This is a genomic window from Streptomyces sp. IBSNAI002, assembly GCF_052244475.1.
In the GTDB taxonomy this organism is placed as follows: Bacteria; Actinomycetota; Actinomycetes; order Streptomycetales; family Streptomycetaceae; genus Streptomyces.
This window is the reverse complement of record NZ_JBQPXG010000002.1, coordinates 2366396-2421681: the sequence shown is the minus strand read 5'-3', so window position 1 is coordinate 2421681 and position 55286 is coordinate 2366396. Positions and strand designations below refer to the sequence as shown.

Annotated in this window: 53 protein-coding genes and 1 pseudogene (2 of these 54 running past the window's edge); 30 read left to right on the top strand and 24 right to left on the bottom strand. The window is 73.4% G+C overall.

Translation table 11 applies throughout. The features are described 5' to 3' along the window. The 3 genes from hisF to ACTVZO_RS11765 form a co-directional block, all read left to right on the top strand. Positions 1 to 421: the 3' portion of an imidazole glycerol phosphate synthase subunit HisF gene (hisF, locus tag ACTVZO_RS11775; protein WP_443298330.1), read on the top strand. The gene continues 335 nt to the left of window position 1, outside the view; 421 of the gene's 756 nt are visible here — the last part of the coding sequence; its start codon lies beyond the left edge, outside the window; it ends in the stop codon at positions 419 to 421. Between the two features lie 132 nt (positions 422 to 553). After that, positions 554 to 1756 (top strand): DNA sulfur modification protein DndB, encoded by a 1203-nt coding sequence (locus ACTVZO_RS11770; protein WP_443298329.1) that lies wholly within the window; start codon positions 554 to 556, stop codon positions 1754 to 1756. A 129-nt stretch (positions 1757 to 1885) separates the two neighbouring features. Continuing rightward, a complete protein-coding gene (locus tag ACTVZO_RS11765) occupies positions 1886 to 2533 on the top strand; it encodes an NYN domain-containing protein (protein WP_384224132.1) in 648 nt (215 codons plus the stop codon). A 67-nt stretch (positions 2534 to 2600) separates the two neighbouring features. On the opposite strand, the gene ACTVZO_RS11760 is transcribed toward ACTVZO_RS11765, so the two are convergent. After that, positions 2601 to 3233, bottom strand: a complete 633-nt coding sequence (locus ACTVZO_RS11760; RefSeq protein WP_443298328.1) for a TIGR03085 family metal-binding protein — start codon at positions 3231 to 3233, stop codon at positions 2601 to 2603. Between the two features lie 92 nt (positions 3234 to 3325). Between ACTVZO_RS11760 and hisI the strand changes: the two genes are divergently transcribed. From hisI to lgt, 11 genes are all read left to right on the top strand, one after another. Continuing rightward, positions 3326 to 3694: a phosphoribosyl-AMP cyclohydrolase gene (hisI, locus tag ACTVZO_RS11755; RefSeq protein WP_215146488.1), complete on the top strand. Its 369-nt coding sequence runs from the start codon at positions 3326 to 3328 to the stop codon at positions 3692 to 3694. A gap of 15 nt (positions 3695 to 3709) precedes the next feature. Next, a complete protein-coding gene (locus ACTVZO_RS11750) occupies positions 3710 to 5200 on the top strand; it encodes an anthranilate synthase component I (RefSeq protein ID WP_443298327.1) in 1491 nt (496 codons plus the stop codon). Positions 5201 to 5214: 14 nt separating this feature from the next. Continuing rightward, the gene (locus tag ACTVZO_RS11745; RefSeq protein WP_443298326.1) at positions 5215 to 5865 is read left to right on the top strand and encodes a TIGR02234 family membrane protein; all 651 of its coding nucleotides are present in this window, start codon (positions 5215 to 5217) and stop codon (positions 5863 to 5865) included. Between the two features lie 121 nt (positions 5866 to 5986). After that, entirely contained in the window at positions 5987 to 6238 is a 252-nt protein-coding gene (locus ACTVZO_RS11740; RefSeq protein ID WP_362300106.1) for an HGxxPAAW family protein, read from the top strand. Positions 6239 to 6291: 53 nt separating this feature from the next. Next, positions 6292 to 6771, top strand: coding sequence for a DUF2752 domain-containing protein (locus tag ACTVZO_RS11735; protein ID WP_443298325.1), 480 nt, complete (start codon positions 6292 to 6294; stop codon positions 6769 to 6771). A 172-nt stretch (positions 6772 to 6943) separates the two neighbouring features. Further along, the gene (gene trpC / locus ACTVZO_RS11730) at positions 6944 to 7753 is read left to right on the top strand and encodes an indole-3-glycerol phosphate synthase TrpC (protein WP_443298324.1); all 810 of its coding nucleotides are present in this window, start codon (positions 6944 to 6946) and stop codon (positions 7751 to 7753) included. Between the two features lie 7 nt (positions 7754 to 7760). Further along, positions 7761 to 7985: a tryptophan biosynthesis modulator TrpM gene (gene trpM, locus ACTVZO_RS11725; RefSeq protein ID WP_443298323.1), complete on the top strand. Its 225-nt coding sequence runs from the start codon at positions 7761 to 7763 to the stop codon at positions 7983 to 7985. Between the two features lie 218 nt (positions 7986 to 8203). Beyond that, entirely contained in the window at positions 8204 to 9448 is a 1245-nt protein-coding gene (gene trpB / locus ACTVZO_RS11720) for a tryptophan synthase subunit beta (protein WP_443298322.1), read from the top strand. Next, positions 9445 to 10257, top strand: coding sequence for a tryptophan synthase subunit alpha (trpA, locus tag ACTVZO_RS11715; protein WP_443298321.1), 813 nt, complete (start codon positions 9445 to 9447; stop codon positions 10255 to 10257). Before trpB ends, trpA begins: the two co-directional genes overlap by 4 nt. A 95-nt stretch (positions 10258 to 10352) precedes the next feature. After that, positions 10353 to 11327: a DsbA family protein gene (locus ACTVZO_RS11710; RefSeq protein ID WP_443298320.1), complete on the top strand. Its 975-nt coding sequence runs from the start codon at positions 10353 to 10355 to the stop codon at positions 11325 to 11327. An 88-nt stretch (positions 11328 to 11415) separates the two neighbouring features. After that, positions 11416 to 12423 (top strand): prolipoprotein diacylglyceryl transferase, encoded by a 1008-nt coding sequence (gene lgt, locus ACTVZO_RS11705; protein WP_443298319.1) that lies wholly within the window; start codon positions 11416 to 11418, stop codon positions 12421 to 12423. A 68-nt stretch (positions 12424 to 12491) separates the two neighbouring features. Here the strand turns inward: lgt and ACTVZO_RS11700 are convergent, their stop codons facing one another. Genes ACTVZO_RS11700 through ACTVZO_RS11670 form a run of 7 tightly spaced genes read right to left on the bottom strand, consistent with a single transcriptional unit; the run spans position 12492 to position 20725 of the window. Continuing rightward, complete coding sequence (locus tag ACTVZO_RS11700; RefSeq protein WP_443298318.1) at positions 12492 to 13307, bottom strand: HpcH/HpaI aldolase/citrate lyase family protein; 816 nt, start codon at positions 13305 to 13307, stop codon at positions 12492 to 12494. After that, positions 13304 to 14497, bottom strand: coding sequence for a CaiB/BaiF CoA transferase family protein (locus tag ACTVZO_RS11695; RefSeq protein ID WP_443298317.1), 1194 nt, complete (start codon positions 14495 to 14497; stop codon positions 13304 to 13306). Before ACTVZO_RS11695 ends, ACTVZO_RS11700 begins: the two co-directional genes overlap by 4 nt. Next, on the bottom strand, positions 14494 to 15405 hold the full coding sequence (gene rbsK / locus ACTVZO_RS11690) for a ribokinase (RefSeq protein WP_443298316.1): 912 nt from the start codon (positions 15403 to 15405) through the stop codon (positions 14494 to 14496). Before rbsK ends, ACTVZO_RS11695 begins: the two co-directional genes overlap by 4 nt. Next, positions 15402 to 17132: an ADP-ribosylglycohydrolase family protein gene (locus ACTVZO_RS11685; RefSeq protein WP_443298315.1), complete on the bottom strand. Its 1731-nt coding sequence runs from the start codon at positions 17130 to 17132 to the stop codon at positions 15402 to 15404. Before ACTVZO_RS11685 ends, rbsK begins: the two co-directional genes overlap by 4 nt. Beyond that, positions 17129 to 18274, bottom strand: a complete 1146-nt coding sequence (locus tag ACTVZO_RS11680) for an ADP-ribosylglycohydrolase family protein (RefSeq protein ID WP_443298314.1) — start codon at positions 18272 to 18274, stop codon at positions 17129 to 17131. Before ACTVZO_RS11680 ends, ACTVZO_RS11685 begins: the two co-directional genes overlap by 4 nt. A 7-nt stretch (positions 18275 to 18281) precedes the next feature. After that, positions 18282 to 19742 (bottom strand): ADP-ribosylglycohydrolase family protein, encoded by a 1461-nt coding sequence (locus ACTVZO_RS11675; protein WP_443298313.1) that lies wholly within the window; start codon positions 19740 to 19742, stop codon positions 18282 to 18284. Next, positions 19739 to 20725 carry an ADP-ribosylglycohydrolase family protein gene (locus ACTVZO_RS11670; protein ID WP_443298312.1) on the bottom strand — a complete coding sequence of 329 codons (987 nt, stop codon included), beginning with the start codon at positions 20723 to 20725 and terminating at the stop codon, positions 19739 to 19741. The genes ACTVZO_RS11675 and ACTVZO_RS11670 overlap by 4 nt, the downstream gene beginning before the upstream one ends. 247 nt (positions 20726 to 20972) lie before the next feature. Between ACTVZO_RS11670 and ACTVZO_RS11665 the strand changes: the two genes are divergently transcribed. The 3 genes from ACTVZO_RS11665 to ACTVZO_RS11655 all read left to right on the top strand — a co-directional run bounded on the left by ACTVZO_RS11665 (position 20973) and on the right by ACTVZO_RS11655 (position 28146). Further along, the gene (locus ACTVZO_RS11665; protein ID WP_443298311.1) at positions 20973 to 21704 is read left to right on the top strand and encodes a VIT1/CCC1 transporter family protein; all 732 of its coding nucleotides are present in this window, start codon (positions 20973 to 20975) and stop codon (positions 21702 to 21704) included. Between the two features lie 393 nt (positions 21705 to 22097). Next, positions 22098 to 26693, top strand: a complete 4596-nt coding sequence (gltB, locus tag ACTVZO_RS11660; RefSeq protein ID WP_443303123.1) for a glutamate synthase large subunit — start codon at positions 22098 to 22100, stop codon at positions 26691 to 26693. Continuing rightward, complete coding sequence (locus tag ACTVZO_RS11655; protein WP_443298310.1) at positions 26686 to 28146, top strand: glutamate synthase subunit beta; 1461 nt, start codon at positions 26686 to 26688, stop codon at positions 28144 to 28146. Before gltB ends, ACTVZO_RS11655 begins: the two co-directional genes overlap by 8 nt. A 125-nt stretch (positions 28147 to 28271) precedes the next feature. On the opposite strand, the pseudogene ACTVZO_RS11650 reads toward ACTVZO_RS11655, so the two are convergent. From ACTVZO_RS11650 to ACTVZO_RS11630, 5 genes and pseudogenes are all read right to left on the bottom strand, one after another. Next, a pseudogene (locus ACTVZO_RS11650) lies at positions 28272 to 29050 on the bottom strand (GntR family transcriptional regulator). After that, positions 29047 to 29589, bottom strand: a complete 543-nt coding sequence (locus ACTVZO_RS11645) for a GntR family transcriptional regulator (protein ID WP_443298309.1) — start codon at positions 29587 to 29589, stop codon at positions 29047 to 29049. Before ACTVZO_RS11645 ends, ACTVZO_RS11650 begins: the two are co-directional and overlap by 4 nt. Before the next feature lie 20 nt (positions 29590 to 29609). Next, complete coding sequence (locus ACTVZO_RS11640; protein WP_443298308.1) at positions 29610 to 32966, bottom strand: nSTAND1 domain-containing NTPase; 3357 nt, start codon at positions 32964 to 32966, stop codon at positions 29610 to 29612. Positions 32967 to 32971: 5 nt separating this feature from the next. Continuing rightward, positions 32972 to 33307 (bottom strand): CU044_2847 family protein, encoded by a 336-nt coding sequence (locus ACTVZO_RS11635; protein WP_385065171.1) that lies wholly within the window; start codon positions 33305 to 33307, stop codon positions 32972 to 32974. Between the two features lie 137 nt (positions 33308 to 33444). Further along, positions 33445 to 33861, bottom strand: coding sequence for a hypothetical protein (locus tag ACTVZO_RS11630; protein ID WP_443298307.1), 417 nt, complete (start codon positions 33859 to 33861; stop codon positions 33445 to 33447). A 179-nt stretch (positions 33862 to 34040) separates the two neighbouring features. Between ACTVZO_RS11630 and ACTVZO_RS11625 the strand changes: the two genes are divergently transcribed. From ACTVZO_RS11625 to ACTVZO_RS11615, 3 genes are all read left to right on the top strand, one after another. Further along, a complete protein-coding gene (locus ACTVZO_RS11625; RefSeq protein WP_443298306.1) occupies positions 34041 to 34265 on the top strand; it encodes a hypothetical protein in 225 nt (74 codons plus the stop codon). Further along, a complete protein-coding gene (locus ACTVZO_RS11620) occupies positions 34262 to 35362 on the top strand; it encodes a hypothetical protein (RefSeq protein WP_443298305.1) in 1101 nt (366 codons plus the stop codon). Before ACTVZO_RS11625 ends, ACTVZO_RS11620 begins: the two co-directional genes overlap by 4 nt. Before the next feature lie 94 nt (positions 35363 to 35456). Further along, a complete protein-coding gene (locus ACTVZO_RS11615; protein ID WP_443298304.1) occupies positions 35457 to 36758 on the top strand; it encodes a DUF1906 domain-containing protein in 1302 nt (433 codons plus the stop codon). Here the strand turns inward: ACTVZO_RS11615 and ACTVZO_RS11610 are convergent. Both ACTVZO_RS11610 and ACTVZO_RS11605 read right to left on the bottom strand, forming a co-directional pair. After that, positions 36751 to 37305, bottom strand: a complete 555-nt coding sequence (locus tag ACTVZO_RS11610; protein WP_443298303.1) for a pyridoxamine 5'-phosphate oxidase family protein — start codon at positions 37303 to 37305, stop codon at positions 36751 to 36753. The two genes, ACTVZO_RS11615 and ACTVZO_RS11610, sit on opposite strands and share 8 nt — an antisense overlap. A 37-nt stretch (positions 37306 to 37342) precedes the next feature. Continuing rightward, positions 37343 to 38071: a vWA domain-containing protein gene (locus ACTVZO_RS11605; RefSeq protein WP_443298302.1), complete on the bottom strand. Its 729-nt coding sequence runs from the start codon at positions 38069 to 38071 to the stop codon at positions 37343 to 37345. A gap of 109 nt (positions 38072 to 38180) precedes the next feature. Between ACTVZO_RS11605 and ACTVZO_RS11600 the strand changes: the two genes are divergently transcribed. The 3 genes from ACTVZO_RS11600 (at position 38181) to ACTVZO_RS11590 (ending at position 40569) form a co-directional block, all read left to right on the top strand. Beyond that, a complete protein-coding gene (locus tag ACTVZO_RS11600; RefSeq protein WP_443298301.1) occupies positions 38181 to 38954 on the top strand; it encodes a glucose 1-dehydrogenase in 774 nt (257 codons plus the stop codon). Positions 38955 to 39005: 51 nt separating this feature from the next. Beyond that, on the top strand, positions 39006 to 39557 hold the full coding sequence (locus ACTVZO_RS11595) for a hypothetical protein (protein WP_443298300.1): 552 nt from the start codon (positions 39006 to 39008) through the stop codon (positions 39555 to 39557). Positions 39558 to 39840: 283 nt separating this feature from the next. Continuing rightward, positions 39841 to 40569: a class I SAM-dependent methyltransferase gene (locus tag ACTVZO_RS11590; RefSeq protein WP_443298299.1), complete on the top strand. Its 729-nt coding sequence runs from the start codon at positions 39841 to 39843 to the stop codon at positions 40567 to 40569. A 36-nt stretch (positions 40570 to 40605) separates the two neighbouring features. Here the strand turns inward: ACTVZO_RS11590 and ACTVZO_RS11585 are convergent, their stop codons facing one another. Next, positions 40606 to 41592, bottom strand: a complete 987-nt coding sequence (locus ACTVZO_RS11585) for an acyl-CoA dehydrogenase family protein (protein WP_443298298.1) — start codon at positions 41590 to 41592, stop codon at positions 40606 to 40608. After that, positions 41592 to 42737, bottom strand: a complete 1146-nt coding sequence (locus ACTVZO_RS11580; protein WP_443298297.1) for an acyl-CoA dehydrogenase family protein — start codon at positions 42735 to 42737, stop codon at positions 41592 to 41594. The genes ACTVZO_RS11585 and ACTVZO_RS11580 overlap by 1 nt, the downstream gene beginning before the upstream one ends. A gap of 106 nt (positions 42738 to 42843) precedes the next feature. Between ACTVZO_RS11580 and ACTVZO_RS11575 the strand changes: the two genes are divergently transcribed. From ACTVZO_RS11575 to ACTVZO_RS11555, 5 genes are all read left to right on the top strand, one after another. Further along, entirely contained in the window at positions 42844 to 43626 is a 783-nt protein-coding gene (locus tag ACTVZO_RS11575) for an SDR family oxidoreductase (RefSeq protein WP_443298296.1), read from the top strand. Positions 43627 to 43641: 15 nt separating this feature from the next. Beyond that, the gene (locus ACTVZO_RS11570) at positions 43642 to 44292 is read left to right on the top strand and encodes a TetR/AcrR family transcriptional regulator (protein WP_443298295.1); all 651 of its coding nucleotides are present in this window, start codon (positions 43642 to 43644) and stop codon (positions 44290 to 44292) included. 17 nt (positions 44293 to 44309) lie between these two features. After that, positions 44310 to 45467, top strand: a complete 1158-nt coding sequence (locus ACTVZO_RS11565; RefSeq protein ID WP_443298294.1) for an acetyl-CoA C-acetyltransferase — start codon at positions 44310 to 44312, stop codon at positions 45465 to 45467. A gap of 238 nt (positions 45468 to 45705) precedes the next feature. After that, entirely contained in the window at positions 45706 to 45909 is a 204-nt protein-coding gene (locus ACTVZO_RS11560) for a cold-shock protein (RefSeq protein ID WP_030028954.1), read from the top strand. A 101-nt stretch (positions 45910 to 46010) separates the two neighbouring features. Continuing rightward, a complete protein-coding gene (locus tag ACTVZO_RS11555) occupies positions 46011 to 47687 on the top strand; it encodes a DEAD/DEAH box helicase (RefSeq protein ID WP_443298293.1) in 1677 nt (558 codons plus the stop codon). A gap of 83 nt (positions 47688 to 47770) precedes the next feature. On the opposite strand, the gene ACTVZO_RS11550 is transcribed toward ACTVZO_RS11555, so the two are convergent. From ACTVZO_RS11550 to ACTVZO_RS11530, 5 genes are read right to left on the bottom strand one after another with little or no spacing between them, the layout of a single operon-like run. Next, on the bottom strand, positions 47771 to 48703 hold the full coding sequence (locus tag ACTVZO_RS11550) for a tyrosine-protein phosphatase (protein ID WP_443298292.1): 933 nt from the start codon (positions 48701 to 48703) through the stop codon (positions 47771 to 47773). Positions 48704 to 48733: 30 nt separating this feature from the next. Continuing rightward, positions 48734 to 49807 (bottom strand): NAD(P)H-dependent flavin oxidoreductase, encoded by a 1074-nt coding sequence (locus tag ACTVZO_RS11545; protein ID WP_443298291.1) that lies wholly within the window; start codon positions 49805 to 49807, stop codon positions 48734 to 48736. Positions 49808 to 49856: 49 nt separating this feature from the next. Beyond that, positions 49857 to 50603, bottom strand: coding sequence for a CoA-transferase subunit beta (locus tag ACTVZO_RS11540; protein ID WP_443298290.1), 747 nt, complete (start codon positions 50601 to 50603; stop codon positions 49857 to 49859). Further along, entirely contained in the window at positions 50600 to 51454 is an 855-nt protein-coding gene (locus ACTVZO_RS11535) for a CoA transferase subunit A (protein ID WP_443298289.1), read from the bottom strand. Before ACTVZO_RS11535 ends, ACTVZO_RS11540 begins: the two co-directional genes overlap by 4 nt. Continuing rightward, positions 51451 to 52200 carry an enoyl-CoA hydratase family protein gene (locus ACTVZO_RS11530; RefSeq protein WP_443298288.1) on the bottom strand — a complete coding sequence of 250 codons (750 nt, stop codon included), beginning with the start codon at positions 52198 to 52200 and terminating at the stop codon, positions 51451 to 51453. Before ACTVZO_RS11530 ends, ACTVZO_RS11535 begins: the two co-directional genes overlap by 4 nt. Before the next feature lie 56 nt (positions 52201 to 52256). On the opposite strand from ACTVZO_RS11530, the gene ACTVZO_RS11525 reads away from it, so the two are divergent. Together ACTVZO_RS11525 and ACTVZO_RS11520 are read left to right on the top strand one after the other, a co-directional pair. After that, entirely contained in the window at positions 52257 to 53021 is a 765-nt protein-coding gene (locus ACTVZO_RS11525) for an SDR family oxidoreductase (RefSeq protein WP_443298287.1), read from the top strand. Between the two features lies 1 nt (position 53022). Then, positions 53023 to 53937: an SDR family oxidoreductase gene (locus ACTVZO_RS11520; RefSeq protein WP_443298286.1), complete on the top strand. Its 915-nt coding sequence runs from the start codon at positions 53023 to 53025 to the stop codon at positions 53935 to 53937. 67 nt (positions 53938 to 54004) lie between these two features. Here ACTVZO_RS11520 and ACTVZO_RS11515 read toward each other — a convergent pair whose 3' ends face one another. Together ACTVZO_RS11515 and ACTVZO_RS11510 are read right to left on the bottom strand one after the other, a co-directional pair. After that, positions 54005 to 54697 carry an HAD family acid phosphatase gene (locus ACTVZO_RS11515; RefSeq protein ID WP_443298285.1) on the bottom strand — a complete coding sequence of 231 codons (693 nt, stop codon included), beginning with the start codon at positions 54695 to 54697 and terminating at the stop codon, positions 54005 to 54007. Positions 54698 to 54862: 165 nt separating this feature from the next. Then, positions 54863 to 55286, bottom strand: partial view of a hypothetical protein gene (locus ACTVZO_RS11510; protein ID WP_443298284.1) — the final stretch only. 467 nt of this gene lie beyond the right edge of the window; 424 of the gene's 891 nt are visible here — the last part of the coding sequence; its start codon lies beyond the right edge, outside the window — the gene reads right to left on this strand; its stop codon occupies positions 54863 to 54865.

The window sequence follows — 55286 nt, the reverse complement described above, 5'->3', positions numbered from 1 at the left end:
GCTCATCCAGGAGATCGCGGAACGCTTCGGCCGGCAGGTGCTGGTCCTGTCGGTGGACGCCCGCCGCACCCCCTCGGGCTCCTTCGAGGTCACCACCCACGGCGGCCGTCAGGGCACCGGGATGGACGCCGTCGAATGGGCCCACCGGGCGGCCGAACTGGGCGCCGGGGAGATCCTGTTGAACTCCATGGACGCCGACGGCACCAAGGATGGCTACGACACCGAGATGATCACGGCCGTACGCCGGCACGTGACGGTCCCGGTGATCGCCTCGGGCGGCGCGGGCAAGCTGGAGCACTTCCCGCCGGCCATCGCGGCGGGCGCCGACGCGGTCCTCGCCGCCTCGGTCTTCCACTTCGGCGACCTGCGGATCTCCGAGGTCAAGGCCACCCTCCGCGAGGCGGGCCACCCGGTGCGCTGAGACCGGCCGGTTCCGCCGCGGGGCTTTCTCAAGATGACGGGAGTCTTTTCTCGAGAAAGCCCTGCGGCGAACTGGAGTTGACCCCTACCCTGGCTCACATCGGCAATGGTGCCGAGGAGACGGGTGGGGACCATGGCAAAGACGAACACCGATGAGATCGACCTCTCGGCAGGGATGTTCATCCGCTGCCTGCCGGTCGACGACTGGACCACGCACATCCAGGTCCCCTTCAAACACCTGAAGGTGATCACCCACGACCCGGTCGTGCTCCAGTCGGGAAACGCCAAACAGCGGCCCACCGACGTCACGGACGAGGACATCGAGCTGCACTCGCTGGTGCAGCGGGGTCTGGAGCTGGGGAAGAAGACCAACATCCCCAAGTACGCCGCCTACATCCAGCGTTACGTGACCCGCGAGCGCGCCGCCGTGCTGCCCCCCATCCACCTGTGGACCGAACACCCCCTGTCCATCGTGCAGTCCACGCACCAGGGCGCCCTGCAGAACTTCCTCTGCGTCCCCCACGGCCTGAAGCTGATCGCCATCGACGGGGAGACCCAGCTGGCCAGCCACTACCACCTGGAGCGCTCCCTCGTCGGCAGGGAAGAGGAGCGCAAGCAGCACGCCGACGCCTACCTGAGCGCGGTGGTGCACGACAACAGGACCCCGCTGGAGGCCCGCCAGTTCTTCTACGACCTCAACGTGCTGGGGGTCAGGGTGAACTCGGCCATCGCCCTCAGCATGGACACGGCCGACCCGCTGATGGAGGTCGTGGGGCGCCTCTCGGAAGAGATCCCGTTCTTCCGGGGGAAGGTCGAGCGGATCTCCCGCCAGATCAAGAAGAACAGCCCCAAGGTGGTCAAACTCCAGGACCTGCGGCAGTTCGTGGTCAACATGGTCCACGGCATCGCCGGCGTCCAGTACGGCACCAAGCCCGCCCCCGTCGACCACGTCGACCTGGCCGACCTCGAATCCGCCGCCCGCGACTGGCTGTCGGCCTACTCCGAGGCCTTCGCGGAGGAGATCGCCGACCGCGAGCAGTGCGTCGCCGCGATGGGCAGCGTGCTGGCGGCCGTCGGAGCGATGGGCCGCGGGATCCTGGAGGGCCCCGCCGAGGACCGGGCCGACCGCCTCGAAGAGCTGCTCGACAGCCTCAAGAAGGTGGACTGGCGCAAGGGCGACCACTGGCTGGGCACGGCCCTGACCAAGACCCCGCAGGGCAAGTACACGATCAACGGGCCCAAGCAGTCCGCCTACGCCGTCTTCGGCGCCCTGAGCGATCCCGCGAGCCCCGCCTACGCGGTCGTCCGCGGCGAGCCGGCCTCACCGGGGCTGTGAGCCGCCCCCCCCGGGCACCGCGACGCGCAAGAAAAAACGGCCCCGTCGCCGGGGCCGTTCCTGTCGGCGTGACCGCCGAACTCGTATGAAGCCACCGTAACAGGCGGGCCGTCCCCGCCGGGAGAACCTGTGAGCAGCGTCATCGCCTACGTCGACGGACCCAACCTCGACTACTCCATCCGAGCGACCTACGGCCACCGGTACCTCTGGCTGGACCTCGCGGCGCTGGTGGAGCGGCTGCGCCCCGACGACACCCTCCGGCGCGTCCAGTACTGCACCACCCTGGTCGTCAAGGACCCCGCGGCCCTCGCGGACCAGAAGACGCACCTGGACGCCCTCGCCGCGCACCGCCCCCGCGACGTGCGGACCGAGCTCGGGCACTACACCGTCCAGAAGCCGCGCTGCTCCTCGTGCCGTCAGGGCTACCGGTGCGGCTGCACGCCGCCCCGCCGGTTCCGCCGGTTCGAGGAGAAGCGGACCGACGTGGCCATCGGAGCCCGCCTCGTCGAGGACAGCGCCCGCGGGGCCTCGGACGTCGCGCTGATCGTGTCCGCGGACTCCGACCTCGTGCCCGCGGTCGAGGCCGCCCGGCGCCTGGACCCGCTGCGCAGGATCTACCTGGCCCTGCCGCCGGGCTACGCGAGGCCGAGCCCGCACTTCCACTCGGTCGGCGCCTTCACGATCAACGAGGCCGCCCTGCGCGGCAGCCAGCTGCCCGAGACCGTCACCGAGGCCGCCACGGGAGCCGTGTACAGCCGTCCCGCCGGGTGGAAGTGAGGACGCCCGCCGGGCCGGCCCGCCCGGCCCAGGCGGCGCGGGTCAGGCAAGATCCGGAAGAGACGGCCTAGATGCCCAGCCTGGCCGCCGTCAGCTTGGCGACGGCCTCCTTCTCGCCGTCCAGGGCGACCGCGGCGGCGTCCTGGCGGCCGAAGCAGAACAGGGTCAGCTCGCCCGGCTCGCCCGTCACCGTGACCACCGGGGTGCCCTTGTGCGCCACCGCCGTCCGGCCGTCCGGGCGGCGCAGGACCAGGCCCACCGGCGAGCGGCGGCCCGTCAGGCGGGCCAGCTTCTCCAGGCGGGACCACAGCGAGTCCGAGAACACCGGGTCCAGCTCCCGCGGGGACCAGTCCGGCTGCGCCCGCCGCACGTCCTCCGCGTGCACGAAGAACTCCACCGCGTTCGCCGCCTCGTCGATCTGCTTCAGCGCGTACAGCGACAGCTTCGGCGGGCCGGTGCGGATCAGCTGGACGAGCTCCTCGTACGGCTTGGCGGTGTACTCCGCCATCGCCGCGTCCAGGCGGTTCTTCAGCACGTTCAGCAGCAGGCCGCCCGCCGCGTCCGGGCGGCGCTCGCGCACCACCACGTGCGCGGCCAGTTCCCGGCAGGTCCAGCCGTCGCACAGCGTCGGCGCCTCCGGCCCGGCCGCCTCCAACAGGTCGGCCAGCAGCAGTCGTTCGCGCTTCGCATGGGTAGACATGCGGGCCAGCCTACGGCCGGAACGCGGCGCGCGCCCGCCCATCAGGCGGACGGGAATCCGTGCCGGGCGCCGCGGCCCGGCACAATGGCCCCATGAGTACGTCCCCCCGCCCCGGCAGCCTCGATCCCGCCATCGCCGCACGCCTCAAGCGATCCGCCGACGGCCTGGTACCGGCCATCGCCCAGCAGTACGACACCGGTGAGGTGCTCATGCTCGGGTGGATGGACGACGAGGCCCTGCACCGCACCCTGACGACCGGCCGCTGCACCTACTGGTCGCGCAGCCGGCAGGAGTACTGGGTGAAGGGGGACACCTCCGGCCACTTCCAGCACGTGAAGTCCGTCGCCCTCGACTGCGACGCCGACACCGTGCTCGTCAAGGTCGACCAGGTCGGCGCCGCCTGCCACACCGGTGCCCGCACCTGCTTCGACGACGATGTCCTCCTCCGCGACGCCGACTAGGTAGGCCCCACGCACATGGATCTCGATACGTTCCGCAAGCTCGCGGCCGACCGCCGCGTCATCCCCGTGAGCCGCAAGCTGCTGGCCGACGGGGACACCCCCGTCGGGCTCTACCGCAAGCTGGCCGCCGAACGCCCCGGCACCTTCCTGCTGGAGTCCGCCGAGAACGGCCGCTCCTGGTCCCGGTACTCCTTCGTCGGCGTACGCAGCGACGCGACCCTGACCGCCCGGGACGGCCAGGCGCACTGGATCGGCACCCCGCCCGTCGGCGTACCCACGGCCGGCGACCCCCTGGAAGCGCTCCGCGCCACCGTCGAGGCCCTGCACACTCCTCGCGACCTCGCGGGCGGGATGCCGCCCTTCACCGGCGGCATGGTCGGCTACCTCGGCTACGACATCGTGCGGCGCCTGGAGCGCATCGGCGAGCAGACGGCCGACGACCTGGAGCTGCCCGAACTGACCATGCTGCTCACCTCCGACCTGGCGGTCATGGACCACTGGGACGGCACCGTCCTGCTCATCGCCAACGCCATCAACCACAACGACCTCGACACCGGCGTGGACGAGGCGTACGCCGACGCCGTGGCGCGCCTCGACGCCATGGAGGCGGACCTCGCCCGCCCCGCCCCGTACACCCCGACCCCGCTGCCCGCCTCCGAGCTGCCGCGGTTCTCCGCGCTGTGGGGCGGCGAGGCGTACCGGGCGGCCGTCGAGGAGGTCAAGGAGCGCATCCGGGCCGGCGAGGCCTTCCAGGTGGTGCCCTCGCAGCGGTTCGAGACCCCCTGCCAGGCCTCCGCGCTGGACGTCTACCGGGTGCTGCGGGCCACCAACCCCTCCCCGTACATGTACCTCTTCCGCTTCGAGAACGGCTTCGACGTGGTCGGGTCCAGCCCCGAGGCGCTGGTCAAGGTCGAGGACGGGCGGGCCATGGTCCACCCCATCGCCGGCACCCGCCACCGGGGCGCGACCCCGCAGGAGGACAACGACCTCGCCGAGGAGCTGCTGGCCGACCCCAAGGAGCGCGCCGAGCACCTGATGCTCGTCGACCTCGGCCGCAACGACCTGGGCCGGGTCTGCGAGCCGGGCTCCGTCGAGGTCGTCGACTTCATGAGCATCGAGCGGTACTCGCACGTCATGCACATCGTGTCCACCGTCACCGGGCGGGTCGCCGAGGGCCGGACCGCCTTCGACGTGCTCACCGCCTGCTTCCCGGCCGGCACCCTCTCCGGTGCGCCCAAGCCGCGCGCCATGCAGATCATCGAGGAGCTGGAGCCCACCCGCCGCGGCCTGTACGGCGGCTGCGTGGGCTACCTGGACTTCGCCGGGGACTCCGACACGGCCATCGCCATCCGCACCGCGCTGCTGCGCGACGGCACCGCGTACGTGCAGGCGGGAGCCGGGGTCGTGGCCGACTCGGTGCCCGAGCTGGAGGACAACGAGTGCCGCAACAAGGCGGCCGCCGTGCTGCGCGCGGTGGGAGCGGCGAACCGCCTCCACGGCTCCTGAGGGCGTAGGGGATAGTGGGGTACGTGAGTGCCGTACCCCCGCCCCCGCCCCCCGCCGGTCCCGCAGCCGAGGCCCCCGACAGCAGGAGCAGCCGCCGCAGCGTGGCCGTCGCCCTGCTGCTCGGCACCCTCGGCTCCACCGTCGTCCTGCTCGCCTCCGGCCGGGTCTGGGCCCGCGGCACCGCCGCCATCGGCGGCGATTCGCTCGCGCTGACCGCGGACGGCCGGGCCGTCACCGGACTCCCCGCCGCCCTGGCCATCGTCGGCCTCGCCGCCCTGGTCGCCGTCTTCGCCGTACGCGGCAAGAGCCGGCTGCTGGTGTCGGGGCTGCTGGCGCTCAGCGGCCTGGGCGCCGCCCTGTCCGCGCTGCTCGCCGCCGACGGCCGCCGCGCCCTGGACGCGGAGGCGGCCCGGACGACCGCGGACACCGCCGCGCACGTGGCGGGGCTGACCCAGACGGCGTGGCCGTCCGTCACGGCCGCCGGGGCGGCCCTGATCCTCGCCGCCGGGCTGCTGGCCCTGTGGTTCGGGCGGAGCTGGCCCGCGATGGGCGGCCGCTACGAGCGGGACGGCAGCCCCCGCACGCGCAAGCGGGCCGTGGTGGATCCGGACCGGCCGGAGGATCTGTGGAAGGCTCTGGACCGCGGTGAGGACCCGACCAACTGACGGACCCCCGTGGACGGCGGCCGCGCCCGGTGCGGGACAATGGGCACCGAGCGTTCGACTACACACCGCGACACACCGCGCGCTCGACAGAGCACCGCGACAGAGCAACGAGGAGCAACTCATGGCGGGCACAGACCACGGACACACCCCGGCCGCCTGGACCGGTGTCATCATCGCCTTCATCGGCTTCTGCATCTCCGGCGCCTTCATGGTGCTCGCGAACCCGCTCGGCTTCTGGGCCGGCCTGGTCGTGGTCGTGATCGGCGGTGTCGTCGGCATGGCGATGAAGGCGGCGGGCATGGGTGCGCCGAAGGCCGCCCACAAGGACCTCGCCGAGGTCATCGCCGCCTCCAAGGTCCCCGCCAAGGTCTGAGCGCGGCACGGAGGATCCGAAAGGCGCGGCCCCGTCGGGCTGCGCCTTTTGTCATGACCGGTGAGAATCAGCGGGTGGACGCCTTTCGCACCCCCGATGCCCTGCCGCCGCGGGCCGCGCCCGCCGTACCGGTGAGCCGGGTCCGGCGGCTGCGCGCACCGGCGCTCACCCTGGCCGGGGCCGTCGCGGCGTTTGCGTACGTAGGCACCGTGAACCCGAACGAACCGGGCCACTACCCGGTCTGTCCGCTGCTGCGGCTGACCGGGATCCTGTGCCCCGGCTGCGGCGGGCTGCGCAGCGCGTACGCGTTCGCCCATGGCGATCTGATCACCGCTTTCGGGGCAAATGCCCTCGCCGTCGCGGGCTACTTCGTCTTCGCGGGGTTCATGCTCCTGTGGCTGGTCCGCGCCGTCCGCGGCGGGCCGGTGCCCCGGTTGGCCTTGCGGCCGCTGTACTGGTGGGGGATCGGCGGGGCGGCCCTGGTCTTCGCCGTTGTCCGAAATCTTTCTTTCGGCTCCGCACTGGCCCCCTGAGGCCCTTACGGGGCCTGGTTGAAGCCCCGATTCCGGATGTCCAGTTACTGGGACGGCGTCAACCACGTGCGGAGGCCAAGGCCTCCTGCGGATACCATTTGATTGCTGACCTTGCAGTTGTACGTGTCTGCAAGGCGGCCGACCGTCATCGACCCGGAAGGGGGCCGCTCGCGTGAGTGTGCTCGACGAGATCATCGAAGGGGTCCGCGAAGACCTTGCCGAACGGCAGGCCCGCGTGAGCCTCGACGAGCTCAAGGAGCGTGCCGCCAAGGCGCCCCAGGCCAAGGACGGCGTCGCGGCACTGCGCGGTGACAGCGTGAAGGTGATCTGCGAGGTCAAGCGCTCCAGCCCGTCCAAGGGCGCGCTGGCCGCGATCGCCGATCCGGCCGGCCTCGCCGCCGACTACGAGGCGGGCGGTGCGGCGGTCATCTCCGTCCTCACCGAACAGCGCCGTTTCGGCGGCTCGCTGGCCGACCTGGAGGCCGTCCGCGCCCGCGTGGACATCCCGATCCTGCGCAAGGACTTCATCGTCACGGCGTACCAGCTCTGGGAGGCCCGCGCCTACGGCGCCGACCTCGTGCTGCTGATCGTCGCGGCCCTGGAGCAGGAGGCCCTCGTCTCCCTCATCGAGCGGGCCGAGTCCATCGGCCTCACCCCGCTCGTCGAGGTCCACGACGAGGACGAGGTCGAGCGCGCGGTCGCGGCCGGCGCCAAGATCATCGGTGTCAACGCCCGCAACCTCAAGGACCTCAAGGTCGACCGCTCCACCTTCGAGCGCGTCGCCCCCGAGATCCCGGCCCACATCGTCAAGATCGCCGAGTCCGGCGTCCGCGGTCCGCACGACCTGATCGCCTACGCCAACGAAGGCGCCGACGCCGTCCTCGTCGGGGAGTCCCTGGTGACCGGCCGCGACCCGAAGGCGGCCGTGGCCGACCTCGTCGCCGCCGGCGCCCACCCCGCCCTGCGCCACGGGCGGAGCTGACCGCTCCATGGCCCGCCACCGCCCCTCCGTCAGCACGCAGCACCGGCCGCCGGCATCCCGCCGCGGCCCGGTCGGCGCGCCGACGGCGCACGCGCCCCTGGCGCGCGGCTGCCGCCCCCGCGGCTGCCGCGCCCCGGCCCGGCGCGTACACGGGCGGCGGGTCCGCTACGTGATCGGCTCCGAGCCCGGTCAGGTCAACGGCATGCGATGGCGCCGCGGAGACGCGCCGTAACGAGGCCCCGGAGCGGGCGGTACGAGACGTACCGTGCCGCGCCCCGGCGGTCCCGTACGGCCCGCCGACCGGGCCCGACGGCTCCGGGCGGCGGGTTCTCCCTCCCGCAGACAGCGCGGACCGACCCCCGTGGGGGTGCGGCCGTGCGCGTGTCGCGGGCGGGCGGCGCCATACGGTGACAACCACCCGTCGCATCCCGTTCCCGTAGGAGCACCGGCATGTCCAGCCAATTCTTCATCCCGGACCCGGAGGGTCACGTCCCGAACGCCGAGGGTTACTTCGGTGACTTCGGCGGCAAGTTCATCCCGGAGGCGCTCGTCGCCGCCGTGGACGAGGTCGCGGTCGAGTACGAGAAGGCCAAGGGCGACCCGGCCTTCGCGGCCGAGCTCAACGACCTGATGGTCAACTACACCGGCCGGCCCAGCGCCCTCACCGAGGTGCCCCGGTTCGCCGAGCACGCCGGCGGCGCGCGGATCTTCCTCAAGCGCGAGGACCTCAACCACACCGGCTCGCACAAGATCAACAACGTGCTGGGCCAGGCGCTGCTCACCAAGCGCATGGGCAAGACCCGCGTCATCGCCGAGACCGGCGCCGGCCAGCACGGCGTGGCCACCGCCACCGCGTGCGCCCTCTTCGGCCTCGAGTGCACCGTCTACATGGGCGAGATCGACACCCAGCGCCAGGCCCTGAACGTGGCCCGGATGCGGATGCTGGGCGCCGAGGTCATCGCCGTGAAGTCCGGCTCCCGGACCCTGAAGGACGCCATCAACGAGGCGTTCCGCGACTGGGTCGCCAACGTCGACCGGACCCACTACCTCTTCGGCACGGTCGCCGGCCCGCACCCCTTCCCGGCCATGGTCCGCGACTTCCACCGGGTGATCGGCGTGGAGGCCCGCCGCCAGATCGTCGAGCGCGCCGGCCGGCTGCCCGACGCCGTCGCGGCCTGCGTCGGCGGCGGCTCCAACGCCATCGGCCTCTTCCACGCCTTCATCCCCGACGCCGGGGTCCGCCTGGTCGGCTTCGAGCCCGCCGGGCACGGCGTCGAGACCGGCGAGCACGCGGCCACGCTGACCGCGGGCGAGCCCGGGATCCTGCACGGCTCCCGCTCGTACGTCCTCCAGGACGAGGAGGGCCAGATCACCGAGCCCTACTCCATCTCGGCCGGTCTGGACTACCCGGGCATCGGCCCGGAGCACTCGTACCTCAAGGACACCGGCCGCGGTGAGTACCGCGCGGTCACCGACGACGCCGCGATGCAGGCCCTGCGCCTGCTCTCCCGCACCGAGGGCATCATCCCGGCCATCGAATCGGCGCACGCCCTGGCGGGCGCCCTCGACCTGGGCAAGGAGCTGGGCAAGGACGGCCTGATCGTGGTCAACCTGTCCGGCCGCGGCGACAAGGACATGGACACGGCCGCCCGCTACTTCAACCTGTACGACGCCTCCGAGGGGGAGACCAAGTGAGCGGCAACATCGAACTCCTCTCGGCCGCCCTCGCCAAGGCGAAGTCCGAGGACCGCGCGGCCCTCGTCGCCTACCTGCCGGCGGGCTTCCCGACCGTCGACGGCGCCATCGAGGCGGTCAAGGCCGTCATCGCGGGCGGCGCGGACGTGGTCGAGGTCGGCCTCCCGCACAGCGACCCGGTCCTGGACGGCGCGATCATCCAGACCGCCGACGACATCGCCCTGCGCGGCGGGGTCAAGATCGCCGACGTGATCCGGACGGTCCGCGAGGCGCACGAGGCCACCGGGGCCCCGGTCCTGGTGATGACGTACTGGAACCCCATCGACCGCTACGGCGTCGAGCGGTTCACCGCCGAGCTGGCGGCGGCGGGCGGCGCCGGCTGCATCCTGCCCGACCTGCCGGTCCAGGAGTCCGCTCTGTGGCGCGAGCACGCCGACAAGCACGGTCTGGCGACCGTCTTCGTCGTGGCCCCCAGCAGCAAGGACGAGCGCCTCGCCACCATCACGGCGGCCGGTTCCGGCTTCGTCTACGCGGCTTCCCTGATGGGCGTCACCGGCACCCGCGCCTCGGTCGGCGCCGAGGCCGAGGAACTGGTCGGGCGGACCCGCCGGACCACCGACCTGCCGGTCTGCGTGGGCCTGGGCGTCTCCAACCCCGAGCAGGCCAGGGAAGTGGCCGCATTCGCGGACGGCGTGATCGTCGGTTCGGCCTTCGTCAAGCTGCTGCTGGACGCTCCGGACCTGCCGGCCGGGCTGGCCGCCGTACGGTCGCTGGCGGGCGAGCTTGCGGAAGGCGTACGCAGGAGCTGACGGGAAACGCACACCCGAACGGGTTCTGTAGCCCGATCGGGTGGAAGTGGGGGCGGGGAGGCACGCGAGTGCCTCCCCGCTTCGTTTGGCCGAACGTGAGCGAGAAGAACGACGGTGCGAACCGCGATGCGACGAAACGATCGGCCCGCGAGCGACTCCAGGCGGAGCGCGACCGGCAGAAGGCCCGGGACAGGCGTCGGCGCACGCTCGTCGTGTCGGCGGCGGTGGTCGGCGTACTCGGCCTGGCCGCCGTCATCGGCGTGATCGCGGCCAACACCGGCAAGGAGGGCGGCGGCAAGGCCGGCCCGGTGGTCGCGCCCTCCGGAGCCAGCGGCAAGGACGCGCTGGCCATCCAGACGGGCAAGGGCGAGGCCAAGTCCACCCTGACCGTGTGGGAGGACTTCCGCTGTCCCGCCTGCAAGGCCTTCGAGGACAACTACCGGGACACGGTCCACGAGCTCGAGGCCAAGGGCCTGCTCAAGGTCGACTACCACGTGGTCACGCTCATCGACGGGAACATGGGCGGCAGCGGCTCGCTGAAGGCGGCGAACGCTGCGGCCTGCGCGCAGGACGCCGGCAAGTTCGCGGCCTACCACGACCTCCTCTTCCAGAACCAGCCGCCGGAGACCGACGACGCCTACGGCCAGAACGCGAAGCTGCTGGAACTGGCCGCCCAGGTGGACGGCCTGGACACCCCCGCCTTCCGCAAGTGCGTCGAGGACGGCACGCACAACACCTGGGTGGGCACGGTGCACGACGCCTTCCGTGCCGGCAACTTCAAGGGCACGCCGACCGTGCTGCTGGACGGCAAGAACATCTTCTCGGACCAGGCCGATCAGCTGACCCCGCAGAAGCTGAAGGAGCGGGTCGAGGCGGCGGCCGGGACCTCCGGCGGCGGCGCGGGGGCCTCGAAGGAAGCCGGGAAGGCGGCCGGGAAGGGCTCGCCCTCGGCCGGCACGGCGTCCGGGGCCACCCCGGGCGCGACCCCCGGGGCGAAGGCCACACGGGGGCCGGGGACGGCGTCGAAGACGCCCGCGAACAGCGGATCGGACGGTTCCGCGGGGAACTGAGCGACGCCCGTGCCGTGTGTTGATTCGGTATCGGCTTGCCGGGCGGGTTGCGGTGTGCACCGCCCGGCAGGGTAGCGTCGGGTCTGCCATGGACATTGCTTACATCCCCAGTCCGTCGACCGGCGTGATCCATCTCGGACCGATCCCGCTCCGCGGCTACGCGTTCTGCATCATCATCGGCGTCTTCGTCGCCGTCTGGCTCGGCAACAAGCGGTGGGTCGCGCGCGGCGGAAAGCCGGGCACGGTCGCGGACATCGCCGTGTGGGCGGTGCCGTTCGGCCTGGTCGGCGGTCGCCTCTACCACGTGATCACCGACTACCAGCTCTACTTCGGCGAGGGCCGCAACTGGGTCGACGCCTTCAAGATCTGGGAAGGCGGCCTCGGCATCTGGGGGGCGATCGCGCTCGGCGCGGTGGGCGCCTGGATCGGCTGCCGGCTGCGCGGCATCCCGCTGCCGGCCTGGGCGGACGCCCTGGCCCCGGGCATCGCGCTGGCCCAGGCCTGCGGGCGCTGGGGCAACTGGTTCAACCAGGAGCTGTACGGCAGGGCCACCGACCTGCCGTGGGCGGTGGAGATCAGCGCGGGCCCGAACCGGGACGCCGGCACCTACCACCCGACCTTCCTCTACGAGTCGCTGTGGTGCATCGGCGTCGCGGTCCTGGTCATCTGGGCCGACCGCCGCTTCAAGCTCGGGCACGGCCGGGCCTTCGCCCTGTACGTGGCCGCCTACTGCGTGGGCCGCGGCTGGATCGAGTACATGCGGGTCGACGAGGCGCACCACATCCTGGGCCTGCGGCTGAACGTGTGGACCTCGATCGTGGTCTTCGTCCTGGCCGTCGTCTACTTCGTCCTGTCGGCGAAGCTGCGCCCGGGCCGCGAGGAGATCGTCGAGCCGGACCGCTCCGGCGCCGAGGGCGGGAAGGACCCGGCTCCGGCCGACGCGGACGCCGAAACCAAGGCCGCTGATCCCAAGGCCGCCGAGACGAAGGACGCCGAGACGAAGGACGCCCTGACCAAGGACGCCGAGCCCGACGCTCCCAAGCCCGACCTGGCCAAGGCAGAACCGGCCGAGGCCCCGGAGGCCAAGAAGCTCTGACCGCACCGGTCACGGAAGGGGCGCCGCGCACCGCGCGGCGCCCCTTCCGCACGTCAGCTGCCCAGCGGTCAGCGCCCGGCCATCCGCGCGGCGAGCGCAAGGGTGCGGTGGGCGGCCGCCACCACCGCCGGGTCGACGAAGCGCCCGTCCGGCAGCGCCAGCGCCCCCGGCGTGGCCCGGGCCGCCGACAGGACCTCCTCCGCCGCGGCCACCTCCGAGGGAGCCGGCAGGTACGCCCGCTCGATCACCGGCAGCTGACGCGGATGGATCGCCGCCCTGCCGAAGAAACCCAGGGCCCGGCCCCGCACGCAGGACTCGGCCAGCGCCTCCAGGTCCCGGATGTCGGGGAACACCGACTGGGCCGGGGGAGCCAGCCCGGCCGCGCGGGCCGCCACCACCACCCGGGAGCGGCACCAGTCCAGGCCCGGCTCCGCGCTGACGGCCAGGTCGGCCCGCAGATCCGCCTCACCGAGGGACAGCCCGCGCAGCGCGGGGTGCGCGCGGGCGATCTCGAAGGCGCGTTCCACGCCCAGCGCCGATTCCAGCAGCGCGTGCAGCCCGACCCCGCCGGTGCGGTCGGCGGCGGCCACGACCTGCTCGGGCGCGCTGATCTTGGGCAGCCGCAGACCGGCGAGTCCGTGCAGCCCGCCGAGGGCGGTCAGGTCGGCGCCGCCCCAGGGGGAGTCCAGGGCGTTGACGCGGACGTGGACGGGGAGCGGGGGCCGTTCACCGAGGAGCTCGGCGGTCGCGGCGCGGGCGTACTCCTTGCGCGAGACCGGTACCGCGTCCTCCAGGTCCACGATGACCGCGTCGGCCCCGCAGCCGATGGCCTTGGCCACCACCGCCGGGCGGTCGCCCGGCGCGTACAGCCAGGTCAGGATCACAACGCCCCCTCCGTGCGCAGTGCGCTGATCTCGGCTCCGGTCAGGCCCAGCTCGGTCAGCACCTCATCGGTGTCCGCGCCGTGCGGGCGGCCCGCCCAGCGGATCCCGCCCGGGGTCTCGGAGAGCCGGAAGAGGATGTTCTGCATGCGCAGCGGGCCGAGCTCCGGGTCCTCGATCTCGGTGACCGTGTCCAGGGCCGCGAACTGCGGGTCGGCCATCACGTCCCGGACGTCGTAGACCTGGGCGACGGCCGCCTGGGCCTCCTCGAAGGCGGCGACGACCTCCTCGGCCTTGTGGCGGGCGATCCAGCCGCCGACCGCCTCGTCCAGGACGTGCGCGTGGGCGGCCCGCCCCGAACCGGTGGCGAACCAGGGCTCGGCGATCAGCTCCGGCCGCCCGACCAGCCGCATCACCCGCTCGGCGATGGACTGGGCGGAGGTGGAAACCGCCAGCCAGCGGCCGTCCGCACTGCGGTAGGTGTTGCGGGGTGCGTTGTTGGTGGAGCGGTTGCCGGTGCGCGGCTGGACGTAGCCGAGCTGGTCGTACCAGAGCGGGTGCGGGCCGAGCACGGTGAGGATCGGCTCGATGATGGCAAGGTCCACGACCTGGCCGCGGCCGGTGCGGTCGCGCCCCGCGAGGGCGGTCATCACCGCGTACGCCGTGGTCAGCGCGGCGATCGAGTCCGCGAGCCCGAAGGGCGGCAGGGTGGGCGGCCCGTCCGGCTCCCCGGTGATCGCGGCGAAGCCGCTCATCGCCTCGGCGAGGGTGCCGAAGCCGGGGCGGTGGGCGTACGGGCCCTGCTGGCCGAAGGCCGTGACGCGGGCCAGGACCAGGCGGGGGTTGGCGGCGGACAGCTCCGCCCAGCCCAGCCCCCATCGCTCCAGGGTGCCCGGGCGGAAGTTCTCGATGACCACGTCGGCGGTGGCGGCGAGCCGCAGCAGGGTGTCCCGGCCGCCGGGAGCGGACAGGTCGAGGGTGATCGTCCGCTTGTTCCGGCCGAGCAGCTTCCACCACAGGCCGATGCCGTCCTTGGCGGGGCCGTGGCCGCGGGAGGGGTCGGGGCGGTCGGGGTGCTCCACCTTGACGACCTCGGCGCCGAAGTCGCCGAGCAGGGTGGCGGCCAGCGGCCCGGCGAAGAGGGTGGCCAGATCGAGCACCCGCAGCCCGTCCAGCGGCCCGCCGCCGGTCACGAGGCCGCCCCGGAGCGGTCGGCGGCGAAGGCGTCCGTCTCGGCGCGGGTCGGCATCGAGTCCTGGGCGCCGGGCCGCTGTACGGACAGCGCCGCCGCCGCCGAGGCCCAGCGCAGCGCCTCGGGCATCGGCCGGCCCTCGCCGAGGGCCACGGCCAGGGCGCCGACGAAGGTGTCCCCGGCGGCGGTGGTGTCCACGGCCCGGACCCGGGGTGCGGGCACGGCCAGCGGCTCCCGGCCGCGCGCCGCGTACAGCACCCCGGCCGCGCCGAGGGTGATCACCACCTCGGGTACGGCCTCCAGCAGGGCCGCCGCGCACCGGCCCGGGTCGGTGAGCCCGGTGAGGGCGGCGGCCTCGTGCTCGTTGGGGACCAACAGATCGGTGGCGGCGAGGAGTTCCCCGGGCAGCGCCTGGGCGGGGGCCGGGGTGAGCACCGTACGGACGCCGTGCGCGCGGGCGGCGACGGCGCCGGCGAGCACGGCCTCCAGGGGGAGTTCGAGCTGGAGCAGCAGGGCGTCGGCGGCGGCGATCCGGGCCGCGTCGCCCGTCTCCAGACCGGTGACGCGGGCGTTGGCGCCGGGGATGACGATGATGCTGTTGCCGCCCTCGTCGTCCACCGTGATGTGGGCGGTGCCGCTGGCGCCCTCGGCGGTGCGCAGGGCCGCGGTGTCGATCCCGTCGGCGGCGAGGGCGGAGCGCAGCCGCACGCCGAACTCGTCGGCCCCGACCGCGCCGATCATCACCACCCGCGCGCCGCAGCGGGCGGCGGCGACGGCCTGGTTGGCGCCCTTGCCGCCGGGGACGGTGCGGAAGGCGCGGCCGGTGACGGTCTCCCCGAGGCGGGGGGCCTTGGGGACGTAGGCGACGAGGTCCATGTTCGTACTGCCGAGCACGGCGATGGCCGTCATGAGCGTGCTGCCTCCTGTGTGGCGAGCCGGTGGGTGAGCTGGGCGAGGGTGTCGAAGCCGATGCCGTCGAAGCCGGGTACGGAGGTGGCGAGGCGGTTCCGCAGGGGCGCGGCCCAGCGGTGCGGCACCTCTCCGGTGATCAACGCGCAGAGGGCGCCTGCGGTGGCGCCGTTCGAGTCGGTGTCCCAACCGCCGGACACCGTACGGCAGATGGAACGGGTGAAGTCGCCGTCTGCGTGGGTGAGGGCGGCGGCGACGAGCGCGGTGTTGGGGACGGCGTGCACCCAGTGGTAGTGGCCGTAGCGCTCGTGCAGCCGGTCCACGACGCGGTCGAAGTCGGCCTCCTCGTGGGCGGCCCGGATTCCGGAGCGGACGGCCTCGGCGAGGCGGGAGCCGGGCGGTACGACGGCCAGCCCGGCCCGCAGCGCGGTGTGCACGTCGGCCCGGCCGGTGGCGGCGGTGGCGGTGGCGGCGGCCACGAACAGGGCGGCGTAGACGCCGTTGCCGGTGTGGGTCAGGGCGGCGTCGCGGTAGGCCTGGGCCGCGGCGGCGGCCGGGTCTCCGGGGTTGGTCCAGCCGTGGACGTCGGCGCGGATCAGGGCGCCGATCCATTCGCGGAAGGGGTTGTGGTGGGTGGCGGTGGCGGGCGGCTCCAGCCCGAGGAGGAGGTTGCGGTAGGCGACGCGCTCGGCGGTGAAGGTGCGCCCGGCGGGCAGCTCGTCGAGCCAGAGGCGGGCGACGTCGGCGGTGGTGAAGTCCCTGCCGTGCCGCTGGAGCAGGAGCAGGCCGAGGAGGGGGTAGTTGAGGTCGTCGTCCTCGGGCATTCCGTCGATGTTCTCGGCGAGGGAGGTGGGGGCGGAGCGGCGGTTCCAGGGGTAGGCGGCCAGCAGCTCCGCCGGGACGCCGCGTGCGCTGAACCAGTCGTCCAGCGGCCAGTTGCCGCCGGCCCGGGCCAGCGCCCGGATCCCGGCGAGCGGCAGCTTCTCGACGGGCTTCCCGAGCAGACACCCGACGGCCCGCCCGACCCACGCGGCCTCCAGCCTGCGGTGCGGGTACGGGGCGGGATCGTGCCCGCAGGCACGGAACCCGGCGCCCTCCGGCTCCCGCGCGCGGAGGGTGACGGGACGGACCTGCGCGGCCGGTACGGGTGCGGGTTCCGGGCCGGGCTCCGCGGGGCGGCCCGCAGTGGAGCCGGCGGGTTCCGGGCCGGGTCCCGTGTGCCCGGGCCCGGCGGGGCGGTGGTCCGGGGGCGGGGGCGGGTCGGGCGGGCGGCGGCCCGCGGAGGCGGGGGCCGGACCGCGTCCGGGGGCCGGGGCCGAAGCCGGGGGGTGCTGGGCGGCGGTGGGGCCGGGCGGGGGCCAGGTGGCGCGGATGGCGGGCCAGGACCGCGGCTCGGTGGCGGCCGCCGGGGAGGGGAGGGCCGCCAGTTCGTCCAGCAGGCGCACGGCCAGGGCCCGGAGCCGCGGCGGAGCCGGCACCGGGGAGGCACCGGCCCGGGCCGGTGCCTCGTGGCCGCCGGCGGCCAGCCAGGCCCGCAGCGCGGGTCCCGGGTCGCGGCCGTCCTCGGCCGCCTGGCGCAGCTCGTGCCCGACGAGGTCCTCGGGCTGCGCCCAGGTGAGCCGTACCGGATCGGCCGCCGTCCGGCTTCCTCCCGGCTCGGGCGGGGGCGGGATGGGACGGGTGTTCTCCGGGGGCTTCGCCGCAGGCGTGGCGTGGGGCGGGGTCATCGCGGTGTGGTGAGCGCGGTGAAGGCCGACTCGTGGGCGCGGCGGCGGGACCGGTCCAGGGCGAAGACCTCGCGGGCCACGGCGGCCAGCGCCCCGGCGGGCGCGTGCAGGTCGAGGCGGCTGGCCTCGGCCACCTGCTTGGACCAGGCGGCCGGGACCACCGGCTCGCCGCCCAGGGCCCCGGCGATCGCCCCCGCCATGGTGGCGATGGAGTCGCAGTCCCGGCCGTAGTTGACCGCGCCGAGCACGGAGGCCTCGTACGCCCCGTCCGCGATCAGCAGCATCCCGAGCGCGACCGGGAGTTCCTCGATGGAGTGCAGGCGGGAGGGGCGCCGGGCGCCGAGGGAGGGGGCGCGGTAGTCGGTGCCCACGGTGTCGTACGGGGCGACCGCCGCCCGCAGCGGTGCCAGCGCCGACTCGAAGTTGCGGTGACGGGAGGCGACTTCCACGACGGCGGCGATGGCCGCGCGCGTGCCGTCCTTGGCCAGGGCGAGCGCGGTGTCCACCACGGACCCGGCCGTCGCCCCCGGTGAGCACGCGGCCGCGACCGCCGCCGCGAACACGCCCGCCGCCTCCCGCCCGTACGAGGACTGGTGCGCCCCGGCGACGTCCAGGGCCTCCGCGTACGCGCCCGCCGGATTGCCCGCGTTGACGATGCCGACCGGCGCCATGTACATCGCGGCGCCGCAGTTGACGATGTTGCCGCTGCCCGCCTCGCGCGGGTCGACGTGCCCGTAGTGCAGCCGGGCCACGATCCACTTCTCGGCGAGGAAGATCCGCTGGAGCGGGAGGGCCTCGGCCTCCAGCTCCGGGATCCACCGGGGGGTGGTCATCAGGTCCGGGACCAGGTGTTCGGCGACCGCGTAGGCGTCGAGGTGGTCCCGTACCGTCTCGTAGACCCGTACCAGGGCGTGCGTCATGAGGGTGTCGTCGGTGACGTGCCCGTCTCCCTTGTGGTACGGGGCGATCGGACGTGCCGTGCGCCAGTCCTCGTGCCAGGGGCCGACGATGCCGTGCACCCGGCCGCCGTGCCGTTCCACGATCTGGTCGGGGCTCCAGCCCTCCACCGGACCGCCGAGCGCGTCGCCGACGGCGGCCCCGACGAGTGCGCCTGCGGCCCGGTCCTCCAACGTGAGCGTCATGTCTGAATCATCCCTTGTGCGAGGTGAGTTCGGTGCGAGCGAGGAGCGCGGCGAGTTCCACCAGATCCGTGTTGGCGAGGCGGGGGAGGGCGCAGCCGGAGAGGGTGCGGCAGGCCTCGCGCCAGGCGGCGGGGATCGAGTCGCCGCCGCCGAGCGCGCCGGTGAGGGCGCCGGCCAGCGCGGGGGCGGAGTCAGCGACGCGGGACAGGCAGGCGGCGGCCGGGACGGCCTCGGCGGCCTTGCCGCGGGCGGCGGTCGCGAGGGCGAGTGCGACGGGGACGGTCTCGGCGGCGGCGATCCCGTAGCTGTAGACGTGGTCCACGATCTCGTGTTCGAGGATGGGGACGATGGCGAAGGCGCCGCCGCCCGTGTGGGTACGGGCGAGCTTGACGGCGTGCCGGGCGTTGCGGCCGATCTCGGTGGCGGCGGGGAGCTGCGCGAGCGCGGCCTCGACGGCGGTGTCGACCCCGGCGCCGGCCAGGGCGGTCGCGAGGGCGGCGGCCATGGCGCGGGCGCCGTGGACGCCGTCGCCGTCCTGGGTGTAGCGGGCGTCGAACTCGGCGAGGTCCGCCGCCGCGTCCGGGTCGCCGGGGTGGACGACGGCGAGCACGCAGGCGCGGACGCAGGCGGCGTCGTCGAAGAAGTGCGGGTTGTCGTGGCCGGTGGCGGGCGGCCGCAGGCCGGCGGCGAGGTTGCCGAGGCCGGCGCGGACGGAGATCCGGGCGCGCAGGGGCAGTACGGCGGACTCGACCTCGGGGGCGCGTTCCGCCGCGGCGGCGACCTCGGAGGCGAGCGCGTTCCAGGCCAGGTCGATGGCGGCGCGCATGCGGCGGGACCGGGAGAGGTCGCTGAGCAGCACCCCGGAGGCGGTGAGCACGGACTCGGCGACGAAGGCGGCCCACTCGGCGTCGTCGGACGGGCCCAGGCGCAGGGGTTCGGGCGGCTGGTTGAGGGCGATCGGGACCGGGAGGGTGGTGGTGGCGTTCTGCTCGGCGAAGGTGTCGAGCTCGCGGGTGAGGCGTCGGGTCCACTCGGGCATCCGGCTGGCCCGGTGCCGCGCGGCGGGCCACCCGGCCGCGTCGCCCGCGGCGAGCCCGATGAGCAGCCCCTCGATCCGCCGGACCCCTGCGGGGGGCCGGGCGGGGGCGGGGCCTTCCTGCGGCCCGGGCCGGGCGGGGGCCGCGGGCTGCCCGGCGGGCGGCGTGGCCGGGTGCTTCGGGGGCTGGGCCCGGCCCGGTGGCGCCGTGGCCGTGGCCGTGGCCGTACGGGCCTTCGCGGGCTCGGGGCCGGCCGCGTCGGGCGGGGCCTCGGAGGGGGCGGAGATCTCCCCCGCCCCGCCCCTTCCCGAAACCAGGGCCCACCCCCCGGCGCCCGCCGTGGGGTGGGCCGCCGGGCCCGGATCCGTGGGGGTGGCCGGCCCGGTGGCGGGAGTGGGGGCGGCATCCGGGGCGAAGGGGGACGGGGTCATCGGGGGGCCTCGTATTCGGGGGTGAGGAGGTCCGCGATGTCCAGGACGTGGTAGCCCCGCATCGAGGGCAGGCAGCTGCCGCGGACCGGGCCGATCGCCGAGGACCACTCGGCGGGGACCGCGGCGGCTCCGGACAGGGCGCCGGACAGCGCGCCGGCCACCGCCGCCGTGGTGTCCGCGTCGCGGCCCATGTTCACGGCCATGAGGACGGAGGAGGGGAAGTCGCCCCCGCAGGCGGCGAAGGCACCGAAGGCCAGGCCCACCGCCTCCGGGGCGAGGTCCGTCCACGGATAGCCGCCGATGACCACCGCCGAGCGGACCGCCCGTTCGCCGCGCGGGGCGGCGGTCACGGCGCGGCGCAGGGACCGGGCCGTCCAGGAGTCGGCGGGGATCACCGACAGGGCGGCGGCGACCACCGAGGTGGGGCCGGCCCCCGCCATGGCCGCGGCCACGCCCGCCGCGACGGCCTGGCCGCCGTAGATGCCCTCGCCGTCGTGGCTGACGCAGCCGTCGATCGCGACGAGCCGCGCGGCCTCCGCCGGGCGGCCCGCCGCGAAGACCCCGAACGGCGCCGCCCGCATGGCCAGGCCGTCGGACCACGCGTGCCGGTGCTGGGCCGAGATGGGGGCCGCGAGCCCCCGGCGCAGGTTCTCCAGGGTGCCGCGCTCGGAGAAGCCGGCGCCCCGGAAAGGGCCCTCGTCCAGGTCCGCGATCCAGTGGTGCCACGCCCGCTCCACGTGGGAGACGGTCAGCGCGGAGCCGTGCCGGGCCAGCAGCAGCCCGGAGAAGATCGCGTACTCGGTGTCGTCCGTGCCCGCCGGGTCCTCCGAGACGAAGCCCTCGATCCGGCCCCACTTCGCCCGGATCTCCGACGGCTTCATGTTCTCCGCGGGGGCGCCCAGCGCGTCACCGACCGCGAGTCCCAGAAGAGCGCCCCTGGCCCGTTCGAGGAGGACCTGCGGATTGCATGCAATCAGCTCCATGGCGCGCCTCTCCACTTGATGGGACTCATCTTGAGCCCTTGGGGGATTTGTGCCATGTCATGAGGTTTGTCGCTCGTCGCGAAACACCCCGCGCGCACCCTCGTCACCCGGTCGCCGACCCGCAAAACCGCAGGTAAGTACGGCCTTCCTTGCTGGCGGGGAGCTGAATTCGTGCGTAGTTTCGAGGCGTTCCGGGGGAGCGGGACGCCGTATGACGCACGTTCGCACAAAAGGGGAGATACACCGCATGTCCATCATCGACATCGAAGCACCGCTGCACACCGCGCACCGCGACAACCACACCCACCGCGACGTCAACGGTGGATGGCTGCGGCCGGCCGTGTTCGGTGCGATGGACGGGCTCGTCTCCAACCTCGCCCTCATGACCGGTGTGGCCGGAGGCGCCGTCGCCCCGCACAGCATCGCGATCACCGGACTGGCGGGCCTCGCGGCCGGAGCCTTCTCCATGGCGGCCGGCGAGTACACCTCCGTGGCCTCGCAGCGCGAGCTGGTCCTCGCCGAACTGGACATAGAGCGGCAGCAGTTGCGAAAGCACCCCGTCGACGAGATGGAGGAGCTGGCCGAGCTCTACGTCTCGCGCGGCGTCGAGCCCCCGCTCGCCCGCGAGGTGGCCATGCAGCTGTCCCGGGATCCCGAGCAGGCGCTGGAGATCCACGCCCGCGAGGAGCTCGGCATCGACCCCGACGACCTGCCCTCGCCGCTCGTCGCCGCCGTCTCGTCCTTCGGCTCCTTCGCCCTGGGTGCGCTGCTGCCCGTGCTGCCGTACCTGCTCGGAGCCACCTCGCTGTGGCCCGCGCTGCTGCTGGCGCTGGCGGGGCTCTTCGCCTGCGGCGCGGTCGTCTCCCGGGTCACGGCCCGGTCCTGGTGGTACAGCGGGCTGCGGCAGCTCGCGCTGGGTGGCGCCGCCGCCGGTGTGACGTACATCCTGGGAACCTGGATCGGCGGGGCCGTAGGCTGACCGGGCAGGGAGTGAGACACTATGCACCGCACAACATAAGTAGTCCGTTACTCGGCGGTTTCGCTCACGTGTCCGCCGGGTACCAGAACAGGGCTGCGGGCAACGATGCCCGCCCCCGCGCCGGGACCTTCGACCCGTCATCGCGTCCCGAGACCCTCGGGAACCCTTGAAAACCCTGTGAAGGTCCCCTTTTCCGCCCCGTGCAGTGTCCGCATGTTGGAATGGCATATCCGCTTCGCGGGATTGTCGTCATCATGTAATCTGCACGAAATTTCGCAGAGGGCCAACGTCGTCCCTCGGCTATGCACATATGCCACGACGACGACGGGAGAGCCGATGCGTTCCGCATCCACGCACTCCGCGACCGGCCCCAGCACCACCGCCTGGTCGCCCATGGACGGTCGCCCCGCCCAGCAGGGCATGTACGACCCGCGCAACGAGAAGGACGCCTGCGGCGTCGGATTCGTGGCGAACCTCACCGGCGAGGCCACCCACACGCTCGTTGAGCAGGCCCTGACCGTATTGCGGAACCTCGAGCACCGCGGCGCCACCGGCTCCGAGCCGGACTCGGGCGACGGAGCCGGCATCCTGTGCCAGGTCCCGGACGCCTTCCTTCGCGAAGCCGCCGGATTCGACCTCCCCGAGGCCGGCGCCTACGCCGTCGGCATCGCCTTCCTCCCCGCCGACGGCACCGCACAGGCCGTCGCCGTGGAGCAGATCGAGGCCATCGCCGCCGAGGAGAACCTCACGGTCCTCGGCTGGCGCGAGGTCCCGGTCACCCCGGAACTGCTCGGCAACGGCGCCCGCGCCACCATGCCCGCCTTCCGACAGCTCTTCGTCAGTGGGGGCACCTCCCTGGGGGCACCTCCCGGACGGAGTCTGGGGGAGGAGTCTGGGGGAGGCAGCACCGGCATCGAGCTGGACCGCAAGGCGTTCGTGCTGCGCAAGCGCGCCGAGCGCGAGGCCGGCGTGTACTTCCCGTCGCTCTCCGCCCGCACCATCGTCTACAAGGGCATGCTGACCACCGGCCAGCTCGAGCCCTTCTTCCCGGACCTCTCCGACCGCCGCTTCGCCTCGACGCTCGCGCTGGTCCACTCCCGGTTCTCGACGAACACCTTCCCGTCCTGGCCGCTCGCCCACCCGTACCGCTTCGTCGCGCACAACGGCGAGATCAACACGGTCAAGGGCAACCGCAACTGGATGAAGGCCCGCGAGTCCCAGCTGGCGTCCGACGCCTTCGGCGACGGCGTGCTGGACCGGATCTTCCCGATCTGCACCCCCGACGCCTCCGACTCGGCCTCCTTCGACGAGGTCCTGGAGCTGCTCCACCTCGGCGGCCGGTCGCTGCCGCACAGCGTGCTGATGATGATCCCGGAGGCGTGGGAGAACCACACCTCCATGGACCCGGCCCGCCGCGCGTTCTACAAGTACCACTCCACGATGATGGAGCCCTGGGACGGCCCGGCCTGCGTCACCTTCACCGACGGCACCCAGGTCGGCGCGGTCCTCGACCGCAACGGTCTGCGCCCCGGCCGCTACTGGGTCACCGACGACGGCCTCGTCGTGCTCGGCTCCGAGGTCGGCGTCCTCGACATCGACCCGGCCAAGGTCGTCCGCAAGGGCCGCCTGCAGCCCGGCAAGATGTTCCTCGTCGACACCGCCGAGAAGCGGATCATCGAGGACGACGAGATCAAGGACGGGCTGGCCGCCGCCGCCCCGTACGCCGACTGGCTGGAGACCGGCGAGATCGAGCTGTCGGACCTGCCCGAGCGTGAGCACATCGTGCACACCCACGCCTCGGTCACCCGCCGCCAGCAGACCTTCGGCTACACCGAGGAAGAGCTGCGCGTCATCCTCGCGCCGATGGCCCGTACCGGCGGCGAGCCGCTCGGCTCCATGGGCACGGACTCCCCGATCGCGGCCCTGTCCGAGCGCCCCCGGCTGCTCTTCGACTACTTCACCCAGCTCTTCGCGCAGGTCACCAACCCGCCGCTGGACGCCATCCGCGAGGAGCTCGTCACCTCGCTGCTGTCCTCGATCGGCCCGGAGTCCAACATCCTGGAGCCGACCTCCGCGTCCTGCCGCAGCGTCACGCTGCCGTTCCCGGTGATCGACAACGACGAGCTGGCGAAGCTCATCCACATCAACGCCGACGGCGACATGCCGGGCATGAAGGCCGCCACCCTCTCGGGCCTGTACCGGGTCTCGGGCGGCGCCGAGGCGCTGGCCGCGCGGATCGCGGAGATCCGCACCGAGGCCGACGCCGCCATCGCGGCCGGCGCCCGCCTGATCGTCCTCTCGGACCGGCACTCGGACGCCGAGCACGCACCGATCCCCTCGCTGCTGCTCACCTCCGCCGTGCACCACCACCTCATCGCGACCAAGCAGCGCACCCAGGTGGGCCTGCTCGTCGAGGCCGGCGACGTCCGCGAGGTCCACCACGTCGCCCTGCTCATCGGCTACGGCGCCGCCGCGGTCAACCCGTACCTCGCCATGGAGTCCGTCGAGGACCTGCTGCGCGCCGGTACCTTCCTCTCCGGCCTGGAGCCGGAGCAGGCCATCACGAACCTGATCTACGCGCTCGGCAAGGGCGTCCTGAAGGTCATGTCCAAGATGGGCATCTCCACCGTCGCCTCCTACCGCGGCGCCCAGGTCTTCGAGGCCGTCGGCCTCAACGACGAGTTCGTCGAGACCTACTTCAACGGCACCGCCACCAAGATCGGCGGCGCGGGCCTGGACGTCATCGCCAAGGAGGTGGCCGCGCGCCACACCAAGGCGTACCCGGCCTCCGGCATCGCGGCCACGCACCGCGCGCTGGAGATCGGCGGCGAGTACCAGTGGCGCCGCGAGGGCGAGCCGCACCTGTTCGACCCGGAGACGGTCTTCCGCCTCCAGCACGCGACGCGCGGCCGCCGGTACGACATCTTCCGGCAGTACACGGACCGGGTGAACGAGCAGTCCGAGCGCCTGATGACGCTCCGCGGCCTGTTCGGCTTCAAGGGCGACCGCCCGTCGGTCTCCATCGACGAGGTCGAGCCCGTCTCCGAGATCGTCAAGCGCTTCTCCACCGGCGCCATGTCGTACGGCTCCATCTCCAAGGAGGCGCACGAGACCCTCGCCATCGCCATGAACCAGCTGGGCGCCAAGTCCAACACCGGTGAGGGCGGCGAGGACCCGGACCGCCTCTACGACCCGGCGCGCCGCTCCTCCATCAAGCAGGTCGCCTCCGGCCGCTTCGGTGTCACGAGCGAGTACCTGGTCAACGCGGACGACATCCAGATCAAGATGGCGCAGGGCGCCAAGCCGGGCGAGGGCGGCCAGCTGCCCGGCCACAAGGTCTACCCGTGGGTCGCCAAGACGCGTCACTCGACGCCCGGCGTCGGCCTGATCTCGCCGCCGCCGCACCACGACATCTACTCCATCGAGGACCTCGCCCAGCTCATCCACGACCTCAAGAACGCCAACCCGGTCGCCCGCATCCACGTGAAGCTGGTCTCCGAGGTCGGCGTCGGCACGGTCGCGGCGGGCGTCTCCAAGGCCCACGCGGACGTCGTCCTCATCTCCGGCCACGACGGCGGAACGGGCGCCTCCCCGCTCACCTCGCTCAAGCACGCGGGCGGCCCCTGGGAGCTCGGCCTCGCCGAGACCCAGCAGACCCTGCTGCTCAACGGGCTGCGCGACCGCATCGTCGTACAGACCGACGGCCAGCTCAAGACCGGCCGCGACGTGGTCATCGCCGCGCTGCTCGGCGCCGAGGAGTTCGGCTTCGCGACCGCGCCGCTCGTCGTCTCCGGCTGCGTCATGATGCGCGTCTGCCACCTGGACACCTGCCCGGTCGGCATCGCCACGCAGAACCCGGTCCTGCGCGAGCGCTTCTCCGGCAAGCCCGAGTTCGTCGTCAACTTCTTCGAGTTCATTGCGGAGGAGGTGCGGGAGATCCTCGCCGAGCTGGGCTTCCGTACGATCGAGGAGGCCGTCGGCCACGCCGAGCTGCTCGACACCACCAAGGCCGTCTCGCACTGGAAGGCGCAGGGCCTCGACCTGGAGCCGCTCTTCTACGTGCCCGAGCTGCCCGAGGGCGCGGTCCGCCACGCCCTGATCGAGCAGGACCACGGTCTGGAGAAGGCCCTCGACAACGAGCTGATCGAGCTCGCGTCGGACGCGCTGAACGCCGAGTCCGCCGAGGCGGCCCTGCCGGTCCGCGCCCAGGTCTCGATCCGGAACATCAACCGGACCGTCGGCACGATGCTCGGCCACCACGTCACGAAGAAGTTCGGTGGCGCGGGCCTGCCCGACAACACCATCGACCTGACCTTCACCGGCAGCGCCGGCCAGTCCTTCGGCGCCTTCGTGCCGAAGGGCATCACCCTCCGCCTGGAGGGCGACGCCAACGACTACGTCGGCAAGGGCCTCTCCGGCGGCCGGATCGTGGTCCGCCCGGACCGCGGCGCCGACCACCTCGCCGAGTACTCCACCATCGCCGGCAACACCATCGGCTACGGGGCCACCGGCGGCGAGATGTTCCTGCGCGGCCGCACCGGCGAGCGCTTCTGCGTCCGCAACTCCGGCGCCCTGGTCGTCTCGGAGGGCGTGGGCGACCACGGCTGCGAGTACATGACCGGCGGCCAGGCCGTCGTCCTGGGCGAGACGGGCCGCAACTTCGCGGCCGGCATGTCGGGCGGCGTCGCGTACGTCATCGACCTCGACCCGCACAACGTCAACGTCGGCAACGCGGGCGCCGTCGAGGCCGTCCTCTCCGACACCGACAAGCAGTGGCTGCACGATGTGGTGCGCCGCCACGAGGAGGAGACCGGCTCGACCGTCGCCGCGAAGCTCCTGGCTGACTGGGACGCCGCGGCGACCCGCTTCAGCAAGATCATCCCGACCACGTACAAGGCAGTGCTCGCCGCCAAGGACGCCGCTGAGCTGGCCGGACTCTCCGAGTCCGAGACCACTGAGAAGATGATGGAGGCGGCGACCCATGGCTGACCCGAAGGGCTTCCTCACCACCCCGCGCGAGACCGCCTGCTCCCGTCCCGTGGCCGAACGGCTGAAGGACTGGAACGAGGTCTACGTCCCGGGCTCGCTGCTCCCGATCATCAGCAAGCAGGCCGGCCGCTGCATGGACTGCGGCATCCCGTTCTGCCACAACGGCTGCCCGCTGGGGAACCTGATTCCCGAGTGGAACGACTTCGCGTACCGCGAGGACTGGTCGGCGGCGAGCGAGCGCCTGCACGCCACGAACAACTTCCCGGAGTTCACCGGGCGGCTGTGCCCGGCCCCGTGCGAGTCGGCGTGCGTGCTCGGCATCAACCAGCCGGCCGTCACGATCAAGAACGTCGAAGTGTCGATCATCGACAAGGCCTGGGACAACGGCAACGTCACCCCGCAGCCGCCGGAGCGGCTGTCCGGCAAGACCGCCGCCGTCATCGGCTCGGGCCCGGCGGGTCTGGCCGCGGCCCAGCAGCTGACGCGGGCCGGGCACACCGTGGTGGTGTACGAGCGCGCCGACCGCGTCGGCGGCCTGCTCCGCTACGGCATCCCCGAGTTCAAGATGGAGAAGGTGCACATCAACCGCCGCATCGAGCAGATGCGCGCGGAGGGCACCAAGTTCCGTACCGGTATCGAGGTCGGCCGCGACATCACCGCCACGGACCTGCGCAAGCGGTTCGACGCGGTGGTCATCGCGGCGGGCGCGACGGTCTCCCGCGACCTGCCGGTCCCGGGCCGTGAGCTCGGCGGCATCCACTTCGCGATGGAGTACCTGCCGCTCGCCAACAAGGTGCAGGAGGGCGACTTCATGGCGCCCCCCATCACCGCCGAGGGCAAGCACGTGGTCGTCATCGGCGGCGGCGACACCGGCGCGGACTGCGTGGGCACCGCCCACCGCCAGGGCGCGGCCTCGGTCACGCAGCTGGAGATCATGCCGAAGCCGTCCGAGGACCGCCCCACCGGGCAGCCGTGGCCGACGTTCCCGATGCTGTACAAGGTCACCTCGGCGCACGAGGAGGGCGGCGAGCGGGTCTACTCCGTCTCCACGACCCACTTCGAGGGCGACGAGGACGGCAACGTCAAGGCCCTGCACCTGGTCGAGGTCGAGTTCGTCGACGGCAAGCTCGTCCAGAAGCCCGGCACCGAGCGCGTCCTCCCGGCGCAGCTGGTCACCCTGGCGATGGGCTTCACGGGCACCGACCAGGCCAACGGCCTGGTGGAGCAGTTCGGCCTGGCGATGGACGCCCGCGGCAACATCGAGCGCGACGCCTCCTACGCGACCAACGTCGACGGCGTCTACGTCGCCGGCGACGCGGGCCGCGGCCAGTCGCTCATCGTCTGGGCCATCGCGGAAGGCCGCTCGGCCGCCCGCGGCGTGGACCGCTTCCTGACGGGCACGAGCGCCCTCCCGTACCCGGTCAAGCCGACGGACCGCTCCCTGACGGCATAGCCGCCAGCCCCCTCCCTCCGGGGAGGGACCCCTCATACGGTCCGTACAACGACGTGCGGAATCCCGACGCAGCGCCCGCCATGTCCCCGACCAGGGATGGCGGGCGCTGTGGCGTTCGGGGGCGGCTATTCGGGGGTGAACTCGTACTGGAGCTCGTAGAGGTGTCCGCCCTTCACCATGACGGTGACTTCGAGGGCGCGCCCGTCATCGCCGTACACCGTCCGGAGGGTACGCAGCACTGGCAGGTCCCGGGCAGGCGCAGAGCCGCGTACTGCTCCTGCGTTGCCACCCGGGCGGAGATCCGGTCCACGCTGCGGCGGGGAGGGAAGCCGAGGTCCGCGAGCAGGGTGGGGGTGCCGCCCCTGATGCGGAGCGGTTCGGCGAGAGCGGTACCGCGGGCGATGCCCGGCGGGTAGTACGTGCTGACCAGCTCCGCGGGTTCCTCGTCGACGCGGATCAGCTGCCGACGGCGCACGGCCAAGGCTCCCTCCGGCAGCCCGAGGGCGGTGGCGGCGTCCCCGTCGACCGGCACTTCCTCCACGGCGAGCAGGACGCTGCGGGCCTGCGCCTGGTGGCCCGCGACTTCGGCGAGCCACGGGAACACGGCCCCAGGGGCTCCCCGCTTGAGGGAGCCGGCGGGCCGCACGGTCCGCTGGCGATTGGCCCGTACCGTCACGGCCGCGCCTGCCCGGCCTACGACCAGGCCTTCATCTTTGAGGAGCTGGACGGCCTTCTGGATCGTGGCGTTGGACGCGTCGAACCGGCTCTTGAGGCGTGCCGTGGACGGCAACGCGGAGCCCGGCGCAAGGTCGCCGCTCATGATCTCGTCGCGCAGGTCGGCGGCGATGCGTGCGTGCAGCGGCCGGGGGCCGGGGGCGGCGTCGTCCGTGGTGGGCAAGGTCATCCGATCCTGATCTCGTACCGGAGCTGCTGTCGTGCCGACGGCATCACCATCATGTCCGCCTGGATGGCCCGGTCCGTCGCGTCGTACGTGACGCGGGACAGCCGCAGAACCGGTTCGGCCTCGCCCAGGCGCAGCTGCTCGCGTTCCTCGGCGCTCGGCATGCGGGCCGTCACGTCCTCGGTGACGCGCACGCCGATGTGCCCCAGCGCTGCCAGCAGAGTGACCGCCCCGCCGGGGATCTTCGCGGTACCCGCGAGCGGTGTGCCCGCCGCGATGTCGGCGGGGTAGTAGGTGTCGGTCAACTCGCATGGAGTGCCGTCCAGTTCGATGACACGGCGTCGTACGACGACCGGCTGCCCCTGCGTCAGGCCGAGCAGCGAGGCGACTTCGGGGGTGGCCGGCGCCTGCCGCGCCTCGATGATGCGCTGCCCGCCTCGGCGGCCCTTCGCCTCCGCCTCTTCGGTCCAGGCGTCCGACGCCCCGGCTGGGCGGGGTGCCAGGTACGGCATCGACGTGCTGGTCCATCCGTTGCCGGTCACATAGTCCTCCCGGGTCCCCGTCACGTGTCTTGGTGGTGTTTGTCGAGCCAGTGGTGGATCAGGGGGAGGAGTTGTTCGCCGTCCTGGGGTTCTGCCGTGTAGTCGGACGCGCCCGATCTCAGGGCCTTTTCGCGGTCCGTGGGGGTGGGTTTGTGGGTCAGGGCGATGAGGGGGCGGTCGGCCGGGCCCCGGAGCCGGGCGATCACCGAGGCGGTCGTGGAGGCGGCGGTCATCCCGTGCGCGGGCAGGCGCATGAGGACGAGGGCCACCTCCGGTTCGGCGGTGACCACGGCGACGGCCTGGGGGGCGCCTTCGGCCCACAGGACCTCCAGGCCGTGGCGTTCGAAGTCCGTGGTCAGGGCGAAGGCGGTACGGACGTCGTCGTCCACGATGAGGATCTTCTGGCCGCTGAAGCCGTACGCCGGGGCGGCGAGGGCCGGGGTGGGGGCCGGGTCCGTGACGACGGGGGCGTCCCGTAGGTCGGGGTGGGGCATCGGGCCGCCCGAGACGAGGGGCAGGTAGAGGGTGAACACGGAGCCCAGGCCGCGTTCGCTCGACACGTGGATCCCGCCGTCCATCAGCCGCGCGATCTCCCGGCTGATGGACAGCCCGAGCCCCGTCCCGACGTGCCGGGTGTCGGCCGGGTCGCCGGCGTGCGTGAACGCCTCGAAGATGGCCTGGAGCCTGCCGTCGGGGATCCCGATGCCCGTGTCGGCCACCGAGAAGGCGATCAGCTCCGCCGCCTTCACGTCGGCGAGCCGGGCACCGAAACCTCCGGAGACGGGCTGGATGTCAAGCCGTACCTCGCCCCGGTCGGTGAACTTCACGGCGTTGGCCAGCAGGCTCCGCAGGATCTGGAGCAGACGGCGTTCGTCCGCGTGCAGCGTCTCCGGCAGTTCGGGCGCCACCCGTACGTGCAGGCCCAGCCCCTTCTCCTCCGCCAGCGGCGAGAAGGCCGCGTCGAGGTGGTCGGCGACCTGGAGCAGCGGCACCCGGACCGGGACGATCTCCATCCGGCCGGTCTCCGCGTCGGACAGGTCGAGGATGTCGTCCAGCAGGGAGAGCAGGTCGCGCCCGGCTCCTTGGATGGCCCGGGCGTACTCGACCTGCTTGGGGGTGAGCGTCCCGTCCGCGTTGTCCGCGAGCTCCTGCGCCAGCAGTTGCAGGGAGCTCAGCGGAGTGCGCAGCTCGTGCGACATGTTCGCCAGGAACTCGCTCTTGTCCCGGATCGACACGGCCAGCAGCTCGTTGTGCTCCTGAAGGGCCTGCCGGGCCTCGTCGATCTCGGTGAGCTGGACCTCGATCTCGCTCTTGCGCAGCGCCAGCCGCGCCGCCTTCTCCTCCAGCATCGTGGACCGCTCGCGCCACTGCTCGGTCAGCTCCTGCGACTTGGTCAGCAGGACCTCGTTGTGCCGCTGGACGAGGACCGCGGCCGTGCTGCGCTCGACGAACTCGCTCACCACGCTCGGCACGTCGGTGCTGCGCTCGCGCAGCCAGTGCTCCGCCTCCGACACCCGCGTCGCGGACAGCAGGTCCCCGTCCGCGGCGCGCTCCTCCATCACGGCCAGCCACTGCTGGAAGTCGGCGTCCGCGTCGACCCAGTCGGCGAGCCTGATCCATTCCCTGATCAGCGCCTCGTGGGCGATCTCGGCCGTCCCCGGCCCGGTCGTCCCGAGCACCACCAGCCGCCGGTCGGGCTCGGCCAGCAGCTGGGCGACGTGCCAGTCCCGGCCCAGATGGGCCTTCAGCGCGGTCACCCGGACCGCGCTGCTCGCCCCGCCGCGGGCCCGCACCATCGACAGCAGCACCCGCCGGATCGGGGCCTCGTCCAGCTGCCGGGCCAGGAACTGGAAGGCCTTCTCGGCGTGCCGGTTGAGGGCCCCCGAGACGCCGCCCAGTGCGTGGTACCCATCGAAGGTGATCTTCCGTTCCTGCTGCATCGGCCAGAGCTCGGTGAGGGCGAACTCGAGCAGCGGCAGGCTGCCCGGGGCCTTCGCGGCCTCGGCGGCGATGGCCTCGGCGACACCCTGGCTGTAGACGACTCCGGCCGCGGCGGCCGGTTCCACGATCACCCGGGTCAGTGCGGCCTCGTCCAGCGGGGAGACGTTGAGCTGGCGGTCCTGGATCCGCGGGCCGACGGTGGGCAGGTCCAGGAGGTCCGGCAGGAAGTCGGAGCGCAGGGTGCAGACGAGCCGGACCGGCGCGTCGCCCATGGTGTCCGGCTCGGGGAACATCCGCTCGAGGAACTCCTGCCGCAGCCCGCGCGCACCGTTGCTGAGGACCTCCTCGAACTGGTCGCCGACGAGGGCGAGCCGGCGGCCGGTGAGCAGCGCGATCCGGGTCGCGACCGGCCAGAACCCCTCCTCGCGCAGGGCCCGCGCCCGGCTCTCCAGCCGCTCCAGCGTGGGGTGGGCGTCGGGGTCCTCCAGGTCCAGCAGCGCACGCGCCACCGAGTCGTACGGGGCGGAGCCGGGCCGGAAGCTCGCGACGGTCCACCCGTCGGCGGCCAGCGCCGGTTCCAGACCGGCCGCGACCAGTGAGGACTTGCCGACGCCCGAGGGCCCGGCCACCACGACGCAGGGCTGGTTCCCGAGCATCGCCCGGAGCCGTTCGATCTCCCTCTCCCGCCCCACGAACACCCCCGCCCGGGCGTCGTCCGCGGTGAAGGGCTGCAAGCCGCGGTAGGGGCACGGCGGCAGCACGCTGCGCTCCAGCACCTCCGGCCAGGCCGAGGCCATCTCCGACAGGGGGACGGCGTACGCGTCCTCGTGCTCGCCGCCCCGGCTCGCGACGGCCAGCATGCCGATCACCGCGTCGCCCCAGCGGTCCGACATGATGGCGGGCGAGCCGCTGTAGCCGGGCTGGGCGCGCAGCGCGGACTCGGCGGAGGCGTCGAGCTGCACCAGCCCGCCGCCGACGGCGCCGCGCAGCACACAGCTGCTCCACGCGCCGTTGGCCTTGCGCGGGGGACTGCCCGGGTAGCCGAAGACGGACACCTCGGTGCTCTCCGCGAGACCGTTCCGCGGATCGACGAGCCGGGCCGGGCCCGCCCCCACCGGCAGGGTGTCCCCGCCCACCAGGACGAGGCCCGCGATGTCGCGGCCCGGCCGGCCCGCCCCCGGGGGCGGATCCCAGGCCGCGATCCGGCAGTTGCGCAGCGGGCCTCCCTCGGCGTCGCCGAGCAGCACGAACTCGACCTGGATACGGGCCTCGTCACCGGGCCGGTCGGCGGTCCCCTTCGGCCGGCCCAGGGCCACGCTGACGACGTGCGCGCAGGTCACGATGTGCTTGTCGCCGACGACGAAGCCGACCCCGACGGGAACGTCGGAGCTGCCCTGCCGAATTTTGACGACGAACCCGTCGCGCCGGGCCCCCATCCGGCTCAGGCGCGGTGCCAGACGAGTCGGACGGCGAAGTTCACCTCTGCCGTGCCCTTGGCGACGATGACGCCGGTCTCGCCGCCCATCTTCAGCCCGAACTCGATCTCGGCCTCGTCCGGGCCCAGTTCACGCACGGTCCGGGCGACCTTCGCCAGCGTGGGCTTCACCTGGTCCAGCGCGTCCTGCACCGAGACGCGGGCCCGTCCCACCAGGCCGTCCCCGGCCGCCAGTTCAAGGTCGGAGCCCGCCAGGTCCCCGTCGACCTCGAACACGACGGCGGTCTCTTCACCGCCGTCCTCCAGTGCCATCGCGATCAGCTGTCCTGCCACGTCCGCCACGCCCCCCATGGCTCCGGGACCGCCCGCGGTCCCCCCTCGCACCCGACAGGCACATCCTGGGGCACCCCGCACCGGTCGCGCAGGGATATGGACCAGATACCGGGGGACGGCGGTCCCGTCGCCGGGGCGCGGCCCGGCTATTCGGGCTGAACGACCGTGGCGCCCCAGCGTACGGACGGGGAGGAGGCCGTCACCGTGGCGACGTAGCCGCCGCGCAGGCCCGTGCCGAGCGGGACGGTGACCAGGGTCGGGGTGCTGTCGGGGCAGTCGACCGTGAAGGGGGCCGGGTCGCGGTCCGGGTGGCCGGAGAGGCGGAAGGTCACCTCTATGCTGCCGCCGTCGGCGCAGCCGAAGTTGAGGAACGTGTCCAGGTCCGGCGCGAGGCCGCCCGAGACGAAGCCGCCGGAGCCGGTCTTCTCGGCGATCCAGATCAGCCCGTCGGGTCCCGGGTAGCCGATGATCTCGTCGCCCGGTGCGGCCTGGGCCGGCGCCGCCGCGAGTGCCAGGGTGACCGCCGCGGTCAGCGCGGCGAGGGTGGTGGCCTGCTTCTTCATGTGATCCCCCCATGTGATGTCGTGCCGTTCGACTCGACATCCGCGACGTTAGCCAGTGGCACTGACAGTCGCCTGAGTACGGGTACCTAGGTACTTACCAGCGAGTATTGACTAATAGTCAATACGGGGCCACGCTCACGGCGAGCCGTCGTCGTCTTCTCTCGTCCGGGAGGTCACCCGTGAGTGTGGATCAGGAACTGGCCCGACTGGCTGCCGAGTTGGGCGGAGTACGGCCGCCCGGATCGTTCGGGGGACTGGCCGCCGGGGACGTGGCGCGGCTGGCCGACGCCGTGCGGGGGCAGCGGGAGCGGCAGGCCGACGGGCTGAACGAGGCCGCCGAGGAGGCGCTCAGGCTGGTGCCCGCCCTCGCCCGCGGAGCCGTGCGCAAGGTGCTGTTCGGGTGAGCGCCGCGCGCCGCGCCGAGGTGGAGAAGACCGCCCGGCTGATGGGCCTGGACGCCGGCGGCCTCGGATTCCTGGCAGGGCTGCCGGGCGAGGACGTACGCGCCTTCCGGGAGCAGGCGAGCGCCGCACTGAACGACGGCGCCCCCGAGATGCTCGACCGCATCGCCGCCGCCACCAAGCTGGTGCCCGCCGCGGTCGCCGCCGCCATCTCGCAGAAGGCACTGGGCCCGCGGCTCGCCGCCGCGGTCGCCGGACGGCTGGAGGCCGGCCGCGCCGCCGACATCATCGCCCGGCTGCCCGTGGACTTCACCGCCGAGTCCTGCGCCCACCTCGCCCCCAGGAAGATCGCCGGGATCGTGGACCGGCTGGAGGAGGGGCTCGTCGTACGGATCGCCGTCGCCCTCGCCGAACGGCGCGACCACCTCACCATGGGCCGCTTCGTCGGGCACCTGAGGGACGGGGTGCTCGGCCGGATCCTGGAGCAGATCGGCGACACCGACGTACTGCGCGCCGGGTTCTACGCCGACCAGCCGGAGCGGCTCCCGCGCATCCTGGAGCTGATGGACGACGACCGCCTCGGCGCGGTGGTGCGGGCCGCCGCGGCCGCCGGGCTCTGGGAGGAGGCCCTCGCCGTCGCCGACGCGGTCGGCGGGGAGCAGCGGCTGCGCATCGCCCGGCTCACCGCCCGCCTTGACGGGCCCGAGCTGGCCTCACTCGTGCGGGTGACGCACGAAGCCGGGCTCTGGGAGACGCTGCTGCCCCTGGTCGCCCTGCTCGGCGAGGAGGACCGGCTCGCCGTGGCCCGGCTGGAACCCCTGCACGATCCCGGGGTACTGGCCGGGGCGGTACGGGCCGTCGTGGCGACCGGTCTGTGGGGCGCCTTCCTGCCGCTGGCCGGCGCACTGCCCGCCGACGCGCGCAAGACCGTGGCGGACGCCGCCGCCGGGCTCGGCGACGAGGAGCTGGACGCGCTGGTCCGGGAGGTCGCCCGGCAGGACCTGTGGGCGCTGGTGCTGCCCCTGGTCGAGCTCATGGACGACACCGGCCGCCGGCGCGTCTTCGACCTGCCCGCCTTCCGGGACCAGCCGGCGCCGTAGGGGCGCCCGGTCCGCGCGCGATGGGCCGTACGGACCATCTGCGGGGCCCCTCCTCCACGTTGAGGGGCCCCGCAGTCTGGTAACTATCCGGATCATGGCCCCCATCCGAACGCTGCTGAGCGGCCTCCTCGGCGCCGCCCTCCTGGTCCCCGTACTTCCGTCGGCGACGACAGCCGCCGCCGACGCGCGCACCGTCGACTACGGCGGTCTGCGCCTCGCCGTCCCCGCCGACTGGCGGGTCGTCGACCTCGACCGCGAGCCCGGTGCCTGCCTGCGCCTCGACCTGCCCACCCTGTACCTCGGCCATGCCGGCACCCAGAGCGAGTGCACCGGCCGGGCCGCCGTCAGCCGCGCCGACACCCTGCACCTCGAACCCCTCGACGGGGCACCGCGGCGCGCCGACATCCCCACCTTCACCGTGGAATCGGGCACCACACTGCCCGGGGCCCCGCCGCGGACCGACAGCAACGAACTGCGGTACGCGCTGCTCCGGCCCGGGGTCATGGCCACCGTCTCGTACGGGACCGCGCCCGATGCCGTACGCCGGGTCCTGGCCCGCGCCCGCGCGGTGCCCGCCGGCGCCCCCGCCGTGCTCCCCGCCCCCGCCGCGCCCCCGGCCAGGCCCGCCGCCGACGGCCCGGAGCCCCGCAACGCCCAGCAGGCCTTCACCGGCGAGGGCTTCGACGCCTGCACCGCCCCCACCCAGAAGTCCATGGACGCCTGGCGCGCCGCCTCCCCCTTCCGGGCGGTCGGCATCTACATCGGCGGCCGCGCCCGGGCCTGTGCCCAGCCGCAGCTCACCGCCGACTGGGTACGGCGACAGGCCGAGGCCGGGTGGCACCTGATGCCGATCTGGGTGGGCCCGCAGCCGTGGAACAGCGCCAGCACCGGCCTGTCCACCGACCCCTCCGAGGCCGACGGGCAGGGCCGGTCCGCCGCCGACGGAGCGGTGGCCGCCGCCGCGTCGCTGGGCCTGCCCACGGGCACCGTGCTCTACAACGACCTGGAGAACTACTCCGACCGCGCGACCTGGGACGCCCCGGTCGTCGCCTACCTGACCGCGTGGACGGTCCGGCTGCACGAGCTCGGCTACCGCTCCGCCGCCTACGTCTCGGCGGGCTCCGGGGTCAAGGCGCTGAGCGCCCACCACCGGCAGGCCCCCGAGGCCATGCCGGACGTGCTGTGGGTGGCCCGCTGGAACGGCGCGGCCTCCGTCGCCGACGCCGACATGGGCCTGCCCGCCGCCACCCCGCAGTGGGCCGGCCGGCGCCGCGCCCACCAGTTCCGCGGCGACCACGACGCCACCTACGGCGGGGTCACCATCAACATCGACCGCAACTGGGTCGACGTCGACCCCTCCGTCCTGGGGACCGGCGGCGTCTTCCGGCTCAGCTAGGACCGGCCGGCGGGTCCTCGCGGGGAGCCTCGTGGGGCTCCTCGCGGGGGTCCTCGCGCGGGGGTTCGTCGTCATCGCCCCGGCGGATGGTGCGCAGGCCTCCCGCCGGGGTCCACGACCGCAGCACCAGGTCGTCGCCCTCCACACCGGTGTGGACGACCTCCGCCAGCTGGACGTGGAACAGGTGGAAGGGGTGCGGGCTCTCCGTCTCCTCCGCGTACCGGTGCAGCTCGGGCGGGTCCACCACCTCCACCGCGCGCCCGGAGATCCGTACGTCCCCGTCCGGCATCGTCTCGCCCTCGCCCGGGTTGGTGTGCAGGGCGAAACGGGGATCGCGCTGCAGGTCCCGGGCCTTCATCGAGCCCGGCATCATGCCGAGCCACAGCTCCCCGCCGCGGATGTCGACGTTCAGCCCGGCGACGCGCGGAGAGCCGTCCTTGCGCAGGGTGGCCAGGACGTGGTGGGGGTACTGCGCGAAGCGGGCCTGGACGGCCGCCGCGAACTCCGGCTCCGCCTTCTCGAACGCTGCCCAGTTGTTCGTCGTCATGCGTCCATCAAAGCGCGTGCCCCCGCCCCCCGCCGCCTCAGACGCGCACGATGCCCGCGCCGCGTGCCGCCGCCAGCCAGACCGGGAACTCTCCGAGCAGGCGGTCGTACAGCTCCGGGTCCGGGACCGCCCGCGGATCCGCGCCCGCGTGGAAGTAGCCCGCGTTGTCCACGACGCGCCGGGACGGGACCGGCAGTTCGTCCAGTCGGCGCAGGAAGTCGAACTGGGTGCTGCGGGTGTTTCCGAAGCCGATGAACTGCCAGAAGAGCGGCAGGCGGGCCGCCTTGCACAGGTACTTCTCCGCCGCGTGCCTGCTGACCGGTCCGCCGTCGGTCTGGAAGACGACGAGGGCGGGGTGTGCGGATCCCGAGTCCAGGTAGTGGTCGATCACCGCGTCCATCGCCGCGTGGTAGGACGTCTTGCCCATATGGCCGAGGCGCGAGGCGATCGCGGTGACCTTCCCCTCGTACCCGGTGAGGGAGATCTCCTCCAGCGCGTCGATGTCCGTGGAAAAGAAGACCACCGGCACCACGGCGTCGTCGTCCAGGTGTGCGGACAGGCCCAGCACCCGGTCGGCGAGGGCCTGCACGCTGCCGTCCTCGTAGTACGGCCGCATCGATCCGGAGTAGTCCAGGACCAGGTAGACCGCGGCGCGCCCGCCCTCCAGGCCGTACTTGCGCAGGGAGACCCCGGCGCTCTTGTACAGGCTCACGAGAGCCGGAGCCGTCTCCTCGACCTTGCGGAGGCTGATCGCGCTGCCCGTCATGCCGCCGAGAATACGGGCGCCGGCCGGTCCCCGGGGCCGGTCTGGCGAGGTCGGTCCGCGACCGGGCCGCGCAGCGCCCTTCCTGCCGCGCTCCATGACTGTTAGACATATGGCTGATCGAAAGGTCAGCGGACGGGAGAGGGGTGGAACCGTGGGCGTCTCCCTCGAGGGGAAGGTCGTCGTCATCACCGGCGCGGGGCGCGGGCAGGGCGCGGCGGGGGCCCGGCTGTGTGCGGAGGCGGGGGCGCGCGTCGTCGTCACCGACGTACGGGAGGAAGAGGGCCGGGCGGTGGCCGCGGAACTCGGCGGCCAGGGGCTGTACGTACGGCACGACGTGGCCGACGCGGACGGCTGGGCCGAGGTCGTTCGGGCGGCGGTCGCGGCCTTCGGCACGATCTCGGCGCTGGTCAACAACGCGGCCCTGTGGCGCACGGCCCATGTGGAACGGCAGCGGCTCGACGAATTCGAGGCGCTGCTGCGGGTCAACCTGCTGGGGCCCTTCCTCGGCATCCAGGCCGTGGCGCCGGTGCTCCGGGCGGGCGGAGGCGGCTCGATCGTCAACATCTCCTCGACGGCCGGACTGGCCGGGATACGGGGCCACGCGGCCTACGGCTCCACCAAGTTCGCCCTGCGCGGGCTGACCCGGTCGGCGGCGCTGGACCTGGCGGCGGACCGGATCCGGGTCAACTCGGTGCACCCGGGCGCCATCGACACGCCGATGGTGGCCGAAGCGGTCGCGGGCCGGGACTGGTCGCACGTGCCGCTGGGGCGGATGGGGCGGCCGCAGGAGGTCGGGGAGCTGGTCGTCTTCCTGTGCTCGGAGGCGTCCTCGTACGTGACGGGTACGGAGTTCGCGGTGGACGGCGGGACGACGGCGGGATGACGGCGCGGTGGCGGCCGTGCCCGCACCGCATGGGCCGGGCATGATGTGTCCATGCCTGCACTGACGCGGCGGCTCGGCGGCGCACTGCTCCGCAACTGCCTCCTGCTGACAGCCGAGTTCGGAGCGATCCTGCTGCTGCGGGGCCCCGAGGGGAGCTGGGTCCCGGTACTGCTGGCGGTCTTCGTCGTCGGCGCGGCCGTACCGCACGGCACCGGCGCGGAGTTCGTGGCCCGCACCGCCCTCGCCTTCGCCGCGGTCGGGGTCGCGGTGCTCGGCGGGATCACCTGGGAGCGGCAGACCCTCCACGACCGCGGCCGCGAGGAGACGGCGGTGGTCGCGGAACGCGCCATGGTGGAGGACGGCTCCGGATACTCCCCGTCCCTGCGGCTGCGCACGGAAGCCGGCCGCGGCCTCCCCGGCCCGGTCTCCCTGGACCTCCCGGTCGGCGCCCGGCTGGCGGTGACCGTGGACCCCGGCGGCCCGGTCTGGTCCCTCGGCACGCGCCCGTCCGAACCGCTCCGGCAGGCGGCGGGCACCGGCGCGCTCCTCCTCTTCCAGACGGCCGCCCTCGCCCGGCTCTCCCTGCGCCGCCCCCGCGACTGACCCGGCCCGGCGGGCTACTTGATCGTGTACGAGCAGCCCTTGGCGTCGGTGACGCCGTCGCTCTCCGCGACCTTCTTGCCGTCGACCTTGATGACGCGAGGCGCCTGCTGGAGCTTCCCGTCGGCGCCGGTGACCGTGCCCGGACCACGTTCACCAGGTAGCCCACCTTCTGCTCGGCCGCGGTGAGTTCGACCGTGCCGGATTTAGTCCACGGCAGGGTCTGCTGCTCGAAGCCGCTGCCGACGCCGCTGTACATGACCGCCGTCTCGCAAACAATGGCCGCATGACGAAACGCGCCCGGTCCTTCGACGCCGCCGCCGCGCTGTACGCCGCGAACCGGCCCGGCTATCCCCCCGCCCTGTTCGACGCCGTCGAGGAGCTCGCCGGGCGCCCGCTCGCCGGGGCGCGGGTGGCCGACGTCGGGGCGGGGACCGGGATCGCCAGCGGGCTGATGCGGGACCGCGGGGCCGAGGTCGTCGCCGTGGAGCCGGGGGACGGGATGGCCGCCGAGTTCCGGCGGGCCCACCCGGGGATCCCGGTCGTGCGCGGGGACGGCGACCGGCTGCCGCTGGCGGACGCCGCCTTCGACTTCCTCACCTACGCCCAGGCCTGGCACTGGACCGACCCCGCGCGCTCCGTCCCCGAGGCCCGCCGGGTGCTGCGCCCCGGCGGCGCGCTCGCCCTGTGGTGGAACGACCTGGACCTCTCCGTGCCGTGGATCGCCGCGCAGCGCGCCCGGATCGGCGAGCGCACCGAGGCGATCGGGCTGCCCCCGCGCGAATCCCCGGACGGGCTCGGCCTCACCACCCGGGAGGTCCGCTGGTCGCGGCGGATCCCGCTCGACCGCCACCTCGCCAACCAGGCCAGCCACTCCGCCTTCCTCCTCCTCGGCGAGGCCGGCACCCGCGCGTTCACGGCGGCCGAGCGGGAGCGGCTGCTGGCCCTCTTCCCCGGCGGAACGGTCGAGGAGTCCTACGTCGTCACCCTGCGCGTGGCCCGGCTCGGCGGGTGACGGCGCGCCGCGAACGACGGCCCCGGCCCGCCCCCGCTATCGCCCCCGCGCCTCGAGGACCGCCGCCCGGCAGGCCGAGGGCGTGCCCCACGCGTCCCGCAGCGGGCGGGCCTTGCGCAGCCACAGCGACAGGTCCAGCTCCTCCGTGTAGCCGACCGCCCCGTGCAGCTGGAGGGCCGTCCCCGCCGCCGCGTACGCCGCCTCGCCCGCCGTGAGCTTCGCCGCGGCCACGTCCCCCGGGTCCGTCGACAGCGCTGCCGCCCACAGCAGGGGCCGGGCGAACTCCAGCCCCAGCAGGGTGTCCGCCAGCCGGTGCTTGACCGCCTGGAAGGACCCGATCGGCGCGCCGAACTGCGTGCGCTGCTTCGCGTACTGCACCGTGGCGGCCAGCAGGGCCTCGCCGACCCCCAGGCACTGGGCCGCCGTCAGCAGCCGCGCCCAGCGGGCGGCCGTGTCCGCCGCCGCCGTCACGGACGGCCCCGAGGCGAGGAGCTCCCCGCCCGCCGGGACCGAGAGCCGGCGGGCCGGGTCCAGCGAGGCCAGCACCGCGCCGTCCGCCGCGCCCCGCGACAGGCGGAGCTCGCCCGCCGCCGACACCGTGAAGCAGTACGTCGCCGCGTCCGCGTCCAGGGCGTACGCACCGCCGCCCGGCAGCGTCAGCGTCGCCGAGGTCTCGCCCGCGACCAGCCCCGGCAGGAACCGTTTCGCCGGCCCCTGGTCCCCCAGCTCGGAGAGGAGCACCGACGCGGCCGCCGTCTCCACCAGCGGCCCCGGCACCCCGGCCCGCCCCAGCTCCACGAACCCGAGGGACAGCTCGACCGGCAGCAGGCCCGCCCCGTCCCAGTCCTCCGGCGCGGCCAGGGCGAACAGGCCGGTCCCGGCCAGCCGCGACCACAGCGCGCGCCCGGGCCCGTACGCGCCGCCCGCCCAGGCCCGTACGGCGGCCGGCACGTCCGCCGCGCCCAGCAGCGAGCGCAGCGTGCGCGCGAAGTCCGACTGCTCGTCGGTCGGCAGGAAGCGCATCAGCGGCGGCCCTTCGGAAGGCCGAGCAGCCGCTCGGCGATGATGTCGCGCTGGATCTCGTTGGTCCCCGCGTAGATGGGGCCGGCCAGCGAGAAGACCCACGGTTCGGCCCACGCGCCCTCCGCGAGCTCCGCGTCCGCGCCCAGCAGGTCCAGCGCCGTCTCGTGCAGGGCGATGTCGTACTGCGACCAGAACACCTTGTTCAGACTGGACTCGGCGCCGATCGAGGCGCCCGCCGCGAAGCGCGCGGCGCCGGCCCACGTGAACAGCTCGTAGGCGCGCGCCCCGACCACCGCGTCCGCCACCCGGTCGCGCAGCGCGGTGTCGGACCGGTCCCCGGCCGACTCCCACAACGCGACCAGACGGTCCGCCGCCGCCAGGAACCGGCCGGGGGAGCGCAGCGTCAGCCCCCGCTCGTTGCCCGTCGTCGACATCGCGATCCGCCAGCCCTGCCCCGGCTCGCCGATCACGTCCGCGTCCGGTACGAACACCTCGTCCAGGAAGAGCTCCGCGAAGGCGGGCTTGCCGTCCAGCCGGCCGATGGGCCGCACCGTCACCCCCGGCGCCCGCAGGTCGAACATCAGATACGTCAGCCCCTGGTGCGGCCTGGGCGCGTCCGGGTCCGTGCGGAAGAGGCCGAAGGCGCGGTCCGCGAAGGCCGCCCGCGAGGACCAGGTCTTCTGCCCGGACAGCAGCCAGCCGCCCCCGGTGCGCACCGCCCGGGAGGTGAGCGAGGCCAGGTCGGAGCCGGACTCGGGCTCCGACCAGGCCTGCGCCCAGATCACCTCGCCGCTCGCCATCGACGGCAGCACCCGCGCCCGCTGCTCCTCGTTCGCGTGGTCGAAGAGGGTGGGGGCGAGGAGGCTGATGCCGTTCTGCGAGACGCGGCCGGGCGCGCCCGCCGCCCAGTACTCCTCCTCGAACACCAGCCACGTGACCAGGTCCACGCCCCGGCCCCCGTACCGCTCGGGCCAGGAGACCGCCGACCAGCGGTCCGCGTGCAGCAGCCCCTCCCACTCCCGGTGCGCCGCGAAGCCCTCCGCCGTCTCCAGCGAGGGCAGCGGGGACGCGGGGACGTGGTCGGCCAGCCAGGCCCGGGCCTCGGCCCGGAAGGCCGCCACCTCCGCCGTCTGGGTGAGGTCCATCGGGTGCCCGCCTCCTTGGAACGCCTTCACGGAACGCCTTCGCGCGCTTCCCTAACAAGTGTTTGGTAGGTTAACGTACGGCCATGAGCAGCGTCGAGGAGTTCGCATGAACGAGCCCCGGTACACCGCCGGCCACCACCTGCTGAAGGACCGCACCGCCGTCATCACCGCCGCCGCCGGGGCCGGGATCGGCGGCGCCACCGCCCGCCGCTTCCTGGAGGAGGGCGCCCGGATCGTCATCGGCGACGCCCACGTCCGCCGCCTCAAGGAGACCGAGGACGCGCTCGCGGCCGAATTCGGGGCCGGCCGCGTCACCTCCCTGCCCTGCGACGTCACCGACGAGGAACAGGTACGGGCCCTCTTCGCACACGCCGAGCAGACCCACGGCGGCCTCGACATCGTCGTCAACAACGCGGGCCTCGGCGGCACCGCCGACCTCGTCGACATGACCGACGAGCAGTGGTCCCGCGTCCTCGACGTCACCCTGAACGGCACCTTCCGCTGCACCCGCGCCGCGCTGCGCTCCCTGAAGGCGGCCGGCCGGGGCGGGGTCGTCGTCAACAACGCGTCCGTCGTCGGCTGGCGCGCCCAGACCGGCCAGGCCCACTACGCCGCCGCCAAGGCCGGCGTCATGGCCCTGACCCGCTGCGCGGCACTGGAGGCCGCCGCGTTCGGCGTACGGGTCAACGCCGTCGCACCGAGTCTGGCGATGCACCCGCACCTGGTGAAGGTGACCAGCGAGGAACTGCTCACCGAACTCACCGCCCGCGAGGCCTTCGGCCGGTACGCCGAGCCCTGGGAGGTCGCCAACGTCATCGTCTTCCTGGCCAGCGGCTACTCGTCGTACATGACGGGCGAAACCGTCTCGGTCAGCAGCCAGCGAAGCTAGCCGCACAATGGGCGCGTGCCTACGAACAAGTCGACGAACCAGCCGACGGCCGACCCGGCCCCGAAGAAGAAGCCGCAGGTGACGCCCTCGCCCGAGCGACGCCGGGAGCTCCTCGGCACGGCGGCCGAGGTCTTCGCCGCCCAGGGTTACAACGCCACCACCGTCCGCAAGATCGCCGACGCCGCCGGGATGCTCGCCGGCAGCCTCTACTACCACTTCGATTCCAAGGAATCGATGCTCGACGAGATCCTCTCCGCCTTCCTCACCGAGCTCTGGCAGGGGTACGACACCGTCCTGGCCGCCGGGCTCGGCCCCAGGGAGACCATCGAGGCCCTGGTCACCGAGTCCTTCCGGGAGATCGACCGGCACCGCGCCGCCGTCGCGATCTACCAGAAGGAGTCCCGCACCCTCTCCGCGCAGCCCCGCTTCCACTACCTCTCCGACTCGCAGCAGAAGTTCGAGAAGGCCTGGCTGGGGACGCTGGAGCGGGGGGTCGCCGCGCGGGTCTTCCGCGCCGACCTCGACATCCGCCTCACCTACCGCTTCGTACGCGACACGGTGTGGGTGGCGGCCTCCTGGTACCGGCCGGGCGGCCAGCACAGCCCCGAGGAGATCGCCCGGCAGTACCTGTCGATGGTGCTGGACGGGATCGCCGTACGCCCCTGAACCGTCAAGGAGTCGCCATGCCCGAGGCCTACATAGTCGAAGCGGTCCGCACCCCGGTGGGGAGGCGGGGCGGCGGCCTGTCCCACGTCCACCCCGCCGACCTGGGCGCGCACGTCCTCACCGCGCTCGTCGAGCGGTCCGGGGTGGACCCGGCCGCCGTGGAGGACGTGGTGTTCGGCTGCCTCGACACGGTGGGTCCGCAGGCCGGGGACATCGCCCGCACGGCGTGGCTGGCGGCCGGGCTGCCCGAAGAGGTGCCGGGAGTCACCATCGACCGCCAGTGCGGCTCCTCGCAGCAGGCGGTGCACTTCGCGGCGCAGGGCGTGCTCTCCGGCACCCAGGACCTGGTGGTCGCGGGCGGCACCCAGAACATGTCGATGATCCCCATCGCCTTCGCCTCCCGCCAGGCCGCCGAGCCGCTCGGCCTCACCGAGGGCCCGTACGCGGGATCGGACGGCTGGCGGGCCCGGTACGGCGACGCCCCGGTGAACCAGTTCCACGGCGCGCAGCTGATCGCGGAGAAGTGGGGGATCTCGCGCCGCGACATGGAGGAGTTCGCGCTCCGGTCCCACCAGCGGGCGGTCCGCGCGGTCGACGAGGGACGTTTCGCCCGCGAGACGGCCGCGTACGGGGACATGACGGCCGACGAGGGCCCCCGCCGGGACACCACCCTGGAGAAGATGGCGGGCCTGAAGCCCGTGGTCGAGGGCGGCACCATCACCGCGGCCGTCTCCTCCCAGGTCTCGGACGGCGCGGCGGCGATGCTGATCGCCTCCGAGCGGGCCGTACGCGAACACGGCCTGCGCCCGCGCGCCCGGATCCACCACCTCTCGGTCCGCGGCGAGGACCCCATCCGCATGCTGTCGGCGCCGATCCCGGCCACCGCCTACGCCCTGAAGAAGACCGGCATGACCCTGGCCGACATCGACCTCGTGGAGATCAACGAGGCCTTCGCCCCGGTGGTCCTAGCCTGGCTGAAGGAGACCGGGGCCGACCCGGACAAGGTCAACGTCAACGGCGGCGCGATCGCCCTCGGTCACCCGCTCGGCGCGACCGGCGTGCGGCTGATGACGACGCTGCTGCACGAACTGGAGCGCACCGGGGGCCGGTTCGGGCTCCAGACCATGTGCGAGGGCGGCGGCCAGGCCAACGTGACGATCATCGAGCGGCTGTAGATCCGCTGGAGTCGGGCCCGGACCGGACGGGGGAGGAACCGGGCCCGGCGGACATCCGGGACACAGGTCACATCCGCTGATCGACACGGACGCACCGAGGTGTGCTAGCTTAGAGCTCGTTGCAGTTGTGGTACCCATGAACTTTATGTGCGCCTGACGGGAATGTTCCTCAGGCGCTTTTATTGTTTTTGCCGGAGTCTCCGGATGGGGCCCTTGCCGCCTATTCAGGAGATTCAAAATGGCACTTGGCACCGTGAAGTGGTTCAACTCGGAAAAGGGCTTCGGCTTCATCGAGCAGGACGGTGGCGGTCCGGACGTGTTCGCCCACTACTCGAACATCGCCACCCAGGGCTTCCGTGAGCTCACCGAGGGCCAGCGCGTGTCCTTCGACGTCACCCAGGGCCAGAAGGGCCCCCAGGCGGAGAACATCATCCCCGCCTAAGTTTTCCAGCATGCCGGGGTCCGCACCGCGAGGTGCGGGCCCCGGCTTGTCTGCTGTCTCGACCTTTGTTGTACCTGCCGGTTTCAGGAGGGCTTTCTCGCATGACCAGCTCCAGCTCCGCACGACCCAGCCGCCGCCCCACCCGGGGTCGAGGTGCGGCTCAGGGACGTCCGAAGGCTGGCGCGGGACGGCAGAAGTCCGCCCCCGCACCCCGGCCCCAGGAATTCACCATGCCCGAGCCGACCGAGCCGGCGCTGGCGCCGGTCGCCGCGTTCGAGGACATGGACATGCCCGAGGCGCTGCTGAAGACCCTCGCCGCCCAGGGCGTCACCGAGCCGTTCCCGATCCAGGCCGCCACGCTGCCGAACTCCCTCGCCGGCCGTGACCTCCTCGGCCGCGGCCGCACCGGCTCCGGCAAGACGCTGGCCTTCGGCCTCGCGCTGCTGGCCCGCACCGCCGGCCACCGCGCGCAGCCCAAGCAGCCGCTCGCCCTGGTCCTCGTACCGACCCGTGAGCTCGCGCAGCAGGTCACCGACGCCCTGGCCCCGTACGCCACGTCCGTCAACCTGCGCATCGCGACCGTCGTCGGCGGCATGTCGATCAACCGGCAGTCCGGCGCCCTGCGCCGCGGCGCCGAGGTGCTCGTCGCCACCCCCGGCCGTCTGAAGGACCTCATCGACCGCGGCGACGCCGACCTCTCCCAGGTCGCGATCACCGTCCTGGACGAGGCCGACCAGATGACCGACATGGGCTTCATGCCGCAGGTCACCGCACTGCTCAAGCAGGTACGGCCCGAGGGCCAGACCATGCTGTTCTCCGCGACGCTCGACAAGAACATCGACAAACTCGTCAAGATGTTCCTGCACGACCCGGTCGGCCACTCCGTCGACCCGTCGGCCGGCGCCGTCACCACCATGGAGCACCACGTCCTGTACGTCATGGACGAGACCGACAAGAAGGCCGTGGCCACGCGCATAGCCGCTCGCGACGGCCGAGTGATCATGTTCGTCGACACCAAGCGCGGGGTCGACCGCATGGTCAAGAAGCTCCTGGCGGACGGCGTGCGCGCCTCCGGCCTGCACGGCGGACGCTCGCAGCCGCAGCGCAACCGGACCCTCGACTGGTTCAAGACCGGCGAGGTCACCGCGCTCGTCGCCACCAACGTCGCGGCGCGCGGCATCCACATCGACGACCTCGACCTCGTCGTCAACGTGGACCCGCCGACCGACCACAAGGACTACCTGCACCGTGGCGGCCGTACCGCCCGCGCGGGCGAGTCCGGCAGCGTGGTCACCCTCGTGCTGCCCGACCAGAAGCGCGACATGACCCGTCTCATGTCGGACGCCGGGATCTCCCCGCGCACCGCGCAGATCAAGTCCTCCGACGAGGAGCTGGCCCGCCTGACCGGCGCCAAGGAGCCCTCGGGCATCCCGGTGGTCCTCGAGGTGCCGCAGCCCGCCGCGCCCAAGCAGCGCTCCGGCTCCGGTGCGGGCTCGGGCTCCGGCCCGCGCCGCCGCTCGGGCGGTCCCCGTACCGGCTCCGCCACGGGCGGCGCCCCCGCGGCCGGCGGCCGCGGCCGCCGCTCCGGTGGCGGCTCCGGGCAGGCCCCCGCGGCCTCCGGTTCGGGCCAGGCCCGTCGCGGCCAGGGCGGCGGCGGGGCCGGCGGCTCCGCCGGACAGGGCCGGCGCACCGGTGGCGGCGCCTCCGGTGGCGCGGCCGCCGCGTCCGCCCGCAGCCGGGTCGGCTCCGGCGGCCAGGGCCGCCGCCGCGCGGTCTGACCGTACGCGTACACCCCTGCGCCGGGCCGTGCTTCCCGCACGGCCCGGCGCAGTCGTGTTCCCGCCGGTGAATCGTGTGCCCGCTAGCGCACCATCTTCTTCTGGAGCCGCGCCAGCGTCCGCAGGTCCAGGCCGAGCCCGTCCGTCAGGTAGCCGTAGAAGCCGCCGTAGTCGGCCTCCAGCTGGGCCGTCGCGGACTCCAGGTAGTCCTGGCGGACCTCCTGCAGCGGGATCAGCAGGTCCGGGTTCTGCATCCGCCCGGACTGCTTGAGCCCCGCCCGCAGCTGGGCGTCGTACGCGGCGCGGAAGGTGTTCGACGCCAGGTAGTCGCGCTCCGCCGAGGACTCGGGCACGGCCAGCGCACGCAGCAGGACGTAGCTCAGCCAGCCGGTCCGGTCCTTGCCCGAGGTGCAGTGGTACAGCAGCGGGCCCTGCCCGCCGTCCGCGATCTCCCGCAACGTCGCCGCGAACTGCGCCCGGTTCTCGGGGCTGGTCACGAAGGTGCGGTAGATGTCGCGCATGTAGGCCTCGGCGCGGCCGCCGCCGAGCATCTGCTCCTGCTTGACGGGATCGCCGCTGGAGATCGCGCCGACCAGCGTCCCGTACAGGCCGAGGTCGCTGACCGGGCGCGCGGTGGCGAAGAGCCCGGGCGGCAGCTTGTCGGCGCCGTCGTACTGGAGCTCCATCGGGATGCGGAAGTCGACGACCTTCGTGAGGCCCAGACCGGAGACGGTGGTGACGTCCGCGGCGGTCAGCTTGCTCAGTGCGTCGGAACGGTAGACCAGCCCGTGGCGGACCTGCCCGCCGGTGTAGGTGCGGTAGCCGCCGATGTCCCGGACGTTGACGGCTCCCTGGAGGGGGACCTGACGGATCGTTTCAGCCCCCCACGGGTGACCGAAGCCCGCGCTGGACGCGGGCGCCGGAGTGGCGGCGGAGGCGGAGGCTGCGGGCAGGGTCCCGATGGCGAGGGCGGCGGCTGCCGCCGCGGTCGCCAGGCGGATTCGGGCACGGCTCATGGAGTCAACTCCCGTGACGGAGAAGGGGGATCACCCTGGTGGTGGCAGGGTGCGGAGCGAGTGCAGTGCTTCGAGTGCCTGTTGTGCCTCGGCCATGACGCGGGAGACGAGCTCCGCACAGGACGGGAGATCCTCGATCACGCCCGCGACCTGGCCCGATGCCATGACGCCGAGGTCCGTACGGCCCTCGACCATGGACGCCTTGAGGAGCATGGGGGTGTTCGCGGCGAGCAGCACCTGGCTCCAGGACAGGTCCTTGCCGTGCTTCATCGCCAGACCGTCGCGCACCATCTGCGGCCAGCCCAGACCGGACAGCTTCCGGAAGCCCGCCGCGTGCCGGACCGCCCGCGCCAGCGCCCGCGCCCGGCCGGCCCGCTCCAGGGAGTCGACCAGCTCCGTGCGCAGCATCCGGTGCGGCAGCCCGTCGACCGCCGTGGTGACGGTGACGTCCTTGACCGTGGCCTTCAGGTACTCGGCCTTGACCGCGTCCGGGACGGTGGAGTCCGAGGTCAGCAGGAAGCGGGTGCCCATCGCGATGCCGGCCGCCCCGTACGCCAGCGCCGCGACCAGACCGCGGCCGTCGGCGAAACCGCCCGCAGCGACCACCGGGATGTCCACGGCGTCCACGACCTGGGGCAGCAGCACCGTCGTGGCCACGTCCCCGGTGTGCCCGCCGCCCTCCCCGCCCTGCACGATCACCGCGTCGGCGCCCCACGCGGCCACCTTCTCGGCGTGCCGCCGGGCCCCGATCGAGGGGATGACGACCACCCCCGCGTCCCTGAGCCGCGCGATCAGCTCCCTGGACGGCGCGAGGGCGAACGACGCCACCCGCACCCCCTCGTCGATGATCAGCCGGGCCCGTTCGGCCGCGTCGCCGGCGTCCGCCCGCAGATTGACCCCGAAGGGGGTCCCCTCCGGCACCCGCGACCTGACCTCCCGGACCGCCGACCGCAGCTGGTCCACGGTCATCGTCGCCGAGGCCAGGATCCCCAGGGCCCCCGCGTTGGCCGCGGCCGACACCAGCCGGGGGCCCGCGACCCAGCCCATGCCCGTCTGCACGATCGGGTGCGCGACCCCGACCAGCTTCGTGAACGCCGTCTCCATCCGAGGCCCCTCCCCGTGCGGTGTCTGCGTCCGAGCCGTCCCCACCGGATCAGGCCCGCACTTCGCGGTCGCGCAGACCCTCGGGGTCGATGACCTCGCGGATCAGCCGCAGCTCCTCGGCGGTCGGCTCCCGCGTGGACGGGACCTCGCCTTCGACGGCCAGGTCGAAGCCGGTGGCCGCCCGGACCTCGTCGACCCCCACCCCGGGATGGACCGACACCAGGCGCATCGAGTGGCCGGGGCCTGTGAAGTCGAAGACCCCCAGATCGCTCACCACCCGCGGGAGCCGGTGGTAGCGGGTCACCCCGGCCGCCTCGGCCCGGTCGTAGCCGACACCGCTGACCATGTCGACCCGCTCGACGAACACCCGTGTGGAGTGCCTGGGCACCCAGTAGCTCACCGGATTGTTCAGGGTGTTGGCCGGCGCCCCCCGCACTCCCAGCAGCTGGCGGGCGGGCCGCGCCCAGTCGCCGATGCAGGAGATGTTCTGGTTGCCGAAACGGTCGATCTGGCTGGCGCCCATCATCACGTGGCGCCTGCCCCCGGTGACCATGGTCAGATGCCGCCGGTACGGGAGCCACCCCTCGGCCGTGCCGTCGAGTCCGACGAGCATGGCCTCCCCGTCGGTCAGCAGCAGGTCCGGCGAGAAGGTCCGCTTCGCCAGCCGGGCGCCGAAGGAGGGGATCAGGCCCATCGGGCTGGCCAGGATCTCGCCGTTGCCGCGCCAGGCCTCGGCGCACGCGATCACGCAGTACTCGGCCCGGGTGGCCGGGAGAACAAGGGAACGACTGGTCACTGCTGCTGCTCCTCGTGCCAGGTCCGGACGGCGGACTGGTAGTCGTGCTCGCTCGCCCCCGAGAGGAAGCGCTCGGCGAACTCGGGCCAGGGGGTGGTCGCGTACAGCTTCTGGAAGGCCTCGTCCCGGCCGTAGTCGGGGACGCAGGAGGTGAAGTGCGCACCGCCCGGGGTCTCGACGACTCCCGTGACGGAATGGCGGCTGACCAGCAGCGACTGCGGGGGGCCGGCCTTGCCGAGCTCGGCGGTCTCCACGAGCTGCTCGCACGCGACGTACGCGGCGTCGGCCGCCTCGCAGAACAGGTCGTCGAAGTACGGGTCCGGGCCCAGGTACTGGGCGTTGCCGAGGCGGTCGGCGCGGCTCAGGTGGACCAGGGCGGCGTCCATCCGCAGCGCGGGCACGGCGACGAGCTCCTCGCCGTCCCCGTAGGGGGAGGTGACGGTCCGCAGCTCCGGGTTGACCCGCATCACGTCGGAGCCGAGGCCGGCCCGGACGGGAAGGAAGGGAAGCCGGTTGGCGGCGGCGTGCAGGCCCCACATGAACATCGCCTCGTCGAGCTCGGTGAGGGTGAAGGCGGCGCGTTCGCGGGCGGCCCGGAAATGCGGCTCCAGCGGGATCGAGTCGAGCGTGGTGAAGGGGGCGACGAGCCTGCGGATGCGGCCCGCGGCGGCCAGCAGGCCCACGTCGGGGCCGCCGTACGAGATCACCGTGAGATCGGTGATCTCGGACCGGAGCAGCGCTCTCACCAGGGCCATCGGCTTGCGCCGCGAGCCCCAGCCGCCGATGCCGATGGTCATCCCGCTGCGCAGCTGCCCGACCACCTCTTCGGGGGTCATGGTCTTGTCGGTCATGAACTCGCTTCCTTCCCGAAGGTGTCGCGGACCCGGTCGGCGACCCCGCTGAGGTTGGCCTCGAAGGTGAAGCCCTGCTCGAAGCGGTAGCTGCGGCGCACGTCCACCGGGTCGATGCCGTTGATGGCCGCCTTGGCCAGCCGGATCAGGGAGCCGTCCTTGCGGGCGATCTCGGCGGCCAGCTCCAGGGCGGCGTCCCGCAGTTCCGCACGGGGCACCACCCGCCAGACCGAGCCGTGCGCGTGCAGTTCGGCGGCGGTCGCGGTGCGCGAGGTGTAGTACAGCGCGCGCATCAGGTGCTGGGGCACCAGGCGCGCGAGGTGGGTGGCGGCCCCGAGCGCCCCCCGGTCCAGCTCGGGCAGGCCGAAGGTGGCGTCGTCGCTGGCCACGATCGCGTCGGCGTTGCCGGCCAGGCCGATGCCGCCGCCCAGACAGAAGCCGTGCACGGCCGCGACCACCGGCACCTCGCACTCGTACACGGCGGCGAAGGCCTCGTAGCAGCCCCGGTTGGCGCCGATGAGGGCGGTGTGGCCGGTGTCGCGCTGCATCTCCTTGATGTCGACACCCGCGTTGAAGCCCCGGCCCTCGGCGGCGAGGACCACGCAGCGGACCTCGGGGTCGCGGCCGGCGGTCCGCAGGGCGTCGGCGAGGTCGTACCAGCCCTGCACGGGGAGCGCGTTGACGGGTGGGAAGTCGACTGTGACGAGTGTGATGCCCTTGCCCGGGCCGGAGGTGGAGACACCCATGAGAGGATCAGCTACCTTTCCACCAAACATTTGTTAGGTGAGGAAGGTAGCAGCCCATGGAGCTCGACGGGAGGGTCGTCGTCGTCACCGGTGGAACCCGGGGCGTCGGTGCCGGGATCACCCGGTCGTTCCTGGCGGCCGGCGCCGAAGTCGTCGTCTGCGCGCGACGTCCGCCGGAGGAACCCGTGTCGGCGGACGGCCGCACCGCGTCCTTCACCGCCGTCGACCTGCGCGATCCGGCGGCCGTACAGGAGTTCTTCGGGGCGGTCGCCGGCCGGTACGGGCGCCTGGACTGCCTGGTCAACAACGCCGGCGGCACCCCGTACCGGCTGCTGGGGGAGGGTGAGGCGCAGCGGCACGCCAGGGTCGTCGAGCTGAACCTGCTGGCGCCGATGACGGCCTCCCTCGCCGCGTACCCGTGGCTGCGGGACGCGCGCGGCTCGGTGGTCATGATCGGCAGCGTCAGCGGCACCCGGCCCTCGCCCGGCACGGCGGCCTACGGGGCGGCCAAGGCGGGCCTGGAGAACCTGGCCCGCTCCATGGCCGTGGAGTGGGCCCCCGAGGTACGGGTCAACTCGCTGGTCCTGGGCATGGTGCGGACCGAGCTGGCGCACCTGCACTACGGCGACGAGACCGGGATCGCGGCGGTCGGCGCGACCGTACCGCTGGGACGGCTGGCGGAACCCTCGGACGTGGGGGAGGCGGCGGTGTTCCTGGCCTCGGGCCGGGCGGGGTACGTGAGCGGGGCGAGCCTGCTCGTGCACGGGGGCGGCGAGCGCCCCGCGTTTCTGGATGCGGCAACCGTCAACAAGGAGGGCTGAGATGACCCGTATCGCCGAGGGGCGTGTCGTGATCGTGACGGGCGCGGGGCGGGGGCTGGGCCGGGCCCACGCGCTGGCGTTCGCCGAGCAGGGGGCCAAGGTCGTCGTCAACGACCTGGGGGTCGGCCTGGACGGGGTGCCGGGTCCGGAGTCCCCGGCCGGGCGGGTCGTGTCGGAGATCCTGGCGCTGGGCGGGGAGGCGGTGGCGCACGGCGGGGACATCGCGTCGGGCGAGGGGGCGTCCTCGCTGGTGGAGTGCGCGCTCTCGGAGTTCGGACGGCTGGACACGCTGGTCGCCAACGCCGGGTTCCTGCGCGACCGGATGCTGGTGAACCTGGAGGAGGAGGACTGGGACGCCGTCATGCGGGTCCACCTGAAGGGGCACTTCCTGCCGCTGCGGGCGGCCGCCGCGTGGTGGCGCGCCGAGGCGAAGGCCGGCCGGCCGGTGGCCGCGCGGGTGGTCACCACCTCGTCCGGGGCGGGCCTGCTGGGCTCGGTGGGGCAGGGCAACTACAGCGCGGCCAAGGCCGGGATCCTGGGGCTCACGCTGGTCGCGGCCGCGGAGATGGGCCGGTACGGGGTCCAGGTCAACGCGATCGCCCCGGCGGCGCGGACCCGGATGACGGAGCAGACCTTCGCGCAGACCATGGCCGCGCCGGCCGAGGGGGCGTTCGACGCGATGGCCCCGGAGAACGTCTCCCCGCTGGTGGTCTGGCTCGGCTCAGGGGCCTCGGCCGGGGTCACGGGCCGGGTCTTCGAAACGGAGGGCGGCCGGATCACGGTGATGGAGGGCTGGCGGCCGGGCCCCACCGCCGACCGGGGCGCCCGCTGGACCCCGGCCGAGGCGGGCGAGGCCGCGCTGAAGCTCCTCGCGTCCTCGGAGCCGCCGCTGCCGGTGTACGGGGCGGGCGGGTAGGCCGTCCGGCGGTGCCGGGCCGGCCGCGCGGGCTGCGCGTCCGGCCCGTACGTACGGGTGCGGTGGGTCAGGACAGCTTGCCGCCGTAGTCCGGCAGCTTGACGGTGAGCTCCGCGTGGCCGCCCACCAGGTCGCTCTGGTTGTTCCCGATGTTCGCGATGATCGTGTACCCGCGGCCCTCGATCTCGGCGCGCTTGCCGGTCTTGTACGTGCTCACCTCGTGGAAGAGGTCGGGCAGGTCGCGCACGTACAGGCCCGAGACCGGGTAGCCGACCGACTTCAGGTTCCGCTCCGTGAGGGAGTAGATGATCCCGGGCCGGGCGGTGACGAAGAAGATCGCCACCCCGCGCTCGTTCGCGTACCGGGTCAGCTCGCGGACCTTGGAGATCGCGGGGGTCGGGAAGGTCCAGAACCAGTGGAAGTCGGTCTCCAGCGAGCTGTTGTCGATGTCGAGCACGATCGCGGGCCTCTCGCCGGCGGGCGAGGCGGCGATGCGCTGTTCGATCGTCGGGCGGACCGCGTCGATGACGGTGGCGACGTCCCGCTGCCAGGTGGCGTAGTCGATGCCGAGGATGGCCGCGTTGCCGCCGGGCGCCGAGGCCGAAACCGATGCGGTGGCGACGGCGGGGGCCGGCGCCGCCTCGGCGGCGGTGGCGGGCAGCAGGGTCATGACCGCGGCGGCGACGGCCACGCCGGCGGCGGCGGCGGTGCGGGTCGTGCGGGTACGGCGGGTACGGCGGGTACGGCGGGTACTGAGCATGTGGGGGCGCTCCTGTGGTCGCATTTGACATGGACGCGACCAGAATTGGCCAGATCCGCCCCCCATGTCTACTGGCCGGTAGAAAACTTTTTGTGGCCGGGCGGTGAATCGTGATGGATCACGGTGAATCGCCCCGGAGACGAGTGAACTCCCGCCGCACCGGCCCTAGGTGACGCACTCCAGCACCGTGCGGCACAGCCCGCACCGGGCCCTGAGCGGACCCCGTACCGGCAGTCGCAGCCGCTGTCCGCACACCGGGCACGGGAAGCTCACCAGCGGCCCGGACCCGCCGGGCTCGAAGCGGTACGCCGACCCGTCGGCCGGGGGAGCCCCGGTGCGCAGGGCCTTCGCGTACCGGCGCCGGGCCTGGGCGGAGGCGGCGGCGAGCGGGGGCCGGCGCCGTTCCCGCCCGGCCAGGTCGCGGCCGCGCACGTAGGCCTCGTACGCCTGTGGGCTGCTGAACCAGGTGGCGGGGTCCTCGCCGAACAGGTCCGCGCGCCGGGCCAGGACGTAGCCGAACTCCTCCGGGGTGAGGTAGCCGAGCTTCTGGTGGCCGAGCGCGTCCTCGCGGTAGGCGTCGAGCAGCAGC

Bases quoted from the DNA above. Each gene is read 5' to 3' on its own strand.
- ACTVZO_RS11760 (WP_443298328.1), bottom strand. From the start codon at position 3,233: ATGTCTACCCATGCGAAGCGCGAACGACTGCTGCTGGCCGACCTGTTG.
- hisI (WP_215146488.1), top strand. From the start codon at position 3,326: ATGAGTACGTCCCCCCGCCCCGGCAGCCTCGATCCCGCCATCGCCGCA.
- ACTVZO_RS11565 (WP_443298294.1), top strand. From the start codon at position 44,310: ATGCCCGAGGCCTACATAGTCGAAGCGGTCCGCACCCCGGTGGGGAGG.
- trpM (WP_443298323.1), top strand. From the start codon at position 7,761: ATGGCCCGCCACCGCCCCTCCGTCAGCACGCAGCACCGGCCGCCGGCA.
- ACTVZO_RS11685 (WP_443298315.1), bottom strand. From the start codon at position 17,132: ATGACCCCGCCCCACGCCACGCCTGCGGCGAAGCCCCCGGAGAACACC.
- ACTVZO_RS11770 (WP_443298329.1), top strand. From the start codon at position 554: ATGGCAAAGACGAACACCGATGAGATCGACCTCTCGGCAGGGATGTTC.
- ACTVZO_RS11545 (WP_443298291.1), bottom strand. From the start codon at position 49,807: ATGGAGACGGCGTTCACGAAGCTGGTCGGGGTCGCGCACCCGATCGTG.
- ACTVZO_RS11630 (WP_443298307.1), bottom strand. From the start codon at position 33,861: ATGAAGAAGCAGGCCACCACCCTCGCCGCGCTGACCGCGGCGGTCACC.
- ACTVZO_RS11575 (WP_443298296.1), top strand. From the start codon at position 42,844: ATGAACGAGCCCCGGTACACCGCCGGCCACCACCTGCTGAAGGACCGC.
- ACTVZO_RS11670 (WP_443298312.1), bottom strand. From the start codon at position 20,725: ATGGAGCTGATTGCATGCAATCCGCAGGTCCTCCTCGAACGGGCCAGG.
- ACTVZO_RS11665 (WP_443298311.1), top strand. From the start codon at position 20,973: ATGTCCATCATCGACATCGAAGCACCGCTGCACACCGCGCACCGCGAC.
- ACTVZO_RS11640 (WP_443298308.1), bottom strand. From the start codon at position 32,966: ATGGGGGCCCGGCGCGACGGGTTCGTCGTCAAAATTCGGCAGGGCAGC.
- ACTVZO_RS11555 (WP_443298293.1), top strand. From the start codon at position 46,011: ATGACCAGCTCCAGCTCCGCACGACCCAGCCGCCGCCCCACCCGGGGT.
- ACTVZO_RS11525 (WP_443298287.1), top strand. From the start codon at position 52,257: ATGGAGCTCGACGGGAGGGTCGTCGTCGTCACCGGTGGAACCCGGGGC.
- lgt (WP_443298319.1), top strand. From the start codon at position 11,416: ATGGACATTGCTTACATCCCCAGTCCGTCGACCGGCGTGATCCATCTC.
- ACTVZO_RS11605 (WP_443298302.1), bottom strand. From the start codon at position 38,071: ATGACGGGCAGCGCGATCAGCCTCCGCAAGGTCGAGGAGACGGCTCCG.
- ACTVZO_RS11520 (WP_443298286.1), top strand. From the start codon at position 53,023: ATGACCCGTATCGCCGAGGGGCGTGTCGTGATCGTGACGGGCGCGGGG.
- ACTVZO_RS11610 (WP_443298303.1), bottom strand. From the start codon at position 37,305: ATGACGACGAACAACTGGGCAGCGTTCGAGAAGGCGGAGCCGGAGTTC.
- gltB (WP_443303123.1), top strand. From the start codon at position 22,098: ATGGACGGTCGCCCCGCCCAGCAGGGCATGTACGACCCGCGCAACGAG.
- ACTVZO_RS11585 (WP_443298298.1), bottom strand. From the start codon at position 41,592: ATGCGCTTCCTGCCGACCGACGAGCAGTCGGACTTCGCGCGCACGCTG.
- ACTVZO_RS11655 (WP_443298310.1), top strand. From the start codon at position 26,686: ATGGCTGACCCGAAGGGCTTCCTCACCACCCCGCGCGAGACCGCCTGC.
- ACTVZO_RS11615 (WP_443298304.1), top strand. From the start codon at position 35,457: ATGGCCCCCATCCGAACGCTGCTGAGCGGCCTCCTCGGCGCCGCCCTC.
- ACTVZO_RS11515 (WP_443298285.1), bottom strand. From the start codon at position 54,697: ATGCTCAGTACCCGCCGTACCCGCCGTACCCGCCGTACCCGCACGACC.
- trpB (WP_443298322.1), top strand. From the start codon at position 8,204: ATGTCCAGCCAATTCTTCATCCCGGACCCGGAGGGTCACGTCCCGAAC.
- ACTVZO_RS11590 (WP_443298299.1), top strand. From the start codon at position 39,841: ATGACGAAACGCGCCCGGTCCTTCGACGCCGCCGCCGCGCTGTACGCC.
- ACTVZO_RS11580 (WP_443298297.1), bottom strand. From the start codon at position 42,737: ATGGACCTCACCCAGACGGCGGAGGTGGCGGCCTTCCGGGCCGAGGCC.
- ACTVZO_RS11675 (WP_443298313.1), bottom strand. From the start codon at position 19,742: ATGACCCCGTCCCCCTTCGCCCCGGATGCCGCCCCCACTCCCGCCACC.
- rbsK (WP_443298316.1), bottom strand. From the start codon at position 15,405: ATGACGGCCATCGCCGTGCTCGGCAGTACGAACATGGACCTCGTCGCC.
- ACTVZO_RS11600 (WP_443298301.1), top strand. From the start codon at position 38,181: ATGGCTGATCGAAAGGTCAGCGGACGGGAGAGGGGTGGAACCGTGGGC.
- ACTVZO_RS11530 (WP_443298288.1), bottom strand. From the start codon at position 52,200: ATGGGTGTCTCCACCTCCGGCCCGGGCAAGGGCATCACACTCGTCACA.
- ACTVZO_RS11680 (WP_443298314.1), bottom strand. From the start codon at position 18,274: ATGACGCTCACGTTGGAGGACCGGGCCGCAGGCGCACTCGTCGGGGCC.
- ACTVZO_RS11550 (WP_443298292.1), bottom strand. From the start codon at position 48,703: ATGAGCCGTGCCCGAATCCGCCTGGCGACCGCGGCGGCAGCCGCCGCC.
- ACTVZO_RS11560 (WP_030028954.1), top strand. From the start codon at position 45,706: ATGGCACTTGGCACCGTGAAGTGGTTCAACTCGGAAAAGGGCTTCGGC.
- ACTVZO_RS11595 (WP_443298300.1), top strand. From the start codon at position 39,006: ATGCCTGCACTGACGCGGCGGCTCGGCGGCGCACTGCTCCGCAACTGC.
- ACTVZO_RS11735 (WP_443298325.1), top strand. From the start codon at position 6,292: ATGACCGGTGAGAATCAGCGGGTGGACGCCTTTCGCACCCCCGATGCC.
- ACTVZO_RS11535 (WP_443298289.1), bottom strand. From the start codon at position 51,454: ATGACCGACAAGACCATGACCCCCGAAGAGGTGGTCGGGCAGCTGCGC.
- ACTVZO_RS11750 (WP_443298327.1), top strand. From the start codon at position 3,710: ATGGATCTCGATACGTTCCGCAAGCTCGCGGCCGACCGCCGCGTCATC.
- ACTVZO_RS11740 (WP_362300106.1), top strand. From the start codon at position 5,987: ATGGCGGGCACAGACCACGGACACACCCCGGCCGCCTGGACCGGTGTC.